Source organism: Caulobacter sp. DWR3-1-2 (assembly GCF_049896225.1).
Lineage (GTDB): Bacteria > Pseudomonadota > Alphaproteobacteria > Caulobacterales > Caulobacteraceae > Caulobacter.
This window is the reverse complement of the sequence record NZ_JAFCTW010000011.1, coordinates 53,614-107,242: the sequence shown is the minus strand read 5'-3', so window position 1 is coordinate 107,242 and position 53,629 is coordinate 53,614. Positions and strand designations below refer to the sequence as shown.

At 67.8% G+C, this 53,629-nt stretch carries 58 protein-coding genes and 1 pseudogene (2 of these 59 running past the window's edge); 32 read left to right on the top strand and 27 right to left on the bottom strand.

From position 1 onward, the window contains the following. Both ACP696_RS15575 and ACP696_RS15570 read right to left on the bottom strand, forming a co-directional pair. On the bottom strand, positions 1-59 hold the 5' end (the start) of the coding sequence (locus ACP696_RS15575) for a hypothetical protein (protein WP_426044010.1). It extends 109 nt beyond the left edge of the window; 59 of the gene's 168 nt are visible here — the first part of the coding sequence; it begins with the start codon at positions 57-59; its stop codon lies off the left edge, out of view. 119 nt (positions 60-178) lie between these two features. Continuing rightward, complete coding sequence (locus ACP696_RS15570) at positions 179-331, bottom strand: hypothetical protein (protein WP_426044009.1); 153 nt, start codon at positions 329-331, stop codon at positions 179-181. Positions 332-609: 278 nt separating this feature from the next. Here ACP696_RS15570 and purU point away from each other — a divergent pair, with 278 nt between their 5' ends. The 3 genes from purU (at position 610) to ACP696_RS15555 (ending at position 4,346) form a co-directional block, all read left to right on the top strand. Beyond that, positions 610-1,479, top strand: coding sequence for a formyltetrahydrofolate deformylase (purU, locus tag ACP696_RS15565; protein ID WP_426044008.1), 870 nt, complete (start codon positions 610-612; stop codon positions 1,477-1,479). A gap of 269 nt (positions 1,480-1,748) precedes the next feature. Then, complete coding sequence (gene purD, locus ACP696_RS15560) at positions 1,749-3,035, top strand: phosphoribosylamine--glycine ligase (RefSeq protein WP_426044007.1); 1,287 nt, start codon at positions 1,749-1,751, stop codon at positions 3,033-3,035. Between the two features lie 231 nt (positions 3,036-3,266). Further along, positions 3,267-4,346, top strand: coding sequence for a phosphotransferase (locus tag ACP696_RS15555; protein WP_426011141.1), 1,080 nt, complete (start codon positions 3,267-3,269; stop codon positions 4,344-4,346). 110 nt (positions 4,347-4,456) lie between these two features. Here ACP696_RS15555 and lpxK read toward each other — a convergent pair whose 3' ends face one another. The 3 genes from lpxK to ACP696_RS15540 are packed head-to-tail and all read right to left on the bottom strand — an operon-like array spanning position 4,457 to position 7,736. Continuing rightward, on the bottom strand, positions 4,457-5,464 hold the full coding sequence (gene lpxK / locus ACP696_RS15550) for a tetraacyldisaccharide 4'-kinase (protein WP_426011143.1): 1,008 nt from the start codon (positions 5,462-5,464) through the stop codon (positions 4,457-4,459). Beyond that, entirely contained in the window at positions 5,461-6,729 is a 1,269-nt protein-coding gene (locus ACP696_RS15545; RefSeq protein ID WP_426011145.1) for a 3-deoxy-D-manno-octulosonic acid transferase, read from the bottom strand. The genes lpxK and ACP696_RS15545 overlap by 4 nt, the downstream gene beginning before the upstream one ends. After that, the gene (locus tag ACP696_RS15540; RefSeq protein ID WP_426011147.1) at positions 6,726-7,736 is read right to left on the bottom strand and encodes a cation diffusion facilitator family transporter; all 1,011 of its coding nucleotides are present in this window, start codon (positions 7,734-7,736) and stop codon (positions 6,726-6,728) included. Before ACP696_RS15540 ends, ACP696_RS15545 begins: the two co-directional genes overlap by 4 nt. A 130-nt stretch (positions 7,737-7,866) precedes the next feature. On the opposite strand from ACP696_RS15540, the gene ACP696_RS15535 reads away from it, so the two are divergent. Further along, positions 7,867-8,439 carry a hypothetical protein gene (locus ACP696_RS15535; RefSeq protein ID WP_426011149.1) on the top strand — a complete coding sequence of 191 codons (573 nt, stop codon included), beginning with the start codon at positions 7,867-7,869 and terminating at the stop codon, positions 8,437-8,439. Here the strand turns inward: ACP696_RS15535 and ACP696_RS15530 are convergent. Beyond that, positions 8,436-9,146 carry a lysophospholipid acyltransferase family protein gene (locus ACP696_RS15530; protein WP_426044006.1) on the bottom strand — a complete coding sequence of 237 codons (711 nt, stop codon included), beginning with the start codon at positions 9,144-9,146 and terminating at the stop codon, positions 8,436-8,438. The genes ACP696_RS15535 and ACP696_RS15530 overlap by 4 nt on opposite strands. After that, positions 9,143-10,936, bottom strand: coding sequence for an ABC transporter ATP-binding protein (locus ACP696_RS15525; RefSeq protein ID WP_426011152.1), 1,794 nt, complete (start codon positions 10,934-10,936; stop codon positions 9,143-9,145). The genes ACP696_RS15530 and ACP696_RS15525 overlap by 4 nt, the downstream gene beginning before the upstream one ends. A 107-nt stretch (positions 10,937-11,043) precedes the next feature. Between ACP696_RS15525 and ACP696_RS15520 the strand changes: the two genes are divergently transcribed. Further along, positions 11,044-11,739 (top strand): protein tyrosine phosphatase, encoded by a 696-nt coding sequence (locus tag ACP696_RS15520; RefSeq protein WP_426011153.1) that lies wholly within the window; start codon positions 11,044-11,046, stop codon positions 11,737-11,739. 142 nt (positions 11,740-11,881) lie between these two features. On the opposite strand, the gene ACP696_RS15515 is transcribed toward ACP696_RS15520, so the two are convergent. Genes ACP696_RS15515 through ACP696_RS15505 form a run of 3 tightly spaced genes read right to left on the bottom strand, consistent with a single transcriptional unit; the run spans position 11,882 to position 14,244 of the window. Next, positions 11,882-12,106 (bottom strand): DUF4170 domain-containing protein, encoded by a 225-nt coding sequence (locus ACP696_RS15515; protein ID WP_426011154.1) that lies wholly within the window; start codon positions 12,104-12,106, stop codon positions 11,882-11,884. A 24-nt stretch (positions 12,107-12,130) separates the two neighbouring features. Continuing rightward, positions 12,131-12,916, bottom strand: coding sequence for a 3'(2'),5'-bisphosphate nucleotidase CysQ (locus ACP696_RS15510; RefSeq protein WP_426044005.1), 786 nt, complete (start codon positions 12,914-12,916; stop codon positions 12,131-12,133). Next, positions 12,913-14,244, bottom strand: a complete 1,332-nt coding sequence (locus ACP696_RS15505) for a TldD/PmbA family protein (RefSeq protein ID WP_426029850.1) — start codon at positions 14,242-14,244, stop codon at positions 12,913-12,915. The genes ACP696_RS15510 and ACP696_RS15505 overlap by 4 nt, the downstream gene beginning before the upstream one ends. 243 nt (positions 14,245-14,487) lie before the next feature. Between ACP696_RS15505 and ACP696_RS15500 the strand changes: the two genes are divergently transcribed. Further along, on the top strand, positions 14,488-15,165 hold the full coding sequence (locus ACP696_RS15500; RefSeq protein WP_426011157.1) for a type 1 glutamine amidotransferase domain-containing protein: 678 nt from the start codon (positions 14,488-14,490) through the stop codon (positions 15,163-15,165). 41 nt (positions 15,166-15,206) lie between these two features. Here ACP696_RS15500 and ACP696_RS15495 read toward each other — a convergent pair whose 3' ends face one another. The 3 genes from ACP696_RS15495 to folE form a co-directional block, all read right to left on the bottom strand. Next, positions 15,207-15,608, bottom strand: a complete 402-nt coding sequence (locus tag ACP696_RS15495; protein ID WP_426011158.1) for an MAPEG family protein — start codon at positions 15,606-15,608, stop codon at positions 15,207-15,209. Positions 15,609-15,791: 183 nt separating this feature from the next. Further along, positions 15,792-17,633 (bottom strand): M14 family metallopeptidase, encoded by a 1,842-nt coding sequence (locus tag ACP696_RS15490; protein WP_426044004.1) that lies wholly within the window; start codon positions 17,631-17,633, stop codon positions 15,792-15,794. A 111-nt stretch (positions 17,634-17,744) separates the two neighbouring features. Beyond that, on the bottom strand, positions 17,745-18,389 hold the full coding sequence (gene folE / locus ACP696_RS15485; RefSeq protein ID WP_426011160.1) for a GTP cyclohydrolase I FolE: 645 nt from the start codon (positions 18,387-18,389) through the stop codon (positions 17,745-17,747). Between the two features lie 189 nt (positions 18,390-18,578). Between folE and cysS the strand changes: the two genes are divergently transcribed. The 7 genes from cysS to ACP696_RS15450 all read left to right on the top strand — a co-directional run bounded on the left by cysS (position 18,579) and on the right by ACP696_RS15450 (position 25,053). Then, positions 18,579-19,967, top strand: a complete 1,389-nt coding sequence (gene cysS / locus ACP696_RS15480) for a cysteine--tRNA ligase (protein ID WP_426029847.1) — start codon at positions 18,579-18,581, stop codon at positions 19,965-19,967. 5 nt (positions 19,968-19,972) lie between these two features. Next, positions 19,973-20,734 (top strand): 3-oxoacyl-ACP reductase, encoded by a 762-nt coding sequence (locus ACP696_RS15475; protein WP_426011162.1) that lies wholly within the window; start codon positions 19,973-19,975, stop codon positions 20,732-20,734. Positions 20,735-20,913: 179 nt separating this feature from the next. Beyond that, the gene (locus ACP696_RS15470; RefSeq protein ID WP_426044003.1) at positions 20,914-21,381 is read left to right on the top strand and encodes an SRPBCC family protein; all 468 of its coding nucleotides are present in this window, start codon (positions 20,914-20,916) and stop codon (positions 21,379-21,381) included. Next, complete coding sequence (locus tag ACP696_RS15465; protein ID WP_426011164.1) at positions 21,378-21,839, top strand: iron-sulfur cluster assembly scaffold protein; 462 nt, start codon at positions 21,378-21,380, stop codon at positions 21,837-21,839. The genes ACP696_RS15470 and ACP696_RS15465 overlap by 4 nt, the downstream gene beginning before the upstream one ends. Before the next feature lie 54 nt (positions 21,840-21,893). Continuing rightward, positions 21,894-22,148, top strand: a complete 255-nt coding sequence (gene yidD, locus ACP696_RS15460) for a membrane protein insertion efficiency factor YidD (protein WP_426011165.1) — start codon at positions 21,894-21,896, stop codon at positions 22,146-22,148. After that, positions 22,145-24,127, top strand: a complete 1,983-nt coding sequence (gene thrS / locus ACP696_RS15455) for a threonine--tRNA ligase (protein WP_426044002.1) — start codon at positions 22,145-22,147, stop codon at positions 24,125-24,127. Before yidD ends, thrS begins: the two co-directional genes overlap by 4 nt. After that, on the top strand, positions 24,127-25,053 hold the full coding sequence (locus tag ACP696_RS15450) for a glycosyltransferase family 2 protein (protein WP_426011167.1): 927 nt from the start codon (positions 24,127-24,129) through the stop codon (positions 25,051-25,053). The genes thrS and ACP696_RS15450 overlap by 1 nt, the downstream gene beginning before the upstream one ends. Before the next feature lie 190 nt (positions 25,054-25,243). Here ACP696_RS15450 and ACP696_RS15445 read toward each other — a convergent pair whose 3' ends face one another. Beyond that, positions 25,244-26,143 carry a hydroxymethylglutaryl-CoA lyase gene (locus ACP696_RS15445; protein WP_426044001.1) on the bottom strand — a complete coding sequence of 300 codons (900 nt, stop codon included), beginning with the start codon at positions 26,141-26,143 and terminating at the stop codon, positions 25,244-25,246. Further along, entirely contained in the window at positions 26,140-27,852 is a 1,713-nt protein-coding gene (locus ACP696_RS15440; protein WP_426011169.1) for a phospholipid carrier-dependent glycosyltransferase, read from the bottom strand. The genes ACP696_RS15445 and ACP696_RS15440 overlap by 4 nt, the downstream gene beginning before the upstream one ends. 55 nt (positions 27,853-27,907) lie before the next feature. On the opposite strand from ACP696_RS15440, the gene ACP696_RS15435 reads away from it, so the two are divergent. The 3 genes from ACP696_RS15435 to ACP696_RS15425 all read left to right on the top strand — a co-directional run bounded on the left by ACP696_RS15435 (position 27,908) and on the right by ACP696_RS15425 (position 29,957). Further along, complete coding sequence (locus ACP696_RS15435; RefSeq protein WP_426011170.1) at positions 27,908-28,648, top strand: glycosyltransferase family 2 protein; 741 nt, start codon at positions 27,908-27,910, stop codon at positions 28,646-28,648. 203 nt (positions 28,649-28,851) lie between these two features. Then, positions 28,852-29,277, top strand: coding sequence for a hypothetical protein (locus ACP696_RS15430; RefSeq protein ID WP_426011171.1), 426 nt, complete (start codon positions 28,852-28,854; stop codon positions 29,275-29,277). Positions 29,278-29,636: 359 nt separating this feature from the next. Then, entirely contained in the window at positions 29,637-29,957 is a 321-nt protein-coding gene (locus tag ACP696_RS15425) for a DNA-binding protein (protein ID WP_426011172.1), read from the top strand. On the opposite strand, the gene ACP696_RS15420 is transcribed toward ACP696_RS15425, so the two are convergent. The 4 genes and pseudogenes from ACP696_RS15420 to ACP696_RS15405 form a co-directional block, all read right to left on the bottom strand. Further along, complete coding sequence (locus ACP696_RS15420) at positions 29,954-30,295, bottom strand: hypothetical protein (protein ID WP_426011173.1); 342 nt, start codon at positions 30,293-30,295, stop codon at positions 29,954-29,956. The two genes, ACP696_RS15425 and ACP696_RS15420, sit on opposite strands and share 4 nt — an antisense overlap. Positions 30,296-30,330: 35 nt before the next feature. After that, positions 30,331-30,471 (bottom strand): annotated as a pseudogene (locus ACP696_RS15415) (hypothetical protein); the annotation flags it as partial. A gap of 4 nt (positions 30,472-30,475) precedes the next feature. After that, positions 30,476-31,159, bottom strand: coding sequence for a polyhydroxyalkanoate synthesis repressor PhaR (gene phaR / locus ACP696_RS15410; protein ID WP_426011174.1), 684 nt, complete (start codon positions 31,157-31,159; stop codon positions 30,476-30,478). An 8-nt stretch (positions 31,160-31,167) separates the two neighbouring features. After that, positions 31,168-31,380: a hypothetical protein gene (locus ACP696_RS15405; protein ID WP_426011175.1), complete on the bottom strand. Its 213-nt coding sequence runs from the start codon at positions 31,378-31,380 to the stop codon at positions 31,168-31,170. Here ACP696_RS15405 and ACP696_RS15400 point away from each other — a divergent pair. The 3 genes from ACP696_RS15400 to ACP696_RS15390 all read left to right on the top strand — a co-directional run bounded on the left by ACP696_RS15400 (position 31,379) and on the right by ACP696_RS15390 (position 34,517). Next, the gene (locus ACP696_RS15400; protein ID WP_426011176.1) at positions 31,379-32,554 is read left to right on the top strand and encodes an acetyl-CoA C-acetyltransferase; all 1,176 of its coding nucleotides are present in this window, start codon (positions 31,379-31,381) and stop codon (positions 32,552-32,554) included. The genes ACP696_RS15405 and ACP696_RS15400 overlap by 2 nt on opposite strands. 114 nt (positions 32,555-32,668) lie before the next feature. Then, complete coding sequence (locus ACP696_RS15395; RefSeq protein ID WP_426011177.1) at positions 32,669-33,394, top strand: beta-ketoacyl-ACP reductase; 726 nt, start codon at positions 32,669-32,671, stop codon at positions 33,392-33,394. A gap of 394 nt (positions 33,395-33,788) precedes the next feature. Continuing rightward, positions 33,789-34,517, top strand: coding sequence for a DUF4908 domain-containing protein (locus ACP696_RS15390; RefSeq protein WP_426011178.1), 729 nt, complete (start codon positions 33,789-33,791; stop codon positions 34,515-34,517). 125 nt (positions 34,518-34,642) lie between these two features. Here the strand turns inward: ACP696_RS15390 and ACP696_RS15385 are convergent, their stop codons facing one another. The 5 genes from ACP696_RS15385 to ACP696_RS15365 form a co-directional block, all read right to left on the bottom strand. Then, complete coding sequence (locus ACP696_RS15385) at positions 34,643-35,236, bottom strand: cation transporter (RefSeq protein ID WP_426011179.1); 594 nt, start codon at positions 35,234-35,236, stop codon at positions 34,643-34,645. A gap of 28 nt (positions 35,237-35,264) precedes the next feature. Then, positions 35,265-36,695 carry a metalloprotease TldD gene (tldD, locus tag ACP696_RS15380; protein ID WP_426011180.1) on the bottom strand — a complete coding sequence of 477 codons (1,431 nt, stop codon included), beginning with the start codon at positions 36,693-36,695 and terminating at the stop codon, positions 35,265-35,267. Positions 36,696-36,814: 119 nt separating this feature from the next. Then, positions 36,815-37,621 (bottom strand): GIN domain-containing protein, encoded by an 807-nt coding sequence (locus tag ACP696_RS15375; RefSeq protein ID WP_426011181.1) that lies wholly within the window; start codon positions 37,619-37,621, stop codon positions 36,815-36,817. Between the two features lie 10 nt (positions 37,622-37,631). Continuing rightward, positions 37,632-38,198: a DUF1700 domain-containing protein gene (locus ACP696_RS15370; RefSeq protein WP_426011182.1), complete on the bottom strand. Its 567-nt coding sequence runs from the start codon at positions 38,196-38,198 to the stop codon at positions 37,632-37,634. Then, entirely contained in the window at positions 38,195-38,521 is a 327-nt protein-coding gene (locus ACP696_RS15365; protein ID WP_426011183.1) for a PadR family transcriptional regulator, read from the bottom strand. The genes ACP696_RS15370 and ACP696_RS15365 overlap by 4 nt, the downstream gene beginning before the upstream one ends. 351 nt (positions 38,522-38,872) lie before the next feature. Here ACP696_RS15365 and coxB point away from each other — a divergent pair, with 351 nt between their 5' ends. The 10 genes from coxB (at position 38,873) to ACP696_RS15315 (ending at position 48,381) form a co-directional block, all read left to right on the top strand. Beyond that, positions 38,873-39,811, top strand: a complete 939-nt coding sequence (gene coxB / locus ACP696_RS15360) for a cytochrome c oxidase subunit II (protein ID WP_426011184.1) — start codon at positions 38,873-38,875, stop codon at positions 39,809-39,811. A gap of 24 nt (positions 39,812-39,835) precedes the next feature. After that, positions 39,836-41,545 (top strand): cytochrome c oxidase subunit I, encoded by a 1,710-nt coding sequence (gene ctaD, locus ACP696_RS15355; protein ID WP_426011185.1) that lies wholly within the window; start codon positions 39,836-39,838, stop codon positions 41,543-41,545. A 115-nt stretch (positions 41,546-41,660) separates the two neighbouring features. Continuing rightward, positions 41,661-42,698, top strand: coding sequence for a heme o synthase (cyoE, locus tag ACP696_RS15350; protein WP_426011186.1), 1,038 nt, complete (start codon positions 41,661-41,663; stop codon positions 42,696-42,698). Beyond that, entirely contained in the window at positions 42,695-42,838 is a 144-nt protein-coding gene (locus tag ACP696_RS15345) for a hypothetical protein (protein ID WP_426011187.1), read from the top strand. Before cyoE ends, ACP696_RS15345 begins: the two co-directional genes overlap by 4 nt. Further along, complete coding sequence (locus ACP696_RS15340; RefSeq protein WP_426044000.1) at positions 42,819-43,508, top strand: cytochrome c oxidase assembly protein; 690 nt, start codon at positions 42,819-42,821, stop codon at positions 43,506-43,508. The genes ACP696_RS15345 and ACP696_RS15340 overlap by 20 nt, the downstream gene beginning before the upstream one ends. A 74-nt stretch (positions 43,509-43,582) precedes the next feature. Continuing rightward, positions 43,583-44,455 carry a cytochrome c oxidase subunit 3 gene (locus ACP696_RS15335; protein WP_426011188.1) on the top strand — a complete coding sequence of 291 codons (873 nt, stop codon included), beginning with the start codon at positions 43,583-43,585 and terminating at the stop codon, positions 44,453-44,455. Between the two features lie 121 nt (positions 44,456-44,576). Further along, entirely contained in the window at positions 44,577-44,954 is a 378-nt protein-coding gene (locus ACP696_RS15330) for a DUF983 domain-containing protein (protein WP_426011189.1), read from the top strand. After that, entirely contained in the window at positions 44,947-45,642 is a 696-nt protein-coding gene (locus ACP696_RS15325; RefSeq protein ID WP_426011190.1) for an SURF1 family protein, read from the top strand. The genes ACP696_RS15330 and ACP696_RS15325 overlap by 8 nt, the downstream gene beginning before the upstream one ends. Beyond that, positions 45,642-47,039, top strand: a complete 1,398-nt coding sequence (gene thrC / locus ACP696_RS15320; protein ID WP_426030309.1) for a threonine synthase — start codon at positions 45,642-45,644, stop codon at positions 47,037-47,039. Before ACP696_RS15325 ends, thrC begins: the two co-directional genes overlap by 1 nt. A 73-nt stretch (positions 47,040-47,112) precedes the next feature. After that, positions 47,113-48,381, top strand: a complete 1,269-nt coding sequence (locus ACP696_RS15315) for a M16 family metallopeptidase (protein WP_426030310.1) — start codon at positions 47,113-47,115, stop codon at positions 48,379-48,381. Between the two features lie 181 nt (positions 48,382-48,562). Here ACP696_RS15315 and ACP696_RS15310 read toward each other — a convergent pair whose 3' ends face one another. Beyond that, positions 48,563-48,892: a hypothetical protein gene (locus ACP696_RS15310; RefSeq protein WP_426043999.1), complete on the bottom strand. Its 330-nt coding sequence runs from the start codon at positions 48,890-48,892 to the stop codon at positions 48,563-48,565. Positions 48,893-49,154: 262 nt separating this feature from the next. Between ACP696_RS15310 and ACP696_RS15305 the strand changes: the two genes are divergently transcribed. After that, on the top strand, positions 49,155-49,742 hold the full coding sequence (locus tag ACP696_RS15305; protein ID WP_426043998.1) for a GNAT family N-acetyltransferase: 588 nt from the start codon (positions 49,155-49,157) through the stop codon (positions 49,740-49,742). Positions 49,743-49,798: 56 nt separating this feature from the next. Further along, positions 49,799-51,466 (top strand): putative bifunctional diguanylate cyclase/phosphodiesterase, encoded by a 1,668-nt coding sequence (locus ACP696_RS15300; RefSeq protein ID WP_426043997.1) that lies wholly within the window; start codon positions 49,799-49,801, stop codon positions 51,464-51,466. 142 nt (positions 51,467-51,608) lie between these two features. On the opposite strand, the gene ACP696_RS15295 is transcribed toward ACP696_RS15300, so the two are convergent. Next, on the bottom strand, positions 51,609-52,205 hold the full coding sequence (locus ACP696_RS15295) for a YqgE/AlgH family protein (protein WP_426043996.1): 597 nt from the start codon (positions 52,203-52,205) through the stop codon (positions 51,609-51,611). Positions 52,206-52,316: 111 nt separating this feature from the next. Here ACP696_RS15295 and ACP696_RS15290 point away from each other — a divergent pair, with 111 nt between their 5' ends. Next, on the top strand, positions 52,317-52,799 hold the full coding sequence (locus ACP696_RS15290) for a peroxiredoxin (protein WP_426011197.1): 483 nt from the start codon (positions 52,317-52,319) through the stop codon (positions 52,797-52,799). A 126-nt stretch (positions 52,800-52,925) separates the two neighbouring features. On the opposite strand, the gene ACP696_RS15285 is transcribed toward ACP696_RS15290, so the two are convergent. After that, positions 52,926-53,629, bottom strand: the 3' portion of a protein-coding gene (locus ACP696_RS15285; RefSeq protein ID WP_426043995.1) for an acyl-CoA dehydrogenase. It continues 1,036 nt past the right edge of the window; only the last 704 of its 1,740 coding nucleotides appear in the window; the start codon falls outside the window, past its right edge; it ends in the stop codon at positions 52,926-52,928.

Genomic DNA, 53,629 nt, shown 5'->3' with positions numbered 1-53,629 from the left:
GCCTTGGCCGGGGCGGAGGCGGGCTTGAGGTCGGCCAGGCGTTTAATGGGGGGCTTCATGGATTTCCCGAGGTCGGCGGCGTCGCGATCCGGTGAAGACTACGCGACAGCCTGTGACGATCCCATGACCAACTTGTCGAAGCCGCGAAAAGGGCGGCCGCTACAGCCGCCCCTCCACGTCACGCGTGTTCCAGTGTCTTGATCTGCGGCTGGTGGGCGTCCGGCGGCGTATCGGGGTCGGCCGTCAGCGCGACCGCCTCGGCGAAGCCCAGATATTCGGCCGCGACGGCGGGCGGCAGCACCTCGACCGGCCCGCTGTTCTCGATCCACACCTCGACCGAGACGCCGCGTTAAACTCGACCGCCAGGCACCAGGTCGAAGGGCTCCTGGCCAATGGCCTCGAGCGCCGCCTGGCCATTGTCGGCGATCGCGACGCGTTTTCCTGGTGTATGATCCATGAGGACAATGGTTGTTGCCGCGCGCGACCCAGGTCGACTAGAGCAAGCCGCGCGATATAGGAATCGCACGGTTTGCTCTAGACTTTTGTTTTCGCATCGCTTTTGCGGAAAACCGGTGGCCACTTTTCCGCGCGATGCTCTAGGACCGTGTCATGAACGACCAGACCGCCGCCGACCGCTATATACTGATCCTGCAATGCCCTGATCGTAAGGGCGTCGTGGCGGCCGTGTCCGGCTTCTTGGCCGATAACGACGCCTCTATCGTCGAGAGCAGCCACTTCAACGACAGCTTGGCCGACCAGTTCTACATGCGCACGGTGTTCCGTCCCGACGGCGACATGCCGGGGATCGGCGCGCTGCGCCAGGGCTTCGAGCTGATCGCCAAACGCTTCGGCATGATCTGGGCCCTGCACGACACGGGCGCCAAGCCCAAGGTGCTGATCGCGGTCTCCAAGTTTGGCCACTGCCTGTTCGACCTGCTGCACCGCTGGCGAGCGGGCCTGCTGCCGGTCGAGATCGTCGGCGTGGTCTCCAACCACGAGGACATGCGCTCGTTCACCGAGTGGAGCGGACTGCCCTATTTCCACCTCCCGACCACCAAGACCAACAAGGCCGAACAGGAAGACGCCTTGCTCAAGCTCGTCGACGACCTGGCCGTCGATCTGGTGGTGCTGGCCCGCTACATGCAGATCCTGTCGCCCGCCCTTTGTGCGAGGCTGTCGGGGCGGTGCATCAACATTCACCACTCGTTCCTCCCCAGCTTCAAGGGCGCCAAACCCTACCACCAAGCCTTCGAGCGCGGCGTGAAGATCATCGGGGCCACGGCCCACTATGTGACCACCGACCTGGACGAGGGCCCGATCATCGAACAGGGCGTCCATCGTGTGGACCACAGCCACGCGCCCGACGACCTGGTCACGCTGGGCCGTGACGTAGAGTGCGCCGTCCTGGCCCGCGCCGTGACCTGGCACGTCGAGCACCGGGTGCTGATCGCCGGGGTGAAGACGGTGGTGTTCGCCTAGGGAGACGGCGCGGCGGCTGGGCGTGGCAGCCAGGCGCCGCGGTTGTGGATTTCCGTCGCCATAGCCATTCTGCTGCGATGAAGCGCCAAATTCTCAATACGCCCTTACGCCGCAACCGCCGCAACAGGTCGTCCCGATAGGTTCGGCTGGTCACCACCTCGCCGCCGCTCTCCATCACCAGCCGCCAGACCCCGGGGGGGGCGCGCCTCCAGGCTCTGCAGTCAGCGCGGCCTTGACCTCGTGGCCCTCTGGTTCCACACCCCGGCCTCATGGAAAAGCTGACCATTCTGCTCGTCGGGTCGGGCGGGCGCGAGCACGCCCTGGCCTGGAAGATCGCTCAGTCGCCGCTGTGCGGACGGCTGGTGGCCGCGCCGGGCAATCCGGGGATCGAGGCCGTCGCCGAGCTGCGAAACCTCAAGGTCACCGATGTCGAGGGCCTGGTCGCCCTGGCCCAGGAGATCGCCGCCGACCTGGTGGTCGTGGGCCCGGAATCGGCGCTGGAGGTCGGTTTGGCCGACCGGCTGGCCGAGATTGGCGTCCCCTGTTTCGGCGGTAGCGCCCGGGCGGCGCGGTTGGAGACGTCCAAGGCCTTCACCAAGGATTTCTGCGCCCGCCACGGCTTGCCCACGGCGGCCTATGGGGTGTTCACCGACGCGGTCTCGGCCGGGACGTTTCTCGACACCCTGGCCCCGCCGTTCGTCATCAAGGCCGACGGCCTGGCGGCCGGCAAGGGCGTGGTGATCGCCGCCGATCGTACCGAGGCCGGCGCCGCCGTGCTCGACATGCTGGGCGGCCGCTTCGGCTCGGCCGGGACGCGGGTGGTGATCGAGGAATTCATGCACGGCGAGGAGGCCTCGCTGTTCGCCATCTGCGACGGCAGGACCGCCCTGTTGTTCGGCGCGGCCCAGGACCATAAGCGGGCCTATGACGGCGATACGGGCCCCAATACCGGCGGCATGGGGACCTATTCCCCACCGCCCGTGCTGACCGACGCCCTGGTCGAGCAAGCCTGGCGTGAGTTGGTCGTCCCGACCGTCGAGGGCATGGCCGCGGAGGGCTATCCCTATGTCGGCGTGCTCTATGCCGGGCTGATGCTCACCGAGACGGGCCCCAAGCTGGTCGAATACAACGCCCGTTTCGGCGATCCCGAATGCCAGACCCTGATGCTGCGGCTGGAAAGCGACCTCGTGCCGCTGTTGCTGGCCGCCGCTAAGGGCGAGCTGGCGGGCGCCGCCCCGCCGGTCTGGCGCGAGGAGGCGGCAATCTGCGTAGTGCTGGCCGCCGAGGGCTATCCCGAAGCGCCAGTGTCCGGCGGTCTGATCCAGGGCGCCGACAGCGAATTTGGCGGCGAGGCCGTGATCTTCCACGCCGGCACGACGCGCGACGCGGACGGCCGGCTGGTGGCGTCCGGCGGCCGGGTGCTGAATGTCTGCGCCTTGGGCGCGACGCTGCATGAGGCGCGGGATGTGGCCTATGCAGCGCTGGGCACGGTGTCGCTGGAGGGCGGTTTCTATCGCACCGACATCGGCTGGCGGGCGCTGAGCCAGCATTCCTGACCGCCGAGCCTGCAGACGGGGACAGGCGCATGCGCCTGTCCCCGTCTCTAGAGCATTTCCCGACCTGACTGCGTCATGCCGTGAGCTCTAATCTTTTGTTTTGACGCATTTTTCTTCACGCGAACCGGAACCACTTCGCTCGAAAAATGCTCTAGACGCCGCTTATCCAAGCTTGCACCCACGGCGCCACCCTCTAAACTCCGGTTCAAACAAGCGTTGGGGAGTTAGCGCATGGCCGTGGCCGAACAGACCGCCCAGGACCTGAACTCGGGGACCAAGCCCGTCGATCCGCGCCACGCCATCGACGAGGTCCGGCTGGCGACCTGGCTGGAGGCCAATGTCGCGGGCTATCAGGGTCCGCTGGAGGTCCGCCAGTTCAAGGGCGGCCAATCCAACCCGACCTATCAGTTGATCACGCCTGCGAAGAAGTACGTCCTGCGCCGCAAGCCGCCCGGCAAGCTCTTGCCCAGCGCCCACGCCGTCGACCGCGAGTTCAAGGTGATCTCGGGCCTGGGCAAGGCCAAGTTCCCGGTCGCCAAGGCCTACGCCCTCTGCATGGACGAGGCGGTGATCGGCACGATCTTCTACGTGATGGACAATGTGGAAGGCCGGATCCTGTGGGACGGCACGCTGCCCGACTACCAGCCCGCCGAGCGCCGGGCGATCTATGAGGCGCAGATCGAGACCCTGGCCGCCTTGCACACTATCGACTACGCAGCCGTCGGCCTGGCCGACTACGGCAAGCCGGGAAACTACTTCACCCGCCAGATCGACCGCTGGACCAAGCAGTACAAGGCCAGCGAAACCCGTTCGATCGAGGACATGGACCGGCTGATCGCCTTCCTGCCGACCAGCGCCCCGGCCGACGACATGACCTCGATCGTCCATGGCGATTATCGCCTCGACAACATGATCCTGCACCCCACGCAGCCCCGAGTGATCGCGGTGTTGGACTGGGAGCTGTCGACCCTGGGCAACCCGCTGGCCGATTTCAGCTATTTCCTGATGAACTGGGTGATGCCGTCCGACCAGCGGGGCGGCCTGGCCGAGATCCAGGACCTGACCGCCTATGGCGTGCCGACCATCGACGAGGCCGTCGCCCAATACTGCAAGGCCACGGGCCGCGACGGCCTGCCGAACCTCGATTGGTATTTCAGCTACAATCTGTTCCGGCTGGCGGGGATCTGCCAGGGCATCGTCGGGCGGGTGCGCGACGGCACGGCGGCCAGCGCCCATGCGGAACTGATGGAGGCCCGGGTGCCGGTGCTGGCGCGCGGCGCGTGGGCGTTCGCGCAGAAGGCGGGGGCCTAAAAACAGGATCGGTGGGGGGATTTTTAGGGTCTTCGATCCGGGTTGTGGCCATCATCCGATCACTCCCCCCGCCGTCGGCTTCGCCGACACCTCCCCCACAGGGGGAGGACCTAGAGCCCCGCCTTCTCCAGCAACCGCCCCAACGCCGCCTCATCCTCGAACCGCGCCCGCACCGGCCAGGGCGTCACCCGGTCCCGCCAGGCCTGAGGCAACCGCACCCAGTCCTTCTCGGTCGTCACCAGCCCGGCGCTGTAGGTCGCCGCGCGTTCGGCCAGGAACTGCAGCGTCGCCTCGTCGTAGTTGCCGTGATCGGGATAGGGCGCGAAATCCACCAGGTGGCAGCCGGCGGCCTTCAGCGCTCGCTCGACCTTCCACGGCTTGCCGATCCCCGCGAAACCGACCTGCCGGCCCGTGGGCGGCGGGGCGGCCGGCTCGAGCCGGGCGATCAGCACCGGAGTGTCGCCAAACAGCGCCAGCAGGTCCGGATCAGCGGCCGGCAGGTCGTCGGGCAGCAGCACGATCACCGCGTCGGTGCGCGCCAAACTGACCTTCAGCGGCTCGCGCATCGGCCCGGCGGGAAACACCTTGCCGTCGCCGAACGGCCATTCGTCCTCGCGGGTCTCGCCGTCGACCACCACCAGCGACAGGGTCTTGCGCAGATCGGGGTTCTGGTGGCCGTCGTCCATCACCACCACCTCGGCCCCCGAGGCCGCGGCCTTGCGCGCTCCAGCCACCCGGTCGCGCGACACCCAGATGGGAAAGTCCTGGGCCAGCATCAGCGGCTCGTCCCCGACCTCGACGGCGGTGTGGCGGGCGCGATCGACCTGGACCGGTCCCTTCAGCTTGCCGCCATAGCCGCGCGACAGCCCGTGGGCGCGGCGGCCGCGCTTCGTCAGGGTCAGCAGCAGCTCGCGAACCACGGGCGTCTTGCCTACCCCGCCGACCGTGAAATTGCCGACGCAGATCACCGCGCAGTCGGCGCTGCGCGGCGTGGCGCGGGCGATCCGCTTGGCGGTCTGGGCGGCCCAGATCCATGACAGCGGCGTCAGCAGCAGACGAGTGACCGGACTGGGCGCGCCCTCGCGGAGGTACCACCAGCGGGGGGTGGAGAGCTTCATGCCGAGGCCCGCGTGGGCAGCAGCGCCAGGATACGGTCGAGGCCAGCGCGGGCCTCGGCGTCGCGGCCATTCACGAAGGCCTGGGCGCGGGTCGCCCGCAGCTTGACGATCTCGGGTTCGGCCAGCATCCGACCCAGGCGTTCGCCCAGCACCGGGGCGTCGGCGAAGGCCGCGCCGTCCACCGCCCGCAGGTCGGCATAGGCGGTCAGCCAGTTCTCGACATGGGGGCCGGAGACGATCGGGCAGTCCAGCCGCGCCGGCTCCAGCGGGTTGTGGCCGCCGATCCCGGGGACCAGGCTGCCGGCCACCAAGGCCAGGTCGGCCAGGCGGTACCACAGGCCCAACTCGCCCAAGGTGTCGGCGACGATGATGTCGGCGGTCGCCTCGGGCTCGGCGCTGAGCAGGGCGGCCGAGGCCCCGGTGGGGCGGGCGATCTCGAGGATGGCCGGCCCCCGCTCGACATGGCGCGGGGCGATCACCAGCCGGGGACGGGGCGACAGGGCGCGCCAGGCCGCCAGCACGATCTCGTCCTCGCCCGGATGGGTGCTGGCGGCCAGCAGCAGGGGCCGGTCGCCCAGCCGGGCGCGCAGGTCGGCCAGCACGGTCTTGTCCGCCGGTAGCGGCGCGGCGCCAAATTTCAGATCGGCCTCGCCGCCGACCATGCCACCCAGGCTGGTCAGGCGCTCGGCGGCCCGGCCGTCTTGGGCGAGGATCAAGTCAAAGCCGCCCAGCAGCCGCCCGGCCGCGAACGGCCGCGCCTGCCAGCGCTTGTAACTCTTGTCCGAAAGCTTGGCCGAGACCAGGGCCAGCGTCACGCCGCGCGCCTTGGCGGCAAGCAGCAGGTTGGGCCACAGCTCGCTCTCGACGAACACCGCCAGGTCGGGCCGCCAATGGTCGAGGAAGCGCCGCGCGCCGCCAGGGGTGTCGACCGGCAGATATTGGTGGACCGCGCCGGCCGGCAGGCGGCGGGCCAGGAGTTCGGCCGAGGTCACGGTGCCCGAGGTCACCAGCACCGCGACGTCCGGCCGCTCGGCGCGGAGACGCTCGACCAGCGGCAGGATCGACAGGCTCTCGCCGACGCTGGCGCCGTGCAGCCAGACCAGCGGACCAGCCGGGCGCGGCTTGGTCGGCCGTCCCAGGCGCTCGTTCAGCCGGGCGCGGTCTTCCTTGCCGGCCTTGGCGCGGCGCTCCAGCAGCAGAGGCGCGAGCGGTTCCAGCGCGGTGGTGGCCGCGCGGTAGAGGGTCAGGGAGAGGGGAAGGCTCACACCGCGTCTGCGCTGGCCAGATGGCAGGTGGCGACACCGCCCTGTTCCACCTGGATCGTGACATGGCCGATCTTGAAGCGGCTCGCCATCTCGCCGCAGACATCGTGCAGGAACTGGTCGTTGTCGGGGTTTTCCGGCCGGACCAGATGGGCGGTCATGGCGGTCTCGGTGGTGCTCATCGCCCAGATGTGCAGGTCGTGCACCTCGCTGACGCCGGGCCGGCCGGCCAGCCAGGTCTTGACCGCCCTCACGTCAATCCCGCGCGGGGCGGCGTCCAGGGCCAGGTCCAGGCTGTCGCGCAGCAGGCTCCAGGTGCCCAGCACGATCACCACCACGATGCCCAGGCTGACCACCGGGTCCAACCACAGCCAGCCGGTCTTCCACATGACCAGGGCGGCGACAACCACTCCGGCCGAGACCCCGGCGTCGGCGGCCATGTGCAGGAAGGCCCCGCGGATGTTGAGGTCGTCCTTGGAGCCGCGCATGAACATCAGGGCCGTGGCGGTGTTGATGACGATGCCGATGGCGGCGACGATCATCACCGGGCCAGCCTGGATCGGCTGCGGATCGGCGAAGCGGCGGGCGGCCTCCCAGGCAATGGCCCCCACCGCCACCAGCAGGAAGACGGCGTTGGTCAGAGACGCCAGGATCGTGCCCTTGCGCAGGCCATAGGTGCGGCGCCCCGACGGAGCGCGCTTGGCCAGGATCACCGCGCCCCAGGCCATGAACAGGCCCAGCACGTCCGACAGATTGTGGCCGGCGTCGGCCAGCAGGGCCAGGGAATGGGTCATCAGGCCGGCGACGGTCTCGGCGATCACGAAGCCGATGTTCAGGGTCGCGCCGACCGCGAAGGCCATGCCAAAGTCCTTGGGCGCATGGCTGTGCCCGCCAGGGCCAGGGCCATGGCTGTGGCCGTGGTGTGAGTCATTCGAATGAGCCTGGTCATGATCGTGGTGATCATGGTCGTGATGATCGTGAGTGTGATCGTGATCGTGAGGGTTCGGCATGGGGTCTTCTCCCACCAAGGGCGGGGCGGATCAACGGCCAGCCTTGCAGTTCGGCGCTTTGCCCGTCCTGCCGTCGACACGGAACCGCGGCGGGCGCGGCACGTAGTGATGTCTATCGGAGACTTCGACCATGGCAGGACTTCGCGTACGGCCCCCGCTTTGGGCGGCCATCCTTTCGGCCTGCGCGCTGAGCGCTTGCTCTGATCCGGGGCCGGCGGACAGCGCGACCCCCGCGCCTAAGGGGGCGCCCAGCGCCGTCGAGACCCCAGCGGCCCCGACGCCCGTCACGCCCGCCGCCGCGCCGGAGAGCGCCACGGTCGGCGGCGACGGATCGGCGATCCAGCTGTCGGCCCTGTCGGACGCCGACCTGGAGGCCGAGCCTCTGGACGGCGAACTGGCCTGCGGCTTTTACACGGAGACGGGCTCGCCCCTGGTGGTGGCCAAGGGCAATGTCGCCTCGAAGGACGCCGCCCTGGGTCTGGTCAAGGTTGGCGACTCGGTCGAGCGAATCGCCGCCCCCGGCGGCTTCGACGGAATGCTGAAGGGCGCGGTGTTCAACGGCGCTGGCAAGACGATCCGGATCGCGCTGACCGGACCGCCCACCGGCGGCGGCGAATCTCCGCCCCGCCCGGCAACCTTGACTTTCCAGCGGGCCGACGGCGCCAGCCGCGTCTTCACCGGTCGCTGGGCGTGCGGCGCCTAGACCGCCCGGGTCTCGCCCACCAACACCTCCGCCCGGCGCGACACCGCCGACAGCCGCGCGCCCCATGCCGCGGCCTGGGCGTCGGGATCGTCGTCTCGGCCGGCCGTTGCGGGGCCGTCCCAGACCATGGCGGCCTTGGCGAACGGCAGGGGGATGATGGTGCGGTCCCAGGTGTTGAGCCGGATGCAGGGCTTCATGGCGATGCCGACGAACAGCACCGGCGCGCCGGTCACCCGGGCCAGGGCGACGGCGCCCTTCTGCAGGTCCTCGACCGGACCGCGCGGGCCGTCGGGGGTGATGGCCATGGCCCCGCCGTCGCGCACCCACTTTACCATGTCGCGGAAAGCTTGCTCGCCGCCCTTGTTCTTGGCGGTGTCGGTCTTCTTCAGCGATGAGCCGCGAATCGCGGGCAAGCCCAGCTTGGCGATCACCCGGGCGATGAACTCGCCGTCGCGCGACTGCGAGACCAGCACCCGGATTTCTGGCTTGTCGGGTCCCTGCGGCCAGGCGGTCGGCCCCACTGGCACCCGCGAGTGCCACAGGGCCAGGATCGCGCCGGTGTTCGAGGCCAGGCTGTCGGCCCAGACCTTTTCGGCCAGCGGCCGGTTCTCATGGGTCCAACGCAGGGTGGCGTAGGTCAGCCGCAGATAGCCGACCATCAGATTGGTCATGGCCGTCATGACCCAGCGTGAGCGCAGCGGCCTCAAGCGGAGGCTTCCTCTGCCGGGCCGGGCGGCAGATGGTCCAGGTCCTGGGCCTTGGCCAGGCGCGCATAGAGGCCCTTGTGGCGCACCAGCTCTGCGTGGGCGCCGGTCTCGACCACCCGGCCCCGGTCGATGACATAGATGCGGTCGGCGCCCTTCACGGTCGACAGGCGGTGGGCGATCAGCATGGTGGTGCGGCCAGCCATCAGCCGCTCCAGCGCCGCCTGGACTTGGGCCTCGCTCTCGGTGTCGAGCGCGCTGGTCGCCTCGTCCAGCAGCAGGATCGGGGCGTCTTTCAGGAAGGCGCGGGCGATGGCGATGCGCTGGCGCTGGCCGCCCGACAACCGCGCCCCGGCCTCGCCGACGATCGTGTCGTAGCCCAGCGGCAGTTCCAGGATGAAGTCGTGCGCCGCCGCCTGGCGGGCTGCGGCCTCGATCTCGTCCTCGGCGGCGCTGGGCCGGGCATAGGCGATATTGGCGCGGATGGTGTCGTCGAACAGGAACGGCTCCTGGGTGACCAGGGCGATGCGGTCGCGCAGGGACTCCAAGGTCACGTCGCGCACGTCATGACCGTCGATGGTCACCGTCCCGGCGGTGACGTCGTAGAACCGCGGGATCAGGTTGAGCAGCGAGCTCTTGCCGCCGCCCGACGGGCCGACCAGGGCGACGGTTTCTCCGCGCTTGGCGCTGATCGACACGTCGTGCAGGGCCGGGGCGTTGGCGCCATAGGCGAAGCTGACCTGGTCGAAGACGATGGTCGCGTCGCCGGCCGGCAGGGCCTTGGCGTCGGACGGATCAATGATGGCGGGCTCGACGTCCAGCGACTCGAAAAGCCGGCGGGCGGCGGTGAGACCCTCGCTGAACACCGTCTGCAGGTTGGCGACCTGGCGCAGCGACTGCAGGGCCATGGCCAGGGCCGCGATGAAGGCGGTGAACACCCCGGCGGTCATGCCGCCCGTGGCCGCTCGCCAACCGGCATAGGCGAACACCGCCGCAGTGATCAGGGCGCCGAACGTTTCGGTGGCCGGGGCCGCCATGGCCTTGGCGTTGGAGCCCTTGATCAGATGACGCTGGCGGCGCTCGACCACGGCCGCCACGCGGCCTTCCTCATAGGCCTCGCGGTTCTCCATCTTGACGATCTTGACGCCGTCCAGGCTTTCCATGATCGCCGTCGACAGGTTGGAGGTCTCGCCCATGGCGCCCTTGGCGGCCTTGGTGGTCTTTCTGGAGAACCGCCGGATGAACAGGCTGGCGACGGGGGCGATGATCAGCACGCCGGCCGCCAACATCCAGTCCAGCCGGAACATCACCACCAGGGTGCCGATCACGGTCAGGAATTCGCGGGTGTAATTGACCACGCCGCTGGTCGCCGCCTCGCGGATCAGGGTGGCGTCATACAGCATCGACGAGACATAGGAGCCCGAATGGGCGCCGCGCAGCCGGGCCAGGTCCGAGCGGACCAGCCTACCGAACAATCGCACCTGCATATCGCCGACCACGCCGTTGCCGATACGGTTGATCGAGGTGGTCTGCAGCACCTGGAACAGGCCGCGGGCGATGGCGATCGCGGCGATCAGCAGCGGAATGCGCACCAGGGCGCCGGGCTGTGGGTGGGTGATCAGCTGATCGACGGCGGGCTTGAGCACCTCGACCAGGGCGGCGCTCAGGCCGGCGATGATCGCGGCGCTGACCAGAGCCACCGTCAGCCGATTGCGGCGGGGCTTGAGATACTCGCGCCAGATCCGCGCGGCGAGGGCGCGGTTGCTGGCTTGCGGCGCGACGGGGTCGGTCATGGGGCAGGGGTCGGATTTCGTGGCCATGGTGTCAAGCGTGACCATGGCGGGCCAGTGCGGCGGGCGTGCGTCCCTGTGGCTTTTGCATTACAGGGCTGTTGCTCCTAATGAGGGGCCTTCACCGAAGGATCGCCCGTTTGCCCGGCTACGACACGACCACCCGCTGGGGGCGGTTTCGCACCTATCTCCACTATCTGTGGAACGACCACGCCTATCTGCGTCTCGGCTTCAAGAACGACCACTGGATCAGCCCCGAGCTGGTGCGCACCAACCAGCCCTGGCCGCACCAACTGGCGGAATGGAAGGCCAAGGGGATCAAGACCGTCATCAACCTGCGCGGCGGGTTCGACGGCAGCTTCTACGCGCTCGAAAAATATGCCTGCGAGCAGCTTGGGCTGAAGATGGTCGATTTCGTCATCACCTCGCGCGAAGTGCCGATCAAGGAGCGGGTGCTGGGCGCCCGCGACCTGTTCCAGAGTATCGAATATCCGGCCCTGATGCACTGCAAGTCGGGCGCGGACCGGGCGGGGATCATGAGCGTGCTCTATGCCCACTATCGCCTCGGCCTGCCGATCGAAGAGGCGCGCGAGCAGCTCTCCTTGAAGTACCTGCACATCAAGCAGGGCAAGACGGGGGTGCTGGACTATGTGTTCGAGCGCTATCTGACGGACGCAGCGCCGAAGGGTCTGACCTTCACCCAGTGGGTGGAGAGCCCGGAATATGACCCGGTGGCGATGAAGGCCGACTTCCGGTCGGGGATGATCGGCGGGATCGTCACGGAGAGGATCTTGCGGCGGGAGTAGGTAAGTCCTCCCCCTGTGGGGGAGGTGTCGGCGAAGCCGGCGGCGGGGAGAGTGATACGACCTCTGCCGCATTGGGGTCGATCGACCCTAAACTCCCCCCACCGATCGCTTCGCGATCGCCTCCCCACAGGGGGAGGAATTATCAGCCCAGGCTCGGGTCCAGCAACTTGTGGGCGTGGATGATGAAGTACCGGGCGTGGGCGTTGTCGACGGTCGCCTGGGCCTTGGCCTTCCAGGCGGCGTGCGCGTCGGCATAGCTGGCATAGGCGCCGACGAACTCGACTTTGGAAAGGTCGCGAAACTCGGCGCCCGAAACGTCTTTCAGTTCACCGCCGATGACCAGGTGAAGAAGCTGCTTGTCGCTCATGGGGTGAAATGTCCTGCGCGGAAGTTATCGTTGTTGCAGGTCGATATGCCCGACGCGTGACAGGATCAACGGGGCAAGCGGCTTATTGGCGCAAACCACGCTCGGAAGCAGCGGATTGGGGCGGTTATAGGTGAAGCCGCGGCCCTTATGATCGACCAGCACCGCCCCAGCCTCGGCGCAGATCAGGTCGCCGGCCGCCAGGTCCCACTCGTTCTTGGACGACAGGGCGATGGCGGCGTCGAAGTCGCCGCAGGCCACCAGGCAGATGCGATAGGCGATCGAGTTGCGGCTCTCGATCCGCATGGCCGGCCAGGGCTCGGGCCAGCCGGGATAGGCGAACATCTTGGCGTCGCCCAGCATGGCCGCGCCGTCGAGCTGCGTGGCGGCGCTAGGCTTGATGGGCGCGCCGTTCAGGGTGGCCCCTTCGCCGACGGCGGCGGCGTAGGTCTCGTCCAGGGCCGGAGCCAGGACGACGCTGGCCACGGGCTTACCGCCCTCCACGACAGCGATCGACACCGAGAACCACGGCTTGCCCTTCAGATAGGCCGCCGTGCCGTCGATCGGATCGACCACGAACTGTCGCGTCGTCGCCAGGCGGGCCGGATCGTCGGCGGTTTCCTCCGACAGCCAGCCGTAGCCGGGCCGAGCCGTCATCAGGCGCTCCTTCAGCAGGGCGTCCACCGCCAAGTCGGCGTCGGTGACCGGCGAGCCGCCCGCCTTGGACCAGACCTTCAGGCCCTTCTCGCGGGCCGAAACCGCCAGGGCTCCGGCTTCGCGCGCGGCCTCGAGGATCAGATCCAGATCCGTCATTTGCCGGCGATCGCCAGGCCGTCGACCAGCAGCGACGGGCTGTTGCTGGCCCCGCGCAGCTCCAGGTCGGAACCGACGACCAGGCGGGCATAGATGTCGATCAGGTTGCCGGCCACGGTGATCTCGGTGACCGGGCCGGTCGAGACCCCGTTCTCGAACCAGAAGCCGGAGCAGCCCACCGACCAGTCGCCGGTATTGCCGTTCAGCGAGGGGCCGAACATCGAGGTGACCAGCAGGCCCGTGCCGGCGTCGGCCATCAGCCCGGCCATGTCGCGGGTTCCCGGCTGCAGGGTCAGGTTATGGGTCGAGACGCCCGAGGGGCCGGCCAGGCCGCGCGAGGCGTGGCCGGTGCTCTGCAGGCCCAGTTGCTTGGCCGAGCCAATGTTCAGGATCCAGGTGGTCAGCACGCCGTCGTCGATCAGGGCGCGCGCCTCGCAGGCCACCCCCTCGTCGTCGAACGGGGCGGAGCCCAGGCCGCGCATCCGGAACGGATCGTCGAGCAGATTGACGCCCTTGGCGAAGATCGCCTTTCCCAACCTGTCCTTCAGGAACGATGTGCCGCGGGCGATCGACGGGCCGGAGATCGCGCCGATCAGCGGGCTGAGCAGCGAGATGGCCAGGCGGTTCTCGAAGATCACCGGGGCGGTGGTCGAGGCGATCTTGCGCGGGTTCAGCTTGGCGACAGCCGACTCGCCAGCCTTGGTCCCGATGCTTTCCGGGGTCGGCAGGTCACTGGCGTGTCGGGTCGAGCGGCCTTCGCCGCCGCGCTCCATAAGCGCGCCCTCGCCGGCGATGGCCGAGGCGCTGACGCCAAAGCCGCTGGCCTGGTGCAGGCCGGAAAAGCCCTCGGTGGTCACCAGCCGCCAGGTCGAGGCGCTCCAGGATGACGAGCCGCCGTCGGAATTGGTCACGCCCGCCACGGCGCGGGCGGCGGCCTCGGCCTCGCGGGCCTGGGTCTCCAGGGTCTCGGCCGTAGGCTCGGTCGGGTCGTAGAGGTCCAGGTCGCGGAACGGCCCGCGCGCCAGGCGCTCGGCCGGGGCCAAGGCGGCATATTGATCCTCGGGGGCCAGGCGGGCCATCGCCACGGCCCGGTCGATCAGCTTGGCGCGGCCCTCGGCAGAGATGTCGGAGCCCGACACCGTCGCGCTCTGCTGCCCGATGAAGACCCGCAGGCCGATGTCGCGGGATTCCTCGCGCTCCACCTCTTCCAGTTCGCTCAGGCGAACGCCGACGGAAAGGGATTGGCGCTGCGCGAACACAGCCTCGGCGGCGTCGGCGCCGGCTTTGCGGGCGTCGGCGAGCACGTCTTGCAACAGGTTTTCGTCCATGGGGTCTTATGGACGAGGCGGCGGGGCGGGGGCAAGGCATTGGCGGCCTGGTCAGCGCGACCTGGCGTCGCGCGGCATGCGGTCGGGCTCGGGACGGCGATTTATTTGCCCTCTCGGCGGTTCGATGGCCGGGAGCGAGCATTATATGACGGTTGACGCGGAGCGGCCCTGTCCTCGCGCCCACCATTATGCCCCGACCCGCCCAACCCTAGATCCTCGCGGATTGCACCCTGGATAAACGCCATGAAGATCCTGATCGTCCTGACCTCGCACGACACGCTGGGCGACACCGGCAAGAAGACGGGCTTCTGGCTCGAGGAACTGGCCGCCCCCTATTATGTCTTCAAGGACGCCGGGGCCCAGCTGACCCTGGCCTCGCCGCTGGGCGGCCAGCCGCCGCTCGACCCCAAGAGCGACGAGCCCGACGCCCAGACCGACGACACCCGCCGGTTCAAGGCCGACGCCGAGGCCACGGCGGCCCTGGCCGCCACTGTCAAGCTGTCGACGGTCGTCGTCGCCGATCATGACGCGGTGTTCTATCCGGGCGGCCACGGCCCGCTGTGGGACCTGGCCAATGACAAGGTGTCGATCGACTTGATCGAGGCCGCGATTCAGGCCGGCAAGCCGGTGGCCCTGGTCTGCCACGCCCCGGGCGTGCTGCGCGACGTCAAGACGCCGGACGGCAAGCCGCTGGTCGAGGGCAAGACCGTCACCGGCTTCACCAATACCGAGGAAGACGCCGTGCAATTGACGAAGATCGTGCCGTTCCTGGTCGAGGACAGCCTCAAGCAAAACGGCGGCCTCTACACCAAGGGCGACGACTGGGCGCCCTACGTGGTGGAAGACGGCCTGCTGATCACCGGCCAGAACCCCGCCTCATCGGGGCCGGCCGCCTTGGCGCTGCTCAAGCACTTGGCCTAGGCGCGCTGCGGGCCGGGCGCTGGCGCCTGGCCCGCGACAGCTCATCCGATGGCGTAGAACAGCAGGGCCACGGCGGCGAAGATATAGGCCACCCAGGTGCAGATCATGCCCAGGGCGCGCGGAACCGAGGCGCCGCCACTGTTGGACAGGCCCACGGCATGGATCAGCCGGCCGGCGAACAGCATCAGTCCCACCACGTGGATGGCCAGGGGCGGGGCGCCGACCAGGGCCAGGGTGATGATCGCCGCCAGGCCAACGGGGACATATTCGCTGGCGTTGCCAAAGGCGCGGATGGCGCGGGCCAGCTCCGGAATGCCCTCGTCACCCAGGGCCACCTTGTGTTTCTGGCGCAGCCGCACGACCAGCAGCGACAGGGTCAGCAGCAGGAAGACATGCAGGCCGACCCACAGGGCGGCGGCGTGACCGGAAGCGACGGTGTCCATCGGGCGTACTCGTGAGACTTGGTCTAGCGTGGCCGCATAAGGCCCAGCGTTCGACGAAGCTGGCAAGCCGGATCGTCGGGCGGGCGACCGAGGGCCGTCCAAGACGGGGACATGCCTTTGCGGCGTGTCCCCTGCGGGCGCACGGATCTCGGTTGGGGACACGCCGCAAGGGCATGTCCCCGGCTAGAGTTCTCGCCCGACTGGATAGAGCCGGTAGTGGTCGTCGTAATAGGGCGTCCGCGCGTAGAACCACCCCAGCCGGGCGTCGGGATCGGCGGCGAACTTTGGGTCGGCGGCCAGCTTGGCCTCGAACTGCGCCCTCAGCGCCGGATCGGCGGTCAGCATCTTCTCGGCGAGCGGGGCGATGGCGTAGCCCTCGATATATTCGACGCGCTGCAGCACTTCGGGGAACATGCCCCAGGCGAAGAAGCTCTCATCGCTTTCCGGCTCAAGCAGCAGGGTGACCATCTCGCCGAGCGGCTGGTCGGTCGAGACGCGGACCGAGCCGGTCGGAAAGGTGACGGTGCGAGTCTCGTGGGTGACCGGGCCGGCGGTGAGCTCGACATGGCCCTCATTGGCGCGGGTCGCGAGCTTGGGGGCGGTGAAGCGGATCATGTCCACCGACACCGTCCGGGGCGCCGCCAGGGCCTCCATCGCCACGCCGTGGATGCGCAGGCGTTCGATGATCTCGGGCTTGGCCGAGGAAATCCAGTAGGCCTTGGCCGGGGTCAGGTCGAGGGCCGGCTCGCTGGTGTAGAGCGGCAACGACCAGGGCACGGGATCGGGCTTGCCCAGCCACCGCACCTCCTGGTGGCCCGAGGCGGGCGAGACATAGGTCTCGAACTGCACGCCCAGGAAGCTCTCGATGCGCAGCGGCTTGCCGCCGCCCCCGAAATCGGCCCCGAAATTGGCCTTGACCACGGCGGGGCGCGCGGCGCGGTCCGCAAACTCGGCGGCCCGCAAGGCGGCGCCGTCGCGGGCCAGCAGTTTCAGGGTCTCCTCCAGCAGCACATAGGTCCCCAGCACCCGCTGGCGGTAGGGCTTGAGCGAATGGTTCTCGACCAGCACCGTGGCGATGTGAGCCGCGTCGCCATAGCCGTTGGAATAGCGCAGGGAGGCCGGCGAGGCGCCCAGGCCCTTCTTCGGATCCCGCTCATCGAGCGCGAAGACCAGTTGGCCGGGAATGTGGCCCGCCGCCTTCAGACCCGCCGCCGTGGCCGGCAGGAAGCTGTTGTCGAGCCAGGCCGAGGTCGCCTTCGAGCGTGCGAAGTCGCCCCTGTAGCCGGCCCAGCCATACGTGATGTCGTACTGGTAGTCCTCGCCGTCGGTGACGTGGATGTCCATGTAGAGATCGGGCTTCACCTTGCCGATCAGCGTGATCATCGCCCGCATCTCCGGCGAGTCGAGCTTGCCGTAGTCGCGGTTGAGATTGAGGTTCTGGGCGGTGTGGCGCCAGCCCTGAACCACCGGGCCGCGCTGGTTGGGACGGCTGTAGGGCGACGCGCGCTCATGGCCATCGACGCTGAAAATTGGCACGAAGACCAGGTTGACCTTATCGAGCAGGGCGTCCTTGGCGGGGAAGGCCCCCCTTCCGAAGGCGATGTCGCGCAGCAGCATCATGCCGGCGTCCTTGCCGTCGATCTCGCCCGGATGGATGCCAGCCTGGACCAGCAGCACCGGCTTCTCGGGATCGAAGGCCGCGCCGTCCTTGCTGACGAACACCACCAGCAGGTCACGACCTTCCGGCGACTGGCCAAAGCTTTCCATGCGGATCAGCGGCGAGGCCGTGTCGAGCTTTTCCAGCCAGGCGCGGGTCTCGGCATAGTTGGGAGAGGCGGTCAGGCCGGTCAGCTCCGAGGGCGTGATCCACGGGTCGGACGGCTTGGCGATCAGCGTCTCGCTGGCCCCATGCCAGGCTAGGGCGGGCGGGAGGATATCGGACTCCCAGGGGGCTTTTGGAGTTTCAGCCATCGTCACGCCCGCCGTCATCGCGACGGCGACCGCCGCCAGACCTGTTTTCCACATTATTCCCCCTTCGGGCACCGCTGCCCGAGCCGATGCGGGGACATGCACTTGTGCGTGTCCCCAACCGACGCAGGGCTTCATGGGGACACGCACAAGTGCATGTCCCCAACCCTATTTCCGCGTCACCAGGTCCATGAACCGCTGCTGCAACACCTTGTCGGTCTTGAACACGCCGCGAAACTGGGTGGTGATGGTCGAGACGTCGTGGTGGTGGACGCCGCGGGTGCTCATGCACTGGTGCTCGGCGTCGATCAGCACGGCCACGCCAGCGGCCGACAGGTGGTCCTCGATGGCGTCGGTGATCTGCATGGTCATGGTCTCCTGAGTCTGGAGGCGCTTGGCGAAGATCTCGACCAGCCGGGCCAGCTTGGACAGGCCCACGACCTTGCCAGTCGGCATATAGGCCACCCAGGCCTTGCCCAGGAACGGGGCCATGTGGTGTTCGCAATGGCTCTGCACCTCGATGCCGCGCAGCATGACCATGTCGTCATAGCCCTGCACGTCCTCGAAGGTGCGGCTCAGCGCCTTGGCGGGATCGCCCTGATAGCCGGCGAACCATTCGCCATAGGCGTCGACCACGCGTTGCGGCGTATCAAGCAGGCCTTCGCGGTCGGGATTGTCGCCGGCCCAGGCCAGCAGGGTGCGGACGGCCGCCATGGCCTGTTCGCGGGAGGGGCGCCCCTCTATCCGGGCGAGATCGTCCGCAGCGCAGCTGCACTGTTCGAGGAGGGTCTTTGTGGGGGTCACGGCGTCCATGTTCGGAAGGTTTCTTTCCACGGGCTGAGTTGCGCCGGAGCGCCCTTCGCCCCGGAATTACGCGTGCCACCCGTATGAAGGCGTGTCGGCGCCCATCAAGGGCGTGGTTCCAAAACGCTCAGATAGCTATATGGGACGCACACAAACTCCGGCAACACCCTCCCGTTACGTCAGGCGACCTTCTTTCCCATGACTCTCAAGCTCCACGACACCATGACGCGCGAAAAGCGCGACTTCGTCCCCGCCGATCCGAGCCGGGTGACGATGTATGTCTGCGGGCCCACGGTCTATAACCACGCTCATATCGGCAATTTCCGGCCTGTCGTGGTGTTCGACGTGCTGTTCCGTCTGCTGCGCCATGTCTATGGCGACGAGGCGGTGGTCTATGCCCGCAACGTCACCGACGTGGACGACAAGATCAACGCCAAGGCCACGGCCGAGGGCGTGGATATCAAGGTCATCACCGACCGCTACCTGGCCTCCTACCACGCCGACGCCGCCGGCCTGCTGACCCTGCCGCCGACGCTTGAGCCCAAGGCCACCGAGCACATGGCCGCGATCCTCGAGATGATCGGCCAGCTGGTGGCCAAGGGAGCGGCCTACGCCGCCGAGGGCCATGTGCTGTTCGACACCCAGGCCTTCCCCGACTACGGCCAGCTGTCAGGCCGAAACATGGATGACATGATCGCCGGCGCCCGGGTCGAGGTCGCGCCCTACAAGCGCCACCCCGCCGACTTCGTGCTGTGGAAACCGTCCAAGGAAAACGAGCCGGTCTGGCACAGCGCGTTTGGCCCCGGTCGCCCCGGCTGGCACATCGAATGCTCGGCGATGATCGACAAGGCCCTGGGCCAGACCATCGACATCCATGGCGGCGGCATCGACCTGGCCTTCCCGCACCACGAGAATGAGCTGGCCCAGAGCCGCTGCGCCCACGACCTGCCAGTGTTGGCGAGCTATTGGCTGCACAACGGCTTCTTGGACATGGCCGGCGAGAAAATGTCCAAGAGCCTGGGCAATGTGATCATCCCGCATGAGCTGTTGCAGACCACGCCGGGCGAAGTGATCCGCTGGGCGCTGCTGTCGGGCCATTACCGCCAGCCGCTGGACTGGACGCCGGAGCTGATCGAGCAGAGCCGCAAGGCGCTCGACCGACTGTACGGCGCCCTGCGCCGGGCCAAGACGGTGGAGGCCGGCGAGTCCGAGCCTTCGGACGAGGTGATGGCGGCCCTGTCCGACGATCTCAACACCCCCCTGGCGGTGTCGGGCTTCTTCGAGTTGTCCAGCGCCATCGAGCGCGCCGTGACGGCCGGCGACGAGCCCGCGATCGCCGCCAACAAGGGTCGTCTGCTGGCCTCGGCCGGCCTGCTGGGCTTCCTGCAGACCGACCCCGACGCCTGGTTCGAGGGCGACGCCGACGATGACCTCAAGGCCAAGGTCGAGGACCTGCTGGCCCGCCGCATCGCCGCCCGCACCGCCAAGGACTGGACCGCCGCCGACGCCATCCGCGCCGAGATCGACGCCCTGGGCGTGGTCGTCATGGACGGTCCGGCCGGGGCGACGTGGCGGATGAAGGACTGATCGGCGTGAACATTGACGAACAGATCGTCCTGGTCTCCGGCGGCGGCCGGGGCCTGGGCGCCGCCATCGCCCGGGCCTTCGCGGATCAGGGCGCCTCGGTGGTCATCAACTATCGCCGCAGCGAGGCTGCGGCCCTGGCGCTCGCCGAGGAACTTGGCGACGGGGCCTTGGCTCTCCAGGCCGACGTTAGCGACCGCGACGCGGTTCGCCGCCTGGTCAATGACGCCGCCGAGCACTTCGGAAGCCACGTCACCACGGTGATCAACAATGCCCTGGGCGACTTCAGCTTCAATGGCGATGGCCGCCACACCCTGCAGACGATCCCGTGGGAGGATTTCCAGAGCCAGCTGAACGTCTCGCTGCGCGGCTCGCTAAACCTCATCCAGGCCACCGCCCCGGCCATGGAGAACGCGGGCTTTGGCCGGGTGATCAATATCGGCACCAACCTGTTCCAGAACCCGGTGGTGCCCTATCACGACTACACCGCCGCCAAGGCCGCCCTGCTGTCGCTGACCCGCACGGCGGCCGCCGACCTCGGCCCCGGCGGGATCACCGTCAACATGCTGTCGGGCGGCCTGCTGCGCACCACCGACGCCAGCGCCGCCACGCCCGAGGCGATCTTCGACCTGATCGCCCAGAGCACGCCGCTGCGCCGGGTGACCACGCCCGCCGAGTTCGCCGACGCCGTGCTGTTCTTCGCCTCGCCCTGGAGCCGCGCGATCACCGGCCAGAACCTGGTGGTGGATGGGGGACTGGTGCGGGACTAGATTACACTCATAATAAACCACTCATCCCGGCGAATGCCGGGACCCAGATGGAATGGCTTCGGGGCTGACGCCAAAAGCGTTGAGCTCCTCCAATCATCCACCCCGCTCTGGGATCTGGGTCCCGGCATTCGCCGGGATGAGCGGAAAATGAGAATGACCAGAGAGCCGGATTTCGACCCATGCAACGCGCCGTAGAACATCGTATCGGGGTGCAAGCCCCCGCCGACCTGGTCTGGGAAGTGATTTCCGACTTCGCGACCTGGGGCGCCTGGAACCCCGTCCATCCGCGCATCGAGGGCGAGATGCGGATCGGCACGACCCTGACCACGGCGTTCGTCACCGAGAGCGGGACCGACATCCTGACGCCGATCGTCCAGGACTGGGTGCCCTACGAGCAGCTCCACTGGCGCACCAAGCGGCTGAAGGGCTTCGTCACCGCGATCCGCTATATCGAGATCGACAAGAAGGGCGAGGAAAACGCCATCTTCTCCAACGGCGAGCTGTTCATCGGCCCGCTGGTCCGCTTCGTCAGCCGGGACGAGCGCAGGCGGCTGCGGGCGGCGTTCACGATCATGGGCGAGGCGCTGCGCGATCATGTCGAGGCCCTCTGGCTGGAACGCCAGAAGACCCCCATTTCAGCATCATGATCGACGACCTCTATTCGGCGCGAATCCTGGGCCTGGTGGCCAACATGCCGCGCGCCGGCCGCCTGGCCGCGCCGGACGCCAGCAGCGAAAAGACCGCCAAGCTGTGCGGCAGCCGAATCATCGTCGATGTGACGGTGGCAGACGGTCGCGTGTCCGACTTCGCCCAGGATGTCACCGCCTGCGCCCTGGGCCAGGCCTCGGCAGCGATCCTGGGCGCCCAGGTGGTCGGCGCGGATCTTTCCGAGATCGAGTTGGCCCGCGACGCCTTGCGCGCTATGCTGAAGTCGAACGGTTCGCCCCCCGCAGGCCGATTTTCGGAGCTCGCCGTGCTGGAGCCGGTCAAGGACTATCCCGCCCGTCACGCCTCGACGCTTTTGGCGTTCGAAGCCGCAGTCGAGGCTGTCCGTACAGCCACAGCCGCCGACCAAACCCGAACTCGCCGCGCCGGCGCCGCTTGATCGGGTCTTTTCGCTAGTCGATAAGGACCCGACTCCGTTCGCGAAACCGCCGGCATGACCTTCTATGAACGCACCGTCGACCTGGGCCTGAAGGCCTACAAGACGACGCTCTCGCCCTTCATCGGGCGTCAGTGCCGGTATCTGCCGACCTGCTCGGAATACGCGGCCCAGGCGCTCAAGGATCACGGACCCTTCAAGGGGTCCTGGCTCGCGGTGGGACGGATTTGCCGATGCAATCCGTTTGGCGGCTCGGGGTTCGACCCGCCGCCTCCGCCGACGCAGCCGCGCAAGTGGAAATGTGAAGAATGATCGACCTGATTTTCCCCGACGGCTCGGCCCGCCAATATGCTGACGGATCGACGGGCCGCGACGTGGCCGCCTCGATCTCCAAGTCGCTGGAGAAGAAGGCCCTCGTTATAAAGCTGGACGGCGTGCTGCTGGACCTGGATCGTCCGCTGACGCCCGATCTGCTGGGCGGCGGAAACCGCTTTGAGATCATCACGCGCGAGTCGCCCGAGGCGCTTGAGATCATCCGCCATGACACCGCCCACGTGATGGCCGAGGCCGTGCAGGAGCTGTTCCCCGGCACCCAGGTGACGATCGGCCCCAATATCGAGGACGGGTTCTTCTACGATTTTGCCCGCGACGAGCCGTTCAGCCTGGACGACCTGGCGACGATCGAGGCCCGCATGCGCCAGATCGTCGATCGCGACGAGAAGATTCGCCGCGAGGAGGTCGATCGCGACGTGGCCATCGCCGACTTCGAGTCCAAGGGCGAGACCTACAAGGCCCAGATCATCCGCGACCTGCCGGCCAGCGACACGATCACGGTCTATCACCAGGGCCCCACCTGGAAAGACCTGTGCCGCGGTCCCCACTTGCCGTCGACCAAGCATGTCGGCAAGGCCTTCAAACTGACCAAGCTGGCCGGCGCCTATTGGCGCGGCGATCAGAACAACGCCCAGCTGCAGCGCATCTACGGCACCTCGTGGGCCTCCGACGCCGATCTGGCGGCCTATCTGCTGCGCATCGAGGAAGCCGAGCGGCGCGACCACCGCAAGCTGGGCCGCACCATGGACCTTTTCCACATCCAGGAAGAGGGCAAGGGCATGGTGTTCTGGCACCCCAAGGGCTGGACGCTGTACCTGGCGCTGGAGGCCTATATGCGCCGCCGGCTGGACGCGGCGGGCTATCGCGAGGTCAAGACACCGCAGATCCTCGACAAGAGCCTGTGGGAGCGTTCGGGCCACGCCGAGAAGTTCGGCCACGCCATGTTCATGTGCGAAACCGCCGAGGGCGAGGTCTTGGCCGTCAAGCCGATGAACTGCCCGGGCCACATCCAGATCTTCAATGTCGGCCAGAAGAGCTATCGCGAGCTGCCGCTGCGCATGGCCGAGTTCGGGGCCTGCCACCGCTACGAGCCGTCGGGGGCCATGCACGGCATCATGCGGGTGCGGGCCTTCACCCAGGACGACGCCCACATCTTCTGCCGCGAAGAGCAGGTCACGGAGGAAAGCGCGCGCTTCATCGAACTGTTGCGCAGCGTCTATAGCGACCTCGGCATGCATCTGGCCGACACCAAGTTTTCGACGCGCCCGGAGCTTCGCGCAGGTGACGACGCGGTCTGGGACAAGGCCGAAGCCGCCCTCTCGGCCGCCGCCGAGGCCGCCGGTGAAACCTTGGTGCTGCAAGAGGGCGAAGGCGCCTTTTACGGCCCCAAGCTGGAGTTCTCGCTGAAGGACGCCATCGGCCGGGTCTGGCAGTGCGGCACGCTGCAGCTGGACTTCGTGCTGCCGGAGCGGCTCGACGCCGAATACGTGGCCGAGGACGGCTCCAAGCAGCGACCGGTCATGCTGCACCGGGCGATCCTGGGCTCGTTCGAGCGTTTTATCGGCATTCTGCTGGAAAACTACGCCGGTAACCTGCCGCTGTGGCTGGCGCCGGTCCAGGTTGTCGTGGCCACTATTACGTCGGATGCTGACGACTACGCCCAGGGCGTCGCTGATCGGTTGACTTCAATGGGCATTCGCGCAGAGGTCGATCTTCGTAACGAGAAGATCAACTACAAGATTCGCGAGCACAGCCTCGCCAAGGTTCCGGTGATTGCTGTGGTCGGGCGTAAGGAAGCTGAGAACGGAGAGGTCGCCCTGCGTCGCCTGGGCGGCGAGGGGCAGCGGGTGCTGTCGCTGGCCGAGGCTGTCTCGGTGCTGACCGAAGAGGCCACCCCGCCCGATCTGGCTCGCCAGCGCGCCGCCGTGGCCCGCCCAGCGGAGTTGGCTAAGGCCTGATGAACAGCATTCTTGCTTCCCGGTCGACCTTTGTCTCGGGTGCGCGGCCGATCGGGCCGCGTGTCTCCGTGGTCATGGTCGTCTACCAGACGGGGGAGGCCCTGACCGACAGCATCCGGTACGTTCTGGAGGAGCCGCTGGTCGATGAGTTCGTCATCATCGACAACGGCTCGCCCCCGTCCGAGGCCGAGATGCTACGGTCGCTGGGCCTGGCCGAACCGCGCATCGTGCTGCAGCAGGGCCACGGCAATGTCGGCTTCGCGCGGGGCGCCAACATGGGCGCCGAGACCGCGCGCGGCGAATACATCATCTTCCTCAATCCCGACGCCAACCTGCAGGCCGATTGCGTGGAGGCTCTGGTCGCCGCCTTCGAGGGCCAGCCGGCGCCCACCCTGGTCGGCGCTCGGGTGATGAACACCGACGGCACCGAGCAGCGCGGCGGACGTCGCGGCGAAGTCACCCCGGTGACCACCCTGCTGAGTTTTAGCCACCTGACCGGGCGTTTCCCCGGCTTGAGCAAGTTCGAGATCCATCGGGAAAACGAGCCGGTGCCGCACGCGCCGATCCCGATGCCGACCATCTCCGGCGCCTGTTTCGCCCTGCGGCGCGGCGATTTTGACCTGCTGGGCGGCTTCGACGAGGGCTATTTCCTGCACGTCGAGGACATCGACCTGTGCTGGCGCGCCCGCCAGGCCGGCGGCCAGGTGCTTTTTCAGCCTAACGCCAGGGTCATCCATCTGGGCCACACCAGCCTGGAACACCCGATGAAGGTCGAGTTCCACAAGGGCGTGGGCCTGTCGCGCTACTTCATCAAGCGCGCCGACACGGTGCAGCGCTACATCATCGCGGTGATCCTGGCCCCGGCCATCCTGCTGATGAGCGTCTCGCGCCCGCTGATCTGGAAGCTGACGGGCCGGCCGATCTGAGGTCTTCCCTCTCCCCTTGCGGGAGAGGGTGGCCCCAAGGAGTGGGGGCGGGTGAGGGGTCGAAAGACCTGTCCGCCGCGATCAGCCGGAAGGCCGGTCGCGCTGGTCATCGTTTGGCTGGTCATCGTTTGAGAGACCCCTCATCCGACGCCCTTCGGCCGCCACCTTCTCCCGCAAGGGGAGAAGGATCTTAGCTCGGAAATCCGCCCGCCCGCGCAAGCGAAGACGCCGGGGCCTTGCCCAGGCGCTCGCTGATGTCGCGGCCAATCCCGATCAGGGAAGAGAGGTCGTACCCGGTCTCGAACCCGGCCCGATCGAGCATGTAGACCAGATCCTCCGTCCCGATATTGCCGGTGGCGTTGGGCGCGAAGGGGCAGCCGCCCAAGCCGCCGACCGAGGCGTCAAGCACGTCGATCCCAGCTTCGACGCTGGCGAAGGCGTTGGCCAGGCCGGTGTTGCGGGTGTCGTGGAAGTGCATCCGCAGGCGCACGTCGGGCGCGGCGGCGCGCACGGCCTCGATCCGGGCGCGGACGGTCCAGGGGTCGGCGACGCCGATGGTGTCGGCGATGGCGATCTCGGCCACGCCCAGGGACGCGGCCTCGCGGGCGATGGCCACGACCTGGTCCTCAGGCACCTCGCCGTCGAACGGGCAGCCGAAGGCCACCGAGATGGTCGCAGTGATCGGCGGGCCGCCCTCGACCGCCTGGCGCTCGACGATGGCGGCCAGGGCGTCCATCTGCTGGGCGCAGGTGGCGCCCTGGTTGGCGACGCCGAAGCCGTCGGTGGCGCAGACCACCACATTGGCCTCGTCGCACTGGGCGGCCACGCAGCGCTCCCAGCCGCGCATGTTCAGCACCAGGCCGATGCGCGAATGGACGAGGTCGGCCGGTAGGGCGGCCATGATCTCCTCCGCGCCGGCCATCTGCGGCACGCGGTTGGGATTGACGAAGGACACCGTCTCGATCCGCTTGGCGCCCGCCGCCTCAAGCCGACGGATCATCGCCAGCTTGTCATCGACGGTCAGCGACAGTTTCTCGTTCTGTAGCCCGTCGCGCGGACCGACCTCGACGATCTGAATGAAGCGGCTCATGGGGCGCTCTCCGGTTCGGGAAGCGGGACGCCGCCGTCGATCTCGGTCTCGGGCTGGGGCGCGCCGCGATAGAGGGTCAAGCGCTCCTTGTCGCCGTCGGAATAGTCGAAGCCCTCGACCACGCCCGCTGGTCGCGCGACCTCTCCCAGCGCCATCAGGGCTGCGCGGAAAGCGGCCTCCTGCCGGCCCTCGACCACGGCCGGACGGCCCTGGGCCACGGCCTTGGCGGCGCCGGCCGGGTCGGTCAGTTCGGTGGTGGTGCCCAGCAGAAAGACCATGCTTGGCTCGGCATAGCCGGTGACAGCCACCGGGCCGGGCGCGCCGGCGCGCGGGGCCATGTCGGCCTTCTCCAGCGCCGCCTCGAGGCGCGGGGCCAGCAGCAGCGGCTCCAGGCGCGGCACGAGCCCGGCGACCAGGGCGGCATGGGCCAGAATGCCCAAGGCCCCGGCCGTGAACAGGGCGATGGCGGCGGTCTTGCGCATCAGCAACACGCCCCCGACGATCCCGGCGGCGGCGAACAGCAGGGCGGTGACCGCCGTCCAGGCGATGTCGGACCGGTCGCCATATTCGGCCTGCAGATAGATCGCCCCCGCCGCGAAGACCAGGCCAGCGAGCGCGCTCAACACCGCGCCGATCAGCCGCGAAATGCCCCCCGAGGGCGCGCGCAAGGTCGCCGCCATCAGCATGGCCAGGGCCGGTACAGCGGGCAGGGTGTAATGGGCGAGCTTGGTGGGCAGCAGTTCGAACACCAGCCAGGTCGGGATCAGCCAGCACAAAGCGAAGCGCACCCCGGCCTCCTTGCGCCCCGTCCAGCCCAGGGCCACGCCCGAGGGCAGCAGCAGGGTGGCGGGGAACATCAGCAGGAAGGCGGCCAGGGCGTAGCTGCCGAACGGCGCGCCGTGGCTCTCCTGACCGCCCGCCAGCTTGGGCGCCAGGTCGCTGGCCACCGCGGTGGACCAGAACGCCCCGTCGGTGGCGATGGTGATCATGGTCGCCCAGGGCAGGACGATGGCGGCCAGCAGGATCATTCCCCAGCCCCAGCCGAGGTCCTTCAGCCACGGGGCCTTGCGGTCCCAGGCCCACAGGGCCGCGATGCTCAGCATCACCACCATTAACCCGACCGGACCCTTGATCAGAACGCCCATCGCCAAGCCGATCCAGAAGGCCAGCTTGGTCCAGCGGTTGACGCGCTCACCGTTCAGATGGGCGGCGTAGATCTGCGCCACGGCGGCCATGGCCAGGGTGGTGAAGCCGCACAGGGCCGCGTCGGTCTTGGCGATGAAGGCCTCGGTCGACAGCAGGATCGTCGCGCCGAGGATCGCGCCCGACAGCAGGCCGGTCTTGGGGCCCAGCAGCGCCGCCGCTCCCCAGGCGCAGGCCGCCGCCGCCAGCATGGCCCCCAGCAGCGAGGGAAGGCGATAGGCCCAGACGCCCCGGTCCTCGGGCGCGGAAAAGGCGGCGACGCTGGCGGCCTGCAGCCAGTGGATGCCCACCGGCTTCTTGAAGCGCGGCTGGTCCTGGAACCTGATGACCACCAGGTCGTCGGTTTCCAGCATCTGGGCGGTGGCCTGGGCGAAGCGTGATTCGTCTCGGTCGAGCGGCGGCATGGCGAAGACGCCAGGCAGGCCGGCGATCAGCGCCACCAGGGCCGCCAGCAGCGGTCCCCGCCACCCGCGGCTCCAGTCATCCAGGCGAGATTCGAGTGTCATGGTTCTGGAATAGCACGATCCTTTATCCTGGCGACTTTTGCGGTATTAGAGGGCGATGACCGCCTCGACCGCCGCCGCAGCGCCCGACTATTCCATCGTCGTCCCCGTCTTCGACGAGGGCGGCGCGGCGCCGGCCCTCGCCCGCGAGATCGCGGCGGCCTTCGCGGGAGAAAGCCACGAGATCATCTTCATTGACGACGCCAGCCGCGACGACACCCGCGCGCTGCTGGTCGCCCTGAAGACCGAGATCCCGCAGTTGCGGGTGCTGAGCCACCGCAAGAATTCCGGCCAAAGCCGCGCCGTGCGCAGCGGCGTGCTGGCGGCCCGCGCGCCGATCATCGTCACCCTGGACGGCGACGGCCAGAACGATCCCGCCGACGCGCCTCGTCTCGCGAAAGCCTTGAAGGCGGCGCCGGACGACCTGGCCCTGGTCGGCGGCGAGCGGGTCAAGCGCCAGGACAGCTCGGCCAAGCGCTTCGCCTCGAAGTTCGGCAACGGGGTGCGCAAGCGCCTGCTGAAGGACACTGCCAACGACACCGGCTGCGGGCTCAAGGCCTTCCGCCGCGAGGCCTTCCTGCGGCTCCCCTATTTCGACCACATCCACCGCTACATCCCGGCCCTGATGCTGCGCGAGGGCTACCGCGTCGATTTCCAGCCCGTGAACCATCGCCATCGCGAGAGCGGGGTGTCGAAATACACCAATTTCGGCCGGCTCAAGGCCTCGGTGTCCGACCTGCTGGGCGTGATGTGGCTGCAGACGCGGCTGCGCAACCCGCGGGGCGTGGACGAAGTCTAGAGCAAGCCGCGCGATATAGGAATCGCACGGCTTGCTCTAGACTTCTGTTTTCGCATCGCTTTTGCGGAAAACCGGTGGCCACTTTTCCGCGCGATGCTCTAGGCGCTTCGCGCCTAGCGCTCGCCTTCCAAGCGGTCGCAGCTTCACCGCGCGCCCGAAACCGGTTAACCTTGAAGTCGCGCCATCCTGGGGGAGAGCCAAACATGTTCGCCGCGTTTCCGCTGCTGGCCTTGCCGGTGTTGATCTACAACCTGATCGTCCTGACCTTCGCGGGCGGCTTCGGCTCGAACGCCGCTCAATACCGCCTGGCCGAGCAGCTGTTCACCATCCACATGACCTCCAAGGCCGACTGGGTGGTCAGCCTGGGCGACCTGTTGCTGGCGGCATCCTTGGTGGTGCTGTTCGTCGAGCTGCTGAAGTCGACGACCAGCCGCAAGATCGCGATCATCAACCACTCGCTGTCGATGGTGCTGTTCATCCTCTGCCTGGTCGAGTTCCTGCTGGCGCCCGCCTTCGGAACCTCGGTCTTCTTCCTGCTGACAGTGATGGTGCTGCTGGACGTGCTGGCCGGCTTCATCGTCACCATCGTCTCGGCCCGCCGCGACGTCGACTTCAGCGACGCGCATTAGTTTCACGGCCGGGGACATGCCCTTGGGCGTGTCCCCGTGTTCAAGCGACACACCCGCCGGTAGGGACACGCCAAGGGCATGTCCCCAATCGTGCCCTCGAATTTGAGCTCGAGCATTTTTCGAGCGAAGTGGTTCCGGTTCGCGTGAAGAAAAATGCGTCAGAACAAAAGATTAGAGCTCACGGCCTGACGCAGTCAGGTCGGGAAATGCTCTAGGTCAGCGCCGTGAAGATCAGCGTCACGACGGCGATGTCGAAGAAGCGGGTGGCCAGGGTGAGCAGCATGGGAAACTCGCGAGACGGTTACCCACGAGTTAAGCAAGACTGGCGCCAACCCGTTCCGGCGCGCTAGCTTCCGCCCATGGCGCTCTTCTTCGATCAGGCCTGGTATGATGAACGGCTGGCCGAGCGCGGCCTCGCCCGCGCGGTGCTGGCCGCCGTGGCCGGCATGAGCGGCGAGGAGCTGGCCCTGGCCTACAAGGACCAGCGCGAGCTGACCGCCGCCCAGATCGCCGCCTTCGCCGAGGTTCTGGGTGTTTCGCTGGCCGAGGCGGCGCGCCGGGCGGGCGTAGGCGCGCATGCGGCCTCGCCGCCGGCGGGGCTGTCGCTGGACCAAAAGGTGGCGTCGCTGGAGCAACGGGTCGCGGCTTTGGAAGCCGAACTGGCTCGGCGAAAGTCCTAGATCTCGGTCTTCTTGATCAGGCCTGCCCGGGGGCGACGGTCGGCCGGGCCGGAATATTCCGTGCCGAGATAGGTCGAACGCGCCGCGTCGAGCACTTCCTGCCCACCGCGCAGCCCGCGCTTCTGGCCGCTCTGGCCCATCACGTGGGCGGCGAAGGTGGCGAAGGCGCCTCGGCCCCTATTGGTATTTTTGGGAGGGGGCGGCTGGGGAGCGGGCGCCTCGTCACGCACGAACGTCACGTCCTCGCCGTCCGCTTCGGGGCGGTCGGTGTCGCGAGGCGCGGGCAACGCCCGGCGCGCGGCTTGGACGCGGCGGATAGGGTCGATCGGACCATTCATGGTGAAGAGATAACGCCGCGAGCGTTAAGAACGGATCAGTCGGCGTGGTTAAGGGATCGTGGCAAGGCTGCGTCCTTCGAGGCCCGCTTCGCGGGCGCCTCAGGATGAGGATCTTTTGCTCTGAATTCCTCATCCTGAGGTGCGAGGCGAAGCCGAGCCTCGAAGGACGCAACACGCCCCCTAGGGCTTGGTCGCCAGCTTCTCGATCTGCTGCTGCATGGCCTCAAGCTGGCGCTTGAGGTCGGCCAGCGAGTCCTCGCTGGGCGCCGAGGCCGGCGTGGCGGGCGGCGGCGGTTCGGCCGGCGTGGCGGCGGGCGCATCCTCGGGGCGGGCATAGGCGAAGGGCGAGAACATCTTCATGGCCCGGTCGAACAGCGCCATGTTCTGACGAATCTGGTCTTCGTAGACGCCGATCGTGGGCATGCCGACGGCGGGGATGCCCTTGACGGGCGTCAGGCCGGCGAATTGGGTGCGCATCCGCTCCTGCTGCTTGGTGAAGCTCTCCAGCGACATTTCCAGATAGCTGGGCACGAAGGCCTGCATGGAATTGCCGTAGAAACCGATCAACTGGCGGAGGAACTGGATCGGCAGCAGGTTCTGGCCGCCGCCGCGATTTTCCTCTTCGAAGATGATCTGGGTCAGCACCGAGCGGGTGATGTCGTCATTGGTCTTGGCGTCATAGACCACGAAATCCACGCCCTCCTTCACCATGTCCGACAGGTGTTCCAGCGTGACGTAAGAGGAAGACGCTGTATTGTAGAGGCGACGGTTGGCGTATTTCTTGATGACGACCTTGGGGCCGGCGGCTTTTTCGCCGGGCGCGCGGGCCGATGGCGTTTCGCCGTTTTCGTTGTTCTCGGACATTTCGTTCCCTAGGACAGCGTTGTCTCCGCCTTTTCGCACTGCACTATCGCGAATGCAAAGGCATGACGCCAGTGCCGCTGACGCTTGGCGCGCGCAACATCCCGTGAAAATGTGACGGTGACGAACCGTGCCGGTTTAGGCATGGTGGCGCCGCACTGCAAAATCATGGGCGCCGCAACTGCGAGAAGCGCCCGGAAATACGTTGGGAGCTTCTTCGCCATGAGCGACATCGTCATCGTTTCCGCCGCCCGCACGCCGGTCGGCTCGTTCCTCGGCGCCCTGTCCAGCCTGCCGGCCCACGAGCTGGGCAAGATCGCCATCCAGGCCGCCGTTGAGCGCGCGGGCATCAGCGCCGCCGATGTCGACGAAGTGATCCTGGGCCAGGTGCTGCAGGCCGCCGCCGGCCAGGGTCCGGCCCGCCAGGCCTCGGTCAATGCCGGTATCCCAGTCGAAAGCCCGGCCTGGAGCCTCAACCAGCTATGCGGCTCGGGCCTGCGCGCCGTGGCTCTGGGCGCCCAGCAGATTGCCGCCGGCGACGCCAATATCGTGGTCGTGGGCGGCCAGGAGAGCATGAGCCAGGCGCCGCACGCGCAAGGCTTACGAAACGGCCAGAAGATGGGCGACCTCAGCTTCGTCGACACCATGATCAAGGACGGCCTGTGGGACGCCTTCCACGGCTACCACATGGGCCAGACCGCCGAGAACATCGCCTCGCGCTGGCAGATCACCCGCGAAGCCCAGGACCGCTTCGCCGTCGCCAGCCAGAACAAGGCCGAGGCCGCCCAGAAGGCCGGCAAGTTCGACTGCGAGATCGTCCCGGTGACCATCAAGGGTCGCAAGGGCGACACGGTGGTTAAGGACGACGAGTTCATCCGCCACGGCGCGACCTATGAAGGCATTTCCGGGCTCAAGCCGGCCTTCACCAAGGACGGCTCGGTCACCGCCGCCAACGCCTCGGGCCTCAATGATGGCGCCGCCGCCCTGGTGCTGATGAGCGCCGACGAGGCCAAGAAGCGCGGCCTGACCCCCTTGGCCCGGATCGCCTCGTGGGCCAATGCCGGCGTCGAGCCCGAGATCATGGGCACCGGCCCGATCCCGGCGTCCAAGAAGGCTCTGGAAAAGGCCGGCTGGACCGTCGCCGATCTCGACCTGATCGAGAGCAACGAGGCCTTCGCCGCCCAGTCGCTGTGCGTGGTGCAGGAGCTGGGCCTCGATCCGGCCAAGGTCAATGTCAACGGCGGGGCCATCGCCATCGGCCACCCGATCGGCGCCTCGGGCGCGCGCATCCTCACCACCCTGGTCCATGAGATGAAGCGTTCCGGAGCCAAGAAGGGCCTGGCCACGTTGTGCATCGGCGGCGGCATGGGCGTGGCCATGTGCGTCGAGGCGGTCTGACGATCCCGAACCGACAAACGTCGCCGCGATGAATTTCCATGACGGCCGGCGGCTAGGGCTTGTCCCGCGCCGCCGGCCGCGTGCAACCATAAGAAACTTCAGGGAGAGAATTTGATGGCGAGAGTGGCTTTCGTGACCGGCGGCACCCGGGGCATTGGTCGGGCGATCTGCGAGCGGCTGGTGGCCGACGGAATGAAGGTGGCGGCCGGTTATTCCGGCAATGAGGAGGCCGCCGCAGCCTGCGCCAAGGACCTGGGCGTGATGGTGGTAAAGGGCAATGTCGGCTCGTTCGACGACTGCGCCGCCGCCGTCAAAAAGGTCGAGGCCGAACTGGGCCCGATCGACGTGCTGGTCAACAACGCCGGCATCACCCGCGATGGCATGCTGCACAAGATGACCTACGAGCAGTGGTCCGAAGTCATCCGCGTCAACATGGACAGCGCCTTCAACATGACCCGTCCGGTCATTGAGGGGATGCGCGAACGCAACTGGGGCCGGATCGTCAATATCAGCTCGATCAACGGCCAGAAGGGCCAGATGGGCCAGACCAACTATTCGGCCGCCAAGGCCGGGCTGATCGGTTTCACCAAGGCCCTGGCCCTGGAGAACGCCAAGAAGGGCGTGACCGTCAACGTCATCTGCCCGGGCTATATCGACACCGAGATGGTCGCCGCCGTGCCGGAAGCCGTGCTGGCCTCGATCATCGCCGGCATCCCCGTCGGCCGCCTGGGCAAGGGCGAGGAGATCGCCGACATGGTTTCGTTCCTGGCCGGCGAGCGCGCCGGTTTCGTCACCGGCGCGACGCTGACCCTGAACGGCGGGCAGTACATGGCGGCTTAAGCCAGCGATTCTAGAGCTGAAAAAGGCGTGTCATCCCGGAGAAGGCCCGCAGGGCCGCAGATCCGGGACCGCCGGAAGCGCGGCGTTCACGCTGCCATCCCGGATCGGCGCGCTACGCGCTTGTCCGGGATGGCAGCGTTTGTTTTGGCGATGAGGCCAAGGCGACACCACCCTTGACGACCGTCCTCCCGCCCGCTCGACTGACCGACCGACGGAGGTGTTGCTCGCAAGCGACACTGGGGGCTTCGGGGTAAGGCGTGGCGGGAACAAGGTCTTTGGCGTCCAAGATTCGCCCCAGTCGACGATCATGACCATGGGCATGAAGAGTCTATCGGCGGCGACGACGAGGCCAGGGGGGAGGCCAGGCGGGAGGCCAGGGGGCCGGGCGATCCTGTTGGCGCTCGCCCTGGTGGCCAGCGCCGGCGCCGCGCACGCACAGAACGGGCACAGCCTTCGCGACGCGCTGTTTGGCAGTCGCGGGGCGTCGGACACCCGCAGGGCGGCCCCGCCCGCCGTCGCCCGCTACGTCTCCGAAACCGGCAGCGCCTTTATTCTGGATCGCGGCGCGTCCCAGCCGCTGATGAAGTTCGAAAACAGCTCCGAGGTCTGGGTGCTGTCCGCCCAGCCCGCGCCGCGCGGCGACACCATCTACAAGAACGAGATGGGCGAGCCCGTCCTGCGAGCCAGCAAGCTGGGCGGGATGACGCTGTTCACCGCCGAGCGGCCGGCCGGCGACGCCGCCGCCCTGACCGGCAAGGCCACCTCGATCCAACCGCCGACCGTGATCTCCGTCAACCTGCTGTTCCAGCGCCTGCTGCAGGCCAGCGCCCGCGCCAGCCGCGCCGCCCAGCACCGCATCGCCTTCGAAACCGTCGATGACGCCACTCCCGCCACCTCGGTGCTGGTGGCCGACACCGCCACGGTCACCGCCGAGGCCTTCGAGAAGATGGCCCGCAACGGCGACCGCAACCTGCTGGCCCGCGTCGTCCGCGTGCTACTGGCCGAGGGTCGCAAGCCCGGCGTCAACCTGAAGGGCAGCGACCTGATCGTCACCTACGCGCCGGACAAGGGGCTGTCTGGCCGACCGTCGTCCAAGCGGATCATCAAGATCGTCAACCGGTAGCGGCCGCCGTCGTGGACCCCGCCGCCGCGCGCCGGATGGACGGATCGGGCTTCAGCGGCGAGCGGTGCTTCCCGGTTGCGCCCGGTCATCGGTGTCGGCCCGGCCCCGATGGGACTGAGCGAGGATCAGGGCACGGGTCGCGCCGCCTGATGTTCGGCGCGCGCGGCGATCCACACGGCCTTGGCCGCGTCGATGTTCATGCAGGCGATGACGAGGCCCACGACCACATCCGGCCAGAACGAGCGCGTGAACAGGGTGATGACCGCGGCGAGGATGATCGCCACATTAGCCAGCGCATCGTTGCGCGCGGACAGGAAGGCCGCCTTGGTCAGGCTGCCGGCGTGACGGCGAAAACGCGCCAGGGTGAAGGCGCAGAACAGGTTGACCACCAAGGCTCCGGCCCCGGTGATGGCCAAGGGCAGCGCCTCGGGCGGAACCGGGTCCGCGTACTTTCGCCACACTGCCCAGAAGAAGGCCGCCGCAGGGATCAACAAGACGCCCGCCAGGGCTGATCCGACCCATGCGCGTCGCTGGAGGCTCCAGCCAAGCGCCACGAAGATCAGAAAATTGACGGCGGCGTCCTCGAGGAAATCGACGCTGTCGGCCAGTAGCGACACCGAACCGATGTGCAGCGCGACGGTGAGCTCAACGCCGAAATAGGCAAGGTTCAGCGCCGCGACGAGCAGAACGGCGCGGCGAAGGCCGCTTTCGAGGGCCATTTACGCCATTCCTATTCGGACGCCGCGCCTAAACCGCAGTGCCCCCAACCGTCAGTCCCGTTATCTTCAGCGACGGCTGGCCGACGCCGACCGGCACGCCCTGGCCGGACTTGCCGCAGACGCCGATTCCGGGGTCGAAGTCGAAGTCGTGGCCGATCATCGTCACCTTGGTCAAGGCGTTGGGGCCATCACCGATCAGGGTGGCGCCCTTGACGGGCGCGGTGATCTTGCCGTCCTCGACCAGATAGGCCTCGGTGCACTGGAAAACGAACTTTCCGTTGGTGATGTCGACCTGGCCGCCGCCGAAATTGGCGCAGTAGAGCCCGCGCTTCATCGAGGCGATCATCTCGGCCGGGTCGTCGTTACCGGCCAGCATGCCGGTATTGGTCATGCGCGGCATGGGCATGTGGGCGTAGGACTGGCGACGTCCGTTGCCGGTCGGGGCCATGCCCATCAGCCGGGCGCTCATCCGGTCGTGCATGTAGCCCACGAGGATGCCGTCCTCGATCAGCACGGTGCGCTCGGTGGGGGTGCCCTCGTCGTCGATGGTCAGCGAGCCGCGACGGCCGGGCAGGGAGCCGTCGTCGAACACCGTGACGCCCTTGGCGGCGACGCGCTCGCCGATCCGGCCCGAGAAGGCGCTGATGCCCTTGCGGTTGAAATCGCCTTCCAGGCCATGGCCGACGGCCTCGTGCAGCAGCACGCCGTTCCAGCCTGGGCCGAGCACCACGTCCATCTCGCCGGCCGGGCAGGCCACGGCGTCGAGATTGACCAAGGCCTGGCGCAGGGCCTCGTCGACCTGCTCCTGCCACTTGTCGGGGCTGATCCAGGCGGCGAAGCCGGCGCGGCCACCGGCCCCCGAGGAGCCGGCCTCGCGCTTGCCGTCCTTCTCGACCGTGACCTGCACATTGACGCGGACCAGGGGCCGCACGTCGCGCAGCAGGCGGCCGTCGGCGCGCAGGATCTCGACGACGCGGCGCTCGCCGGCCATCGAGGCCATCACCTGGACCACGCGCGGATCGCGGGCCCGGGCGAAGGCGTCGATCTCCTGCAGCAGGGCGACCTTGTCGGAAAAGGCTGGCGCCGAGACGGGGTCGTCGTCGCCATAGAGTTTTTCATTGGTGGCGCGCGGGGCGTCGGCGTGGATCCCGGCATAGCCGCGGCGGGCCAGCTTGGCCGAATCGGCGGCGCGGCCGAGCGAGGCTTCGGAAATCTCGGCGGAGTGGGCGTAGCCAGCGGTCTCGCCCGCCACCACGCGCAGGCCGAAACCTTCGCCCGAATCATAGGAGGCGCTCTTCAGCCGCCCGTCGTCGAACACGAAGGACTCGCTTTCGGAGCGTTCGACGAACAGTTCCCCGTCATCGGCGCCGGCCAGGGCTTCGCCGAGAATCTGGCGGGCCCGTTCGGGATCGACGCCGGCGGCGGCCAGCAGGGACGGGGCGGTCATGAGAGCTGTCATGCCCCTAGAGGTAGGGGTTTCTTCCGCCCACGTCATCACCCGGGCGACGATTCGACGCCGGGGGCTCGTGGCGGATGCGATCGGGGACATGCCCATGGGCATGTCCCCGTCCGTGAGTCCTACCAGTTCTGGTGCACTTCGCCGGAGCCGGCGACGTTGGAGACCAGGCTGGTCGGCTTGGTGATCACCTCGACCTCGCCGCTGCCGGCCACCTCGACCTCCGTCGCGCCGTGCGGGGCGATCTTGGCCTCGCCGCTGCCGGCCACGGCGACCTTGGTGTCGCCGGCGTCCAGGCCCCCGAGGTCGGCTTCGCCCGAGCCGGAGACCTGCAGGTCGAGCTTGGCGGTCTTGCCGTGGGCGCTGATGGCGCCGCTGCCGTTGATCTCCAGGTCCAGGGTGGGCTGGTCATAGGCCCGTACGTCCAGGTCGCCGCTGCCGTTCAGGGTGAAGCTGCGGACGGCCGGGGCGGTCACCTCGATGACCAGCGCGTCGCGGCCGCGCGAGATCTGGATGCCGTGGCCGGTGACATTGATGTCGCCGGAGTCGTCGTCGCCCTTCAGGCGGATGCGGCCGTTCTCGACCTCCACCCGATCGACCAGGAACCTGGGCCCGGAGACCTTGATCGACGCGCCGGCGCCCGGGGCCGCCTGGGTGTAGGTGACGTCGGCGGGCAGGTCGATCTGCAGGGCCTCGGCGCCGGCCCAGGCGATCTGGCGCGTGGTTTCCTCGCGGTCGCCGGCGTTCACGCCGCCCGGCGTGATCGAGACATGGTCGTCGTCGTCGCTGACGTCGATGTGCCAGTCGTTCATCGGAATGGTCCAGCCGCGGGTCAGCAGCTCGCGGCCGCCCAGTGCCGCCGCGCCGCCGAAGCAGCCGAGGGCGAGGACGAAGCTGGCGACGGCGACGATGGTCAGGTTACGGATCATGGCGGTCCCCTCAGACCTGGGTTTCGATGGCCGGCTTCAGCAGCCGGTAGTGAAGACGCCCGTACCAGACCAGGCCGTTGACGAGCCAGATGGTCAGCAGGGTGGTGACGGCGGCCAGGGCGGTGGCGACGGCCATCAGTCCGATGCCCATCAGGAAGGCGACGGCGGGGCCGCCGGGCGGTCCGGCGAACGGCCCGACCGTGGCGACGAAGCCGCCGCCCACGAACACGCCGATCGCCGCCATGAAGAAGGCGAACAACGTCCCCAACACGCCCATCAGCAAGGGCAGCAGGAACAGAATGTCGATCGCGCCCAGACCCAACACCGCGAAGACGGCGCCGGCGGCGGCCGAGGGGTTCTTGACCTCTTCCCAGCGCTTGACGCCCTGCTCGGCGCGCTGTTCGCGAGCCAGCCGTTCTGGGTCGCCCAGGGCGGCGGCCACCTCGGCCTCGCTGCGTCCGGCCGCCTGGGCGTCGGCGAAGTGCGCCTCGTAATCGGCGACGATGTCGGCGATCGCGGAGGCGGGCATGCCGGCCAGGCCGCGCTTGAGGCGGGTGAGGAATTCGGCGCGCGTCATGCGGCGGCTCCCAAGATGTCTTCGACGGCCGTGGTGAACGCCGCCCATTCGGCCTTCTGGGCCGTGAAGCTGTTTCGCCCGGCATCGGTCAGGCGATAATATTTGCGCGGCGGGCCGCTCTGGCTCTCGACCAAATAGGTCTCGACCAGGCCGTCCGACTGCATGCGGCGCATGAGCGGGTAGATTGTCCCTTCCCCCATATCGATGTCCTTGGCGAGCTTGCTGGCGATTTCGTAGGCGTAGCTGTCGGCGCGTGACAGCAGGGCCAGCACGCACAGCGCCAGCACGCCCTTTTTCAGTTGAATTTCGATGGCTTCCGTCACGGCGTTGGTTTCCCGTTGCTGCATCCTTGTGACGCAAGGTAGTGCCTAATGCAAGGTAGCTGTCATTACATGTTAGTAATGACACGTAGGTCACCGATTGGCCGCTGTTGAGAGCTGTTCTCAGCTAACGCGCCCGCCTTTACAGCACGGTGTTCGGCGAACACCTCTGGCGCTTGGCAAGGGGGATTTGAGCGCGTATGCACGCCGACGACCGGCCAGAGACGCCGGGGCAGGGCCGTCGATTCCACAAAGTCGATTGCCATTGTTCCATGTCACTGGTCGTATTGTGCAAGTCGGCGCGGCGTGGGTTCGATGGACGCCAAATCGCCGCCGAAACGGGCCGTGAGGGATATGAAGGCAATTTTGGGGATGCGGCGGATGTTGGCGGGCGTAGCAGCCGTCGCCGCCACGACGATGGCGCTTTCGGGCGTATTCGCGGGGCAGGCGCTGGCCAAGAGCACCGAACTGCTGGGACAGCCGACGCCTGGCGCGATCGATCTGCAGCGCGCCGCGTCGCCGCTGAAGTTCGAGGCGATCTGGTTCCACAATGTCATCTTGATGCCGATCATCACGGCCATCACCTTGCTGGTGCTGGGCCTGATCATCTGGGTCTGCATCCGCTACAACAAGAAGGCGAACCCGGTTCCGGCCAAGTTCAGCCACAACACCACGGTCGAGATCATCTGGACAATCGTCCCGGTGGTCATCCTGATGGTGATCGCGATCTTCTCGTTCCGGCTGCTTTTCGCCTATAACGACATGCCCAAGCCGTACATGACGGTGAAGGCCACTGGCTACCAGTGGTACTGGGGCTACGAATATCCCGACCAGAAGATCAGCGAGATCACCTCGGTGCCGCTGAAGAAGGAAGAGGCCGCCGCCAAGGGCGTGCCTTACCTGCTGGCCGCCGACAAGCCGCTGGTCGTTCCGGTAAACCAGGTCATCCGGGTTCAGGTCACCGGCGCCGACGTGATCCACGCCTTCGCCCTGCCGGCCTTCGGCCTGAAGACCGACGCCATCCCCGGCCGCCTGAACGAAACCTGGTTCAAGGCAGACACCATCGGCGTCTATTACGGTCAGTGCTCGGAACTCTGCGGCGTCGAACACTCGAACATGCCGATCGAGATTCATGTCGTCAGCCAGGCCGACTTTGACGTCTGGGTGAAGTCCAAGACCGCGCCGCCCGCCGCACCCGCCACCGCAGCCGCTCCGGCGACCGCCACGGTGACCCCGGTCGCGACCGCCCCCGCATCCGCTCCGGCCGCGGCTCCCGCCGCGCCGGCGGTCTAAGATACGATTGCAGGATTAAGTCCGATGGCTCACGCCGCTGACATCGATCATCACGACGCGCACGATGCGCACGACGACGCTGATCACAAGCCGCCCTTCATCGCCCGCTGGTTCGGGTCGACGAACCACAAGGACATTGGCACGCTTTACATCATCTTCGCCATCATGGCGGGCCTGGTGGGCGGTCTGCTGTCGGGCCTGATCCGCTGGGAGCTGGCCGAGCCGGGCATCCAAGTTTTCAGGCCGGGCGGTTCGCTCGATGTCTTCATGCAAACGGTCAGCGGTGGTCGTTTCCAAAACATCGGGATCGTTGAATCGTCCAAGCACGGCTACAACGCGGTCGTCACCGCCCACGCCCTGATCATGATCTTCTTCATGGTCATGCCGGCGATGATCGGCGGTTTCGGCAACTGGTTCGTGCCGATCATGATCGGCGCGCCGGACATGGCCTTCCCGCGGATGAACAACGTGTCGTTCTGGCTGCTGGTCGCCGCCTGGTGCCTGCTGCTGACCTCGATGTTCGTCGACGGCGGCCCGGGCAAGGGCTTTGGCGGCGGCTGGACGATCTATCCGCCACTGTCGACCACCGGCCACACCGGCCCGTCGATGGACCTGGCGATCCTGGCGCTCCACCTGGCCGGCGCCTCGTCGATCCTCGGCGCGATCAACTTCATCACCACGATCTTCAACATGCGGGCCCCGGGCATGACCCTGCACCGCATGCCGCTGTTCGCCTGGTCGGTGCTGATTACCGCCTTCCTGCTGCTGCTGTCGCTGCCCGTGCTGGCCGGCGCCATCACCATGCTGCTGACCGACCGCAACTTCGGCACCCACTTCTTCGACCCGGCCGCCGGCGGCGACCCCGTCATGTTCCAGCACCTGTTCTGGTTCTTCGGTCACCCGGAAGTGTACATTCTGATCCTGCCAGGCTTCGGCATCATCAGCCACATCGTCTCGACCTTCTCCAAGAAGCCGATCTTCGGCTATTTGGCGATGGCCTACGCCATGGTCGCCATCGGCTTCGTCGGCTTCATCGTGTGGGCTCACCACATGTACACCGTCGGCATGAGCATCAACCTGCGGGCCTATTTCGTGGCCGCCACCATGGTCATCGCGGTGCCCACCGGCGTGAAGATCTTCTCGTGGATCGCCACGATGTGGGGCGGCTCGATCAGCTTCAAGACCCCCATGCTGTGGGCGATCGGCTTCATCTTCCTGTTCACCGTCGGCGGCGTGACCGGCGTCGTGCTGTCCAACGCCGGCATCGACTACAGCCTGCACGACACCTATTACGTCGTCGCCCACTTCCACTACGTGCTGTCGCTGGGCGCGGTGTTCGCCATCTTCGCCGGCTTCTTCTACTGGTTCGAGAAGATGTGGGGCGTGAAGTACAACGAGTTCTTGGGCTGCCTTCAGTTCTGGATCATGTTCGTCGGCGTCAACGTGATCTTCTTCCCGCAACACTTCCTGGGCCTGCAGGGCATGCCGCGCCGCTATGTGGACTATCCAGTCGCCTTCGCGCACTGGAACTACGTCTCGTCGGTGGGCTACGCGATCACCGCGGTGGGCGTGCTGGTGTTCCTGGTCATCCTGATCGAGGCCGCCATCCGTCGTCGCCCGGCCGAGGCCAATCCGTGGGGCGAAGGCGCCACCACCCTGGAATGGACCCTGTCGTCGCCGCCGCCCTTCCACCAGTTCAGCGACCCGCCGGTGATCAAGGCCGACAGCCACTGAACCTGATAGACTAGAGACGCAAACGCGGGGGCGCGGGCCGGATGAAAATCCAGCCCGCGCCCTTCGCCCATCCAGAACCCGCGACCCTTAAGTAGACAAGCGACCCTTTCGTAAAATGGCCCAGCCCACTGTCCTGATCCCCGACGACGAGGCGACCGATACGGTCCGCCACGCCCGTTGGCAGGACTATTTCCAGCTGATGAAGCCGCGGGTGATGTCGCTGGTGGTGTTTACCGCCCTGACCGGAATGCTGGCCGCCCGAACGCCGATCCACCCGTTATTGGGCGCCGTGGCGGTGCTGTGCATCGCCATCGGGGCGGGCGCCTCGGGCGCGCTGAACATGTGGTACGACGCCGACATCGACGCCAAGATGCGCCGCACGCGCGGCCGGCCGGTGCCCATGGGCCTGGTCAAGGGCGAGGAAGCCGCCACGCTTGGCGTGGTGCTCAGCCTGCTCTCGGTGATGCTGATGGGCATGGCGATCAACTGGCTGGCCGCCGGCCTGTTGGCCTTCACCATCGTCTTCTACGCCGTGGTCTACACCATGTGGCTCAAGCGCTGGACGGCCCAGAACATCGTCATCGGCGGCCTGGCCGGGGCCCTGCCGCCGGTGATCGGCTGGGCGGCGGCGACCGGTCACGCGCCGCTGAACGCCTGGCTGATGGTGCTGATCATCTTCCTGTGGACCCCGCCGCACTTCTGGGCGCTGTCGCTCTATATCAGCACCGACTACGCCAAGGCCGGCGTGCCGATGCTGCCCGTCGTCAAGGGCGCACGCGAAACCCGCAAGCAGATCCTGCTCTACACGCTGGTGCTGATCCCGGTGTGCCTGGCCCCGGTGTTCACGGGCCTGGGCGGGTGGCTGTACCTGGCAGTCTCGGGCCTGGGCGGCCTGGTGTTCCTGACCCTGGCCCTGCGCGTCTTCCGCAGCACGGCCGGCGACGCCGCTGATCCGCGTCCCGCCGACCGCGACCTCTATGAGGTCGGCGAGGCCGAGGCCAAGCGCGGCAAACCTGGCCAACGCGTGGTGGTCGGCGACGCCAAGCACGCCCGGAACCTGTTCGCCTTCTCGATCCTCTATCTGTTCGCCCTGTTCGCCGCCCTGCTGGCCGAGGCCGTGCTGGGCCTCAAAGCTCTGGAGCTGCTGTCATGACACGCAAGCCCGTCGATCCCGCCACCAAGGCGCGCAGCGGCCGTAACATCGCCCTGGGCCTGGGCCTGGTTGCCTTCGTGATCCTGGTCTTCGTCGTCACCCTCGTGAAGCTGGGAGGCAATGTTGGGCCCCACTTCTGACGACGGCCTCAAGCCCGAAGACCGGCGCAAGATCGAGCAGGACAACAAGGTCGGCACGGCCGAGCGTCCGGCCAAGCGCAACCACCTCAAGGTCGCCGCGATCTGCGGCGTGGCCTTCTTCGGCATGGTCGGCGCGGCCTATGCCGCCGTGCCGCTGTACAAGCTGTTCTGCCAGGCCACGGGCTTTGACGGCACGGTGCGCAAGGCCGTGGCCAAGCCGACCAAGGTGCTCGACCGCAAGATCGAGATCCGCTTCGACGCCAATGTCCGCAATCTGCCTTGGGACTTCACCGCCCTGCAGACCAGCCAGACCGTCCGGATCGGCGATACGGGCTTGGCCTTCTTCAAGGTGACCAACCGCGGCGACAAGCCCATGACCGGTCGGGCGATCTACAATGTCGTGCCCGAGCAGGCCGGCCCCTATTTCCAGAAGCTGGAATGCTTCTGCTTTTCGAATCAAACCATCGCGCCCGGCCAGACGGTCGAGTTCCCGGTGGTCTATTTCGTCGATCCCGGTTTCGTCGATGACGTCGACACCAAGGGAAAGTCGGAAATCACGCTCTCCTATACCTTCTTCCCGGCCGTGCCTGACGCGGCGGGGGCGAAACAGGCGGCGGCGACGCCGCGCATCGTCGAACCCCTTGGCGGCAGGCCGCCGACAGGGCTATAGCGTTTCACACATGGCGTTTCGGCAGGGGGAAAACCGGCCGGCGCGCTTATAGGGATTATAGGGTTAGCACGCACATGGCCCAAGGCGCCGTCAAACACGACTATCACATCCTGCCCCCCAGCGCCTGGCCGTTCGTCGGTTCGCTGTCGGCCACCATGATGGCTATCGGCCTGATCGCCTGGATCAAGGGCGGGGTCTTCGGCATCGACAAGGGCCAGTGGTGGCTGTTCGCCCTAGGCATTTCGGGCGTGCTCTACACCTTCTTCGGCTGGTGGAGCGACGTCATCAAGGAAGCCAACGCCGGCGACCACACCCCCGTCGTCTCGATTGGCCTGCGCTACGGCATGGTGTTGTTCATCGCCTCGGAAGTGATGTTCTTCGTCGCCTGGTTCTGGATCTTCTTCGAGATGGCGCTCTTCCATCACCACCGCACCCTGTCGGGCATCGAGGAAGTCCGCGCCGCCTGGGCCACCTGGCCGCCGACGGGCGTCGAGGCCGTCTCGCCCTGGCAGCTGCCGCTGGTCAACACGCTCACCTTGCTTCTGTCAGGCACCACCATCACCTGGTCGCACCACGCCCTGCAGCAAGGCGACCGCAACGGCGCCAAGTGGGGCCTGATCCTGACCATCCTGCTGGGCGCGCTGTTCACCACCATCCAGATTTATGAATACAGCCATATCAATAGCGAGCACCTGTTCTACTCGGAAGCCGCCGCCAATGCCGGCCTCTACGGCTCGACCTTCTTCCTGGCCACCGGCTTCCACGGCTTCCACGTGTTCGTCGGCACCCTGTTCCTGATCGTCTGCCTGATCCGTCTGATGAACGGCGCCTTCACGCCCAAGCAGCACTTCGGTTTCGAAGCCGCCGCCTGGTACTGGCACTTCGTGGACGTGGTCTGGCTGTTTCTGTTCGCCTTCGTCTATGTGATCTTCGGCGCCCAGCACTAGCGCTCGCGCCTCCAAAGGGCCCGGACCGTCGCAAGGCGTTCCGGGCCTTTTTGGTTTCTGGGGTCTGATTGGGGACAAGCCCATGTGCCTGTCCGCGCGTTGCGGTGTAAGGAGTAGTCCCATGACCGCCCCCCACCCCAACCGCGTGAACCCCTACCTCGCCGGCGCGACCGGCCGCTGTCCGCACTGCGGCGAGGGGATGCTGTTCGACGGGTTCCTGAAGGTGGCCAAGACCTGCGACGCCTGCGGCTTCGACCTTGGGGCCCACGAGCCGGGGGACGGAGCCTCGACCTTCGTGATCCTGATCGCCGGCTTCCTGTGCGCGTTCGGGGCGCTGTTTTCGATGTTCGCCTGGCACTGGCCGACCTGGCTGCTGCTGGTGTTCTGGCTGCCGGTCACGGTGATCGCCAGCCTGGCCCTGATGCGCCCGGCCAAGGGCCTGATCGTCGCCGCCCAGATCGCCAACAAGGCCTCGGAGGCCGGCCGCCACGATGTCTGAGACCGCTCCCGCCGTCGCGCCCGACCGCCGCTTCCCGATCGGCCTGACGATCGCCACCCTGATCGCCTTCGCCATCCTCTGCGCCCTGGGCGGCTGGCAGATCAAGCGCCTGGCCTGGAAGGAAGACCTGCTGGCCCGGATTGAGGTGCTGAAGACCGCGCCCGCCCAGCCCCTGGCGACGGTGCTGGCTCGGGCCGATAAAGGCGAGGACGTCGCCTGGACCCGCGTCTCGGTCGATTGCGCCGCCGGCCGCTCTGAGACCCTGCCCCCCGTCTATGGCGTCCGCGACGGCGACATCGTCTGGCGCGCCACCGTCCCGTGCCCGACCACGACCCGTTCCTACGGCCTTATCCTGCTGGACCTGGGGGTGATCAAGGCCATGACCGGCCAGACGGCGCCGGGCCCCGTCACCCTGGCCGCTCCGGCCCACGCCGTCGGGGTGCTGATGGCCCCCAAGACCCTGGGCGGTGACCGCCAAGCAACTTTGCAGCGCTTCGCCGCCGACAAGCCCGCACCTTTCATCCTGATGGTCGAGACCGCCACGCCCGCGCCGCCCGGAATCACCCCCGCGCCCTTGCCGGCAGAAATTTCCAATCGGCACCTGGAATACGCCCTGACGTGGTTCGGTCTTGCCGTGACCTTGCTGTTTATCTATGCCGCCATGCTCTGGCGGAAGATGAGATCCTGATGCGTTACGTCTCCACACGGGGCCAGGCCCCGTCGATCGGCTTCCTCGAAGCGGTGCTGGCCGGCCTCGCCCCCGACGGCGGCCTCTATGTGCCAGAGCGCTGGCCCACCTTTACGCCTGACGAGATCGCCGCCTTCGCCGGCCAGCCCTACGCCCAGGTCGCCGCCACGGTGATCGGCAAGTTCGTCGGCGACGACCTGCCGGCCCAGGACCTGCGCGATCTGTGCGACGAGGCCTATGCCAGCTTCGCCCACACCGCCGTCGCGCCGCTGAAACAGCTGACCCCCGGCCGCCACCTGCTGGAGCTGTTCCATGGCCCGACCCTGGCCTTCAAGGACGTGGCGATGCAGCTGCTGGGGCGGCTCTATGACCATGTGCTGTCGCGCCAGTCGCGGACCATGACCATCATCTGCGCCACCTCCGGAGATACCGGCGGCGCGGCGGTCGAGGCCTTCCGCGGCCGCAGCCATGCCCGCATCGTGGCCCTGTTCCCCGAGGGCCGGATCAGCGAGGTCCAGCGCCGGTTCATGACCACGGCGACCGACAGCAATGTGGCCTGCGTCTCGATCCTCGGCTCGTTCGATGACTGCCAGGCCATCGTCAAGCAGGCCTTCCAGGACGACCAGTTCCGCCACGCAGTGGACCTGTCGGGCGTCAACTCGATCAACTGGGCGCGGATCGCCGCCCAGACCGTCTATTTCTTCACCGCCGCCGTCGCCCTGGGGGCCCCTGCCCGCAAGGTGGCCTTCGTGGTGCCGACGGGGAATTTCGGCGACGCCTACGCCGCCTATGTCGCCAGCCGCATGGGCCTGCCGATCGCCCGGATCATCGCCGCCACCAACTCCAATGACATTCTCGCAAGAGCCTTCGAGGAAGGCCGCTACGCCAGCGGCGGCGTCCACGCCACCCAGAGCCCGGCCATGGACATCCAGGTGGCCAGCAATTTCGAGCGGCTGTATTTCGAGGCCGTGGGCCGCGACGGGGTCGAGACCGGCCGCGCCTTCCGCGCCTTCGCCGGCGCGGGCGCGCTCGATATCCCGCCCAGCGCCCATGCCAAGATGCGCGACTTGTTCCAGGGCGCGTCGGTCAGCGAGGCCGACACCGCCAAGACCATCCTCTCCACCCTCAACGAGACCGGCGAGCTTCTGGACCCCCACACCGCCGTCGCCGTGGCCGCCGCCAATGTCCTGCGCCTGGCCGACCCGGCGACCCCGGTGGTGATCCTCGCCACCGCCCACCCGGCCAAGTTCCCGCAAGCCGTGCTGGCCGCCGCCGGCGTCAGCCCGGTGACCCCGCGCGCCACGCCGGACCACTCGAAGAAGCCGGAAAAGTTTGAGCGGCTGCCGGCTGACGCGGAGACAGTGAAGGCGTTCGTCCGGGTGTTCGCGAACGCCTGATCCTTCCTTCTCCCCTTGCGGCAGAAGGGATCATCCTGGCGTCCTGGCCGCTGGGTCGCTATGCGAGGGGGACATGACAACCTCCGCCACCCTGCACACCCTCGAAAACGGCGTCCGCGTCGTCTGTGATCCCATGCCCGGTCTCGAGACCGTGGCCCTGTCGGTCGTCGCCGGGCGCGGCGCGGCCTATGAGGACCCGGCACGGTCGGGCTGGTCGCACCTGCTTGAGCACATGGTGTTCAAGGGGGCCGGCGGTCGCAGCGCGCGCGACATCGTCGAGGTGATCGAGGCCCAGGGCGGGTCGATCAACGCCGCCACCGGCTATGAGCGCACCAGTTTCCAGGTCCGCGCCCTGAAGGGCGGGCTGGACCTGGGCATGAGCGTGCTCAGCGACCTCGTGCTGCGCCCCACGCTCGACGAGGCCGACCTGACCCGCGAGAAGCAGGTGGTGGCCCAGGAGATCGCCGAGGCCGCCGACGCGCCCGACGACTATGTGTTCGACCTGGTCCAGGCCGCCGCCTGGGGCGACCACCCCCTGGCCCGGCCGATCCTGGGCACGGTCGACAGCGTCAACGCGGCCACGGTCGAGGGCCTGTCGGACTGGCGCGGACGGCTCTACGCCGCGGACCGGCTGATCGTCAGCGCCACCGGCGCGGTCGAGGTTGACGAGGTGCTGGACCTGGCACGCCGCCAGTTCGGCGCCCTGCCGTCGGCCAAGGGCGCCGCCGACTTCGCCGCCGCCCCCTTCATCGGCGGCCGCAAGAGCCAGGCCCGCAAGCTGGAGCAGGCCCACCTGGTGTTCATGCTGCCCGCCGTCAGCGCCCGCCAGGACGACTATTTCGCCCTGCGGATCTTCGCCGAGGCCCTGGGCGGCGGCATGTCGTCGCGGCTGTTCCAGGAGGCCCGCGAGAAGCGCGGCCTAGCCTATAATATCGACGCCTATGCCGACACCTATGCCGACTGCGGGGCGCTGGGCGTTTACGCCGGCTGCTCGGCCGGCGACGCGGCCGAGACCGCCAAGGTCTGCGCCGAGCAGATCGTGGCCCTGGCCGACAAGATCGAGGATGCCGAACTGGCCCGCGCCAAGGCCCAGCTTAAGGCCCACATGTTCATGGCCCGCGAACAGCCTTTGTCACGGGCGGAGCAGGCGGCCGGCCAGGCGCTGATGTTCGACCGGTTATACGCCCCCGCCGAACTGGCGCAGGCGGTAGACGCGGTGACGGTGGCGGACCTGACGCGGCTGGCGGGGATGATCCTCGGGCCGCGCAAGACGGCCAGCGCGATCCTGGGGGCGAAGGGGGCGTTGAAGGCGGGGGACGTTTTTGAGAGGGCGTTGGGGTAGGGGGCTGGCCGCTTTAGGTGGATGTCCGCTAGCCGGGACGAATCTGTCTGTTTTCCACCCTTCTCGGCCCTGCGGAATGTCGGATTCCGGCGCAAGCTCGCCATCAAGGCTTTAAGGCGCGGCCTCGCCGTGGAGGGCTTTCTCCTCCCGCGCAACGCGGGGGAGGAGAAAGGGTTTAGGCTTACAACCGCCCGCGCCGTCCGGCCTTGAGCTTGTCCAGCGCCCGGCGGGCGATCTCGGCCTGGGCCGCGACCGGGGCGAGGGCGGTTTGCGCCTCTTCCCAGACGGGTCCCAGGCTCGCCGCGACCGGCTTGGCGCGGGGCATCGGCACGATCAGCGCCACCTTGCGGGCCAGGGTGGCCAGGTCGCCCAGGGCCTTGGCTCTTTCGCGGACCCGGCGGATTTCCGCCGGGTCGTCGCTGGAGTCGAGGATCGCCCAGGCCGCATCGAGGGCGGCCATGAGCTTGAGTTGCAGGGCCTGGCGCCAGGCGGGGATGTCGGTTTGGGTCATGGCCCCATGATGCGGCCGGCCCGGAGGGGTGAGCATCGGAAACCTGCGGTTTTGTTTAAGCTACTGGATTCGCTTAGGTCCATCCCCCCAGTCATGGGGATAGAGCGCGGTGCGACGGCTGGGGACAGGCCCATGGGCCTGTCCCCAAACGGGGACCGGGTTTCGACCCCGTCAGCCTGTGGATAACTTTTGCACGACTGCGCCCCTCTTGCCTCCGGCGCGTTGACCCTCGAAAATGCGCCCGCTCAACGAGAACCCACACTTGTCCGCCTTTCTTCGCCTTTTCCAGACTGATCCCGGCCCACGCCTCGAAGGCGACAAGGTGTTCCTGCGCCTACCGCGCCTGTCGGACTATAAGGCCTGGTCGGCGCTGCGGACCCAGTCGGCGGCCTTCCTCGAGCCGTGGGAGCCGACCTGGCCGAAGGACGACCTGACCCGCGCCGCCTTTCGCAACCGGCTAGGGGCCTATGCCCGCGAACTGGAGACCGGCGAGGCCTTTCCGTTCTTCCTGTTCCGCCGCGACGATGCGACGCTGATCGGCGGGGTGCGGCTGTTCCATATCCGTCGCGGCGTCGCCCAGAGCGCCGTGCTGGGCTATTGGATCGGCCAGCCCTACGCCCGACGTGGCTACATGCTGGACGGCGTCAGGGCCGCCGTGGACTTCGCGTTCGGCGAGATGGGCCTTCACCGCCTGGAAGCGGCCTGCATGCCGGAGAACGCCGCCTCGGCCTCGGTCCTGCTGAAATCCGGTTTCCTGGAAGAGGGATATGCGCCTGCTTATCTGAAAATTAACGGCGAATGGCGAGATCATCGTCTGTTCGGGATGGTCGCGCCCCCTCCGGCCGTTTAGGCCGGTCTACCTTTCGGGGAGGGATTCCTAGCGAGCCCCGGACGCTGGGATAGGGCATGTCTTTCAAGATCAGTCAGCGCCGCGTTTGGGACGCCACGGCCATGCTCGAGGCGCTTGGCGCCGCCGAGGTCGCCCTATGGCTCTGGGAGCCCGAGCTTGACCGGCTGCGCGTCAATGGCGCGGCGCGCGCCTTGGGCCTGGGGCCGCTGGCTCCGGATTGCTCCTCCGTCGCCTTCCGCGCCCTGACCTTGCCTCAAGACCGCGCCCAGGCCGAAGACATCCTCAAGGTTCGCGAGCCGGGCAGCGAGATCGTGGCCCGCCTGCGCATGCGGGGCGGCGAGGTCTGCATCTGGCGTGGCCAGTGGTTGGAGGACGGGGTGCGCGCCGCCGGCGTCATCGCCCCGGAGGTCAAGTTCGCCGCCTCCGAACGCGACAGCCTGACCGGCCTGCTGGACCGCAAGAGCTTCATCGTCCAGGCCCGCGAGCGCCTGTCCAAGCCGGGCGCCTACGAGCTGGTGGTGGCCGACGTCGATCGCCTGCGCCGTCTGAACGAGGCTTTGGGCCACGAGCGCGCCGACCTTGTCTTGGCCGCCCTGGGCTCACGCCTGGCCGCCGCCTTCCCGACCTGTTCGATCCTGGGCCGGATCGGCGAGGACGAGTTCGCGGTGCTGTGCGATCCAACCGGCTTCGAGCCCGCCGAGTTGCTGCGCACCGCCCTGGAGCAGCCTTTGCGGGTGGCCGGCTTCGACATCCACCCCACCCTGTCGATCGGGGCCGTGTCGGCCGAGGGCGGCGAGGACGCCCCCGAAGCGGCCGAACTGCTGCGCCGCGCCGAGCTGGCCGTCGAGGCCGCCGCTTCGGGCGGACGCGGCGGGGCCGCCGCCTATGGTCGCTCTATGGAGACCGACGGCCTGTCGCGACTGGCCCTGGAGGCCGACCTGCGCGGCGCCATCGCCCGTGGCGAGATCCGTCCCTATTTCCAGCCCGTGGTGCGCCTGTCGACCGGCGCCCTGTCGGGCTTCGAGGCCCTGGCCCGCTGGATCCATCCGCGCCGGGGCATGCTGCCGCCCGACGAGTTCCTGCCGCTGATCGAGGAAATGGGCCTGATGAGCGAGCTGGGGGAGCACATGATGCGCACCTCGGCCAAGCAGTTGGCCGCCTGGCGCGACACCCATCCGGCGGTCGGCGCCCTAACCGTCAGCGTCAACCTGTCAACCGGCGAGATCGACCGTCCGGGCCTGGTGCACGACGTCCGCCAGGTGCTGAAGGAACACAACCTGCCGCGCGGCGCGCTGAAGCTGGAAGTCACCGAGAGCGACATCATGCGCGATCCCGAGCGGGCCGCCGTGATCCTGCGCAGCCTGCGCGAGGCGGGCGCCGGCCTGGCGTTGGACGACTTCGGCACCGGCTTCTCGTCGCTGCAGTACCTGACCCGCCTGCCGTTCGATACGCTCAAGGTCGATCGTTATTTCGTCCGCACCATGGGCAGCAACGCCGGCTCGGCCAAGATCGTCCGCTCGGTGATCAAGCTGGGCCAGGACCTGGAGCTGGAAGTCGTGGCCGAGGGCGTCGAGAACGCCGAGATGGCGCGCGCGCTTCAGGCCCTGGGCTGCGACTACGGCCAGGGCTTCGGCTACGCCCCGGCCCTGTCGCCGCAGGAGGCCGAGGTCTATCTCAACGAGGCCTATGTGGACGGCGCCGCGCCGGTGAAGGCGCGGGGGTAGGGTTACTCACTTGCCCCTCCGCCCACTTCGCGGTCTGTCGCGGCGAGGGGGCGGAGCCTCGCGCACCTGAGCTCCGCCCCCTATGGGGGCGGACAGGCGACGCAGTCGCCAGGTGGGGGCAAGTCCCCCACCCCTGGACCGTCTAAGCCCGCCCCGCCTGGGCCGACAGCTGGTCGGCGGTTATGCCGATCTTGGCCAGGGCCATGGTCCATTTGTTGTCGTAGTCGTCGCCAAACAGCAGCGCTTCGTCGGCGTCGCAGATCAGCCAGACATTGTCGCGCAGCTCCTGCTCCAGCTGGCCGGGGCCCCAGCCGGAATAGCCAAGGGCCAGTATGGCCTGGCGCGGCCGGTGGGTCCGGCTGCCGAGGGCGTCCAGCACGTCACGGGTGACGGTCAGGGCCAGGCCGTCGGCCACCGACACCGTCGAGTCGGGCGAAACGAAGTCGTCGGTGTGCAGGACAAAGCCCCGCTCGCGCTCCACGGGCCCGCCCAGCATCACCAGATGCGACAGGGCGTGAGCCTCGGGCTCGACGCCGAGATTGTTGAGCAGTTCGTACAGGGTCAGCCCCTCGGCCGGGCGATTGACCGCCAGCCCCATGGCCTGTTCGGCGTCGTGGGCGCACAGGTACAGCACCGCGCGCTCGAAGCGTGGATCCTCGATGCCAGGCATGGCGACCAGCATCTGGCCGGCGAGAAACGCGGGCTCGGATTTGCCGAGATCGATGTGCGGGTGGTCCATGATCAGAGGATCGGGGCGGACGGCGGCAGTTTCAAGTCCAACCTTTCCTTGGCGATCGGCCTTGGCGGCTTTATCTCCGATCCGCTCCCTCAACGAACAGGAACTCCGCACATGGCGATCAAGGTTGGCGACACGCTTCCTTCGGCGACTTTCATGACTTTCACCGCCGAGGGCCCGGCCCCGGTGACCACCGACGAACTGTTCAAGGGCAAGACCGTCGCCCTGTTCGCCGTACCCGGCGCCTTCACCCCCACCTGCTCGGCCAAGCACCTGCCGGGCTTCAAGGACCATGTCGCTGACTTCAAGGCCAAGGGCGTCGACACGATCGCCTGCGTCTCGGTCAACGACGTCTTCGTGATGAAGGCCTGGGCCGCCGACCAGGGCATCACCGACGAGGTCCTGCTGCTGGCCGACGGCAATGGCGCCTTCACCCAGGCGGTCGGCCTGGACTTCGACGGCAGCAAGTTCGGCATGGGCCTGCGCTCGCAGCGCTACTCGCTGATCGCCAAGGACGGCGTGGTCGAGACGCTGAACGTGGAAGAGGGCGGGGACTTCAAGGTCTCGTCGGCGGACTACATGCTGGGTCAGCTGTAGGGTTTTCGATCGGGGACATGCACTTGTGCGTGTCCCCAACCGGAAGTGCGGGCGGTCTTGACCTCAAGGTCCGACTTCTGTGCGTTTGATGGGGACACGCACAAGTGCATGTGCCCGGTCGGATCATTAAACGCCCAGCATCTCCGCCGTCACGCCTTCCAGATCCGCAGCCCCCGCCGTCACCCCCGCCACCTGGCCCGGCACGCTCGCCAAAACGTTCTCCCCATAGACACGCGCCAGCGCCAGCCGCACGCCGTGCGGCTCGGCCAGCGCGCCTTTGATCAGCATCCAGCCGCCCACCACGTCGCCTAGCAGCTTCAGATAGGCCGTGGCCCCCGACAACGCGTCCGGCATGGCCCGGGCCCGGCGTTCGATCAGCCAGGCCGTGGCCGAACTGGCCGCGTTGAGGGCGGCGTCAAAGCGCAGGGCCACGCCGGCCAAGGCCTCGATCGCGGCTATTGCCTCCAGCGTATCGCGCATGTCGTCCATCAGGTCGCCAATCGCCTGGCCCTCGCCCAGCATCAGCTTGCGGCCGATCAGGTCGATGGCCTGGATGCCGTTGGCGCCCTCGTAGATCGGGTTGATCCGGGCGTCGCGATAGTGCTGGGCCGCGCCGGTCTCCTCGATGAAGCCCATGCCGCCGTGGATCTGCACGCCCTGGGAGGCCACCTCGACGCCCATGTCGGTGGACCAGGCCTTGGCGATCGGGGTCAGCAGCTCCTCGCGCAGCTTGGCGCTCGCGCGAGCCTCTTCCGTTTCGGCGTGGCGCGACAGGTCGGCGGCCACGGCCGTGGAGAGGCAGATCCCGCGCGCCGCCTCGATACGGGCCT

What these genes read in the sequence shown, in the direction of transcription:
- purU (WP_426044008.1), top strand. Translation starts at nt 610, where the DNA reads ATGAACGACCAGACCGCCGCCGACCGCTATATACTGATCCTGCAATGC.
- purD (WP_426044007.1), top strand. Translation starts at nt 1,749, where the DNA reads ATGGAAAAGCTGACCATTCTGCTCGTCGGGTCGGGCGGGCGCGAGCAC.
- ACP696_RS15555 (WP_426011141.1), top strand. Translation starts at nt 3,267, where the DNA reads ATGGCCGTGGCCGAACAGACCGCCCAGGACCTGAACTCGGGGACCAAG.
- lpxK (WP_426011143.1), bottom strand. Translation starts at nt 5,464, where the DNA reads ATGAAGCTCTCCACCCCCCGCTGGTGGTACCTCCGCGAGGGCGCGCCC.
- ACP696_RS15540 (WP_426011147.1), bottom strand. Translation starts at nt 7,736, where the DNA reads ATGCCGAACCCTCACGATCACGATCACACTCACGATCATCACGACCAT.
- ACP696_RS15535 (WP_426011149.1), top strand. Translation starts at nt 7,867, where the DNA reads ATGGCAGGACTTCGCGTACGGCCCCCGCTTTGGGCGGCCATCCTTTCG.
- ACP696_RS15525 (WP_426011152.1), bottom strand. Translation starts at nt 10,936, where the DNA reads ATGACCGACCCCGTCGCGCCGCAAGCCAGCAACCGCGCCCTCGCCGCG.
- ACP696_RS15520 (WP_426011153.1), top strand. Translation starts at nt 11,044, where the DNA reads ATGAGGGGCCTTCACCGAAGGATCGCCCGTTTGCCCGGCTACGACACG.
- ACP696_RS15515 (WP_426011154.1), bottom strand. Translation starts at nt 12,106, where the DNA reads ATGAGCGACAAGCAGCTTCTTCACCTGGTCATCGGCGGTGAACTGAAA.
- ACP696_RS15510 (WP_426044005.1), bottom strand. Translation starts at nt 12,916, where the DNA reads ATGACGGATCTGGATCTGATCCTCGAGGCCGCGCGCGAAGCCGGAGCC.
- ACP696_RS15505 (WP_426029850.1), bottom strand. Translation starts at nt 14,244, where the DNA reads ATGGACGAAAACCTGTTGCAAGACGTGCTCGCCGACGCCCGCAAAGCC.
- ACP696_RS15500 (WP_426011157.1), top strand. Translation starts at nt 14,488, where the DNA reads ATGAAGATCCTGATCGTCCTGACCTCGCACGACACGCTGGGCGACACC.
- ACP696_RS15495 (WP_426011158.1), bottom strand. Translation starts at nt 15,608, where the DNA reads ATGGACACCGTCGCTTCCGGTCACGCCGCCGCCCTGTGGGTCGGCCTG.
- ACP696_RS15490 (WP_426044004.1), bottom strand. Translation starts at nt 17,633, where the DNA reads ATGTGGAAAACAGGTCTGGCGGCGGTCGCCGTCGCGATGACGGCGGGC.
- folE (WP_426011160.1), bottom strand. Translation starts at nt 18,389, where the DNA reads ATGGACGCCGTGACCCCCACAAAGACCCTCCTCGAACAGTGCAGCTGC.
- cysS (WP_426029847.1), top strand. Translation starts at nt 18,579, where the DNA reads ATGACTCTCAAGCTCCACGACACCATGACGCGCGAAAAGCGCGACTTC.
- ACP696_RS15470 (WP_426044003.1), top strand. Translation starts at nt 20,914, where the DNA reads ATGCAACGCGCCGTAGAACATCGTATCGGGGTGCAAGCCCCCGCCGAC.
- ACP696_RS15465 (WP_426011164.1), top strand. Translation starts at nt 21,378, where the DNA reads ATGATCGACGACCTCTATTCGGCGCGAATCCTGGGCCTGGTGGCCAAC.
- yidD (WP_426011165.1), top strand. Translation starts at nt 21,894, where the DNA reads ATGACCTTCTATGAACGCACCGTCGACCTGGGCCTGAAGGCCTACAAG.
- thrS (WP_426044002.1), top strand. Translation starts at nt 22,145, where the DNA reads ATGATCGACCTGATTTTCCCCGACGGCTCGGCCCGCCAATATGCTGAC.
- ACP696_RS15450 (WP_426011167.1), top strand. Translation starts at nt 24,127, where the DNA reads ATGAACAGCATTCTTGCTTCCCGGTCGACCTTTGTCTCGGGTGCGCGG.
- ACP696_RS15445 (WP_426044001.1), bottom strand. Translation starts at nt 26,143, where the DNA reads ATGAGCCGCTTCATTCAGATCGTCGAGGTCGGTCCGCGCGACGGGCTA.
- ACP696_RS15440 (WP_426011169.1), bottom strand. Translation starts at nt 27,852, where the DNA reads ATGACACTCGAATCTCGCCTGGATGACTGGAGCCGCGGGTGGCGGGGA.
- ACP696_RS15435 (WP_426011170.1), top strand. Translation starts at nt 27,908, where the DNA reads ATGACCGCCTCGACCGCCGCCGCAGCGCCCGACTATTCCATCGTCGTC.
- ACP696_RS15430 (WP_426011171.1), top strand. Translation starts at nt 28,852, where the DNA reads ATGTTCGCCGCGTTTCCGCTGCTGGCCTTGCCGGTGTTGATCTACAAC.
- ACP696_RS15425 (WP_426011172.1), top strand. Translation starts at nt 29,637, where the DNA reads ATGGCGCTCTTCTTCGATCAGGCCTGGTATGATGAACGGCTGGCCGAG.
- ACP696_RS15420 (WP_426011173.1), bottom strand. Translation starts at nt 30,295, where the DNA reads ATGAATGGTCCGATCGACCCTATCCGCCGCGTCCAAGCCGCGCGCCGG.
- phaR (WP_426011174.1), bottom strand. Translation starts at nt 31,159, where the DNA reads ATGTCCGAGAACAACGAAAACGGCGAAACGCCATCGGCCCGCGCGCCC.
- ACP696_RS15400 (WP_426011176.1), top strand. Translation starts at nt 31,379, where the DNA reads ATGAGCGACATCGTCATCGTTTCCGCCGCCCGCACGCCGGTCGGCTCG.
- ACP696_RS15405 (WP_426011175.1), bottom strand. Translation starts at nt 31,380, where the DNA reads ATGGCGAAGAAGCTCCCAACGTATTTCCGGGCGCTTCTCGCAGTTGCG.
- ACP696_RS15395 (WP_426011177.1), top strand. Translation starts at nt 32,669, where the DNA reads ATGGCGAGAGTGGCTTTCGTGACCGGCGGCACCCGGGGCATTGGTCGG.
- ACP696_RS15385 (WP_426011179.1), bottom strand. Translation starts at nt 35,236, where the DNA reads ATGGCCCTCGAAAGCGGCCTTCGCCGCGCCGTTCTGCTCGTCGCGGCG.
- tldD (WP_426011180.1), bottom strand. Translation starts at nt 36,695, where the DNA reads ATGACAGCTCTCATGACCGCCCCGTCCCTGCTGGCCGCCGCCGGCGTC.
- ACP696_RS15375 (WP_426011181.1), bottom strand. Translation starts at nt 37,621, where the DNA reads ATGATCCGTAACCTGACCATCGTCGCCGTCGCCAGCTTCGTCCTCGCC.
- ACP696_RS15370 (WP_426011182.1), bottom strand. Translation starts at nt 38,198, where the DNA reads ATGACGCGCGCCGAATTCCTCACCCGCCTCAAGCGCGGCCTGGCCGGC.
- coxB (WP_426011184.1), top strand. Translation starts at nt 38,873, where the DNA reads ATGAAGGCAATTTTGGGGATGCGGCGGATGTTGGCGGGCGTAGCAGCC.
- ctaD (WP_426011185.1), top strand. Translation starts at nt 39,836, where the DNA reads ATGGCTCACGCCGCTGACATCGATCATCACGACGCGCACGATGCGCAC.
- cyoE (WP_426011186.1), top strand. Translation starts at nt 41,661, where the DNA reads ATGGCCCAGCCCACTGTCCTGATCCCCGACGACGAGGCGACCGATACG.
- ACP696_RS15345 (WP_426011187.1), top strand. Translation starts at nt 42,695, where the DNA reads ATGACACGCAAGCCCGTCGATCCCGCCACCAAGGCGCGCAGCGGCCGT.
- ACP696_RS15340 (WP_426044000.1), top strand. Translation starts at nt 42,819, where the DNA reads ATGTTGGGCCCCACTTCTGACGACGGCCTCAAGCCCGAAGACCGGCGC.
- ACP696_RS15335 (WP_426011188.1), top strand. Translation starts at nt 43,583, where the DNA reads ATGGCCCAAGGCGCCGTCAAACACGACTATCACATCCTGCCCCCCAGC.
- ACP696_RS15330 (WP_426011189.1), top strand. Translation starts at nt 44,577, where the DNA reads ATGACCGCCCCCCACCCCAACCGCGTGAACCCCTACCTCGCCGGCGCG.
- ACP696_RS15325 (WP_426011190.1), top strand. Translation starts at nt 44,947, where the DNA reads ATGTCTGAGACCGCTCCCGCCGTCGCGCCCGACCGCCGCTTCCCGATC.
- thrC (WP_426030309.1), top strand. Translation starts at nt 45,642, where the DNA reads ATGCGTTACGTCTCCACACGGGGCCAGGCCCCGTCGATCGGCTTCCTC.
- ACP696_RS15315 (WP_426030310.1), top strand. Translation starts at nt 47,113, where the DNA reads ATGACAACCTCCGCCACCCTGCACACCCTCGAAAACGGCGTCCGCGTC.
- ACP696_RS15310 (WP_426043999.1), bottom strand. Translation starts at nt 48,892, where the DNA reads ATGACCCAAACCGACATCCCCGCCTGGCGCCAGGCCCTGCAACTCAAG.
- ACP696_RS15300 (WP_426043997.1), top strand. Translation starts at nt 49,799, where the DNA reads ATGTCTTTCAAGATCAGTCAGCGCCGCGTTTGGGACGCCACGGCCATG.
- ACP696_RS15295 (WP_426043996.1), bottom strand. Translation starts at nt 52,205, where the DNA reads ATGGACCACCCGCACATCGATCTCGGCAAATCCGAGCCCGCGTTTCTC.
- ACP696_RS15290 (WP_426011197.1), top strand. Translation starts at nt 52,317, where the DNA reads ATGGCGATCAAGGTTGGCGACACGCTTCCTTCGGCGACTTTCATGACT.